This is a genomic window from Streptomyces sp. NPDC093089 (assembly GCF_044754405.1).
In the GTDB taxonomy this organism is placed as follows: Bacteria; Actinomycetota; Actinomycetes; order Streptomycetales; family Streptomycetaceae; genus Streptomyces.
Map to the genome: position 1 here is coordinate 1 of NZ_JBIVPA010000008.1, position 56182 is coordinate 56182.

The window sequence follows — 56182 nt, forward strand, 5'->3', positions numbered from 1 at the left end:
AACCAGGGCCGGGTGAACTACGGCCAGGGCATCCACGACCGCAAGGGCCTCCTCGGCAAGGTCCTCCTCGACGGCGTCGAACCGACGGCCTGGACGAACCGCCCGCTCCCGCTCGCCGCTCTGGAGGACATCCCCTTCACGGCCACCGCGACGACACCCGTCGGCCCCACCTTCCACCGCGGCACCTTCGAGGTGACCGACCCCGCCGACACCTTCCTCCACCTCGACGGCTGGACCAAGGGCAACGCCTGGGTCAACGGCTTCCCGCTCGGCCGCTTCTGGTCCCGCGGCCCGCAGCGATCCCTGTACGTCCCCGCCCCCGTCCTGCGCGCCGGTACGAACGAGATCGTCGTCCTGGAACTCCACGCCGGCCCCCGTACCCGCACCGTCGACTTCCGCGACGCGCCCGACCTCGGCCCCACCGAGGAGTAGGAGCACCCGGTAACACCGTGCCCGCCACGGATCCATAGGGTGGCCCCATGTCTGCCACCTTGCGCTCCACGAAAGCCACCGCCGCACTCCGCACAGCGGCTCGCGTGTCCGCCGAGTCGCTGCTGGTCCTGCTGATGGCCGGGGTGACCCTATGGATCCTGGGACACATGTGGTCGGTGGTGTGGCCCCTCGTCGTCGGCCTGTTCCTCACGACCCTGACGTGGCCGCTGACCCGCTTCCTGCGGCGGCACGGCTGGCCTCCGGCCCTGGCCGCAGGAGCGGTCACGGTCTCGTTCCTCCTGCTCGTCGCCGGCGTCCTCGCGCTCATCGCGGTGCCGGTCGCGTCCCAGTCCGGGGAGCTCTCCAAGGGCGTGATCGAGGGGATCGGGCGGTTGCGCGGATGGGCGGCCGGACCGCCGCTGAACATCGGTGACGACCAGATCTCCGGCGCCCTCGACACGGCCATGGCCCGCCTCCAGGACAGCGTCGGCAGCATGGTCACCGCGGTCGCGACCGGCGTGGGCACGGTGTTCAACGGCGTCGTCACCGCCTTCCTGGCCCTCTTCCTGATGTTCTTCTTCCTCAAGGACGGCCCCCGCTTCCTGCCGTGGCTCGCCCGCCAGCTCCCCGGGCGCCTCGCCGTCGACCTCCCCATCATGGCGGAGCGCAGCTGGAACACCCTGGGCGCCTTCGTCCGCAGTCAGGCCTTCGTCGGCCTCCTCGACGCCGTCTTCATCGGCCTCGGCCTGTGGTTCCTCGACGTCCCGCTCGTCCTCCCCCTCGCGGTACTGACCTTCGTCTCCGCCTTCGTCCCCATCATCGGCGCCCTCTTCGCCGGCCTGGTCGCCGTCCTCATCGCCCTCGTCTCGAACGGCGTCACGGACGCCCTGATCGTCCTCGCCCTCATCATCGTGGTCCAACAGCTGGAGGGAAACGTCTTCCAACCCATGATCCAAAGCCGCGGCCTCGGCCTCCACGCCGCCGTCGTCCTCCTCGCCGTCACCCTCGGAGGCAGCCTCGCCGGCATCGTCGGCAGCCTCCTCGCCGTCCCCTCCGCCGCCATCCTCGCCGTCATCTGGAACTACCTCCGCGACCAACTCACCGACGACGACACCCCCACCCCGACCCCCGACGAAGCCCCCATCCCATCCCCGACCCCCGCCCCCACCACGTCATGAACGACACCGAACCGCCGACACTCTGAACAGGGGCACCCGCCCCCCTCCCCCGGAACTCCTTCCGCCGACCCGGACCATCGTTGATGATGTCCCCGTGACCCAACGCATCAACGCCCTGATCTCGGCCCTCGGCGTCCTCGCCAGCACATTCCTGCTCGTCCATGCCCTACGCGAGTACCGCTCCGGGGCATCGCCCCTATGGCTCCTGGTCGGCGCTGCGATCCTCCTCAGCTCCCTGTACTCGCTCGCGCGAGACGTGCGGCGCCGCCGCACGGGGCCGACGACCTGACACACAACGCCGGTTCCGACCGCGTCGGCCCAGGGGGTGTCTCTTTGAGGCGTCAGAAGGGTTCGTCAGGTCAGCCCGTGGACGATGAGCCGGTTCCGCTCCCCGTCAAAGATGTTGGCCAGGACGTCGGCCTCCTGCCGGTGCCCGCCAAAAAGACCACGCTGGTCGACGTGCACGATCAGGGCGTCGTGGCTGTCGATCACCTCGGAGACACCCCGGGTCTCGATCGTGTCCGACCACGCGTCCAGGTTCCGGCCGAACCACTCCGGCAGCCCACACGGCTCGCTCACCGCGTCCCAGAAGTCGTTGAGTGACTCGATCGGCCGACCCCGCAGGTCAACGACCAGTTCGCTGTCCGTCATCGCATCAGACTAACCACAGCCCCACCACAAGAATCACCGCTCAAAAGACGGGCTCTAGCCCCTCGGCGTAGGCCCGAAGGCGGGTGGTTGCTCGTTGTCACCGGCGGGACCGGTGTCGCCGGGCTTCCATGCCGGGTCGTAGGCGCAGGGCACGCTGGCGCCGCCGGTGAAGTAGTTCCGGTCCGGGTACCAGGTGAAGGACATGCGCTCGGCGCCGTCGTCGCGCTGGACGAACAGCGACCAGTCCTGGCCCTGTTCGCCTTCGCGGTAGGACGAGATCTTCCAGTCGTTGTCCTTGAAGTGCTGGTGCAGTCGGCGGAGGCCGGGGATCGCCTGGGTGGCCGGGACGCGGTCCAGTGCCCAGTGGTGGTTCATCGAGTAGGCGCCGTCGATCGTCTTGTCCTCCAGCCCGAGCAGACCGCCGTCGTAGCAGAAGCTGGAGCCGAGCGTGTTCTCGGTGCTGACGCCGATGTCCTCGACGCCGGGCTCGATGGTGCGGGTGAACCCCAGGACGTCGTAGGCCTCATGAGAGCGCTGGAGTGCGCGGTTCGCCATCTCCTCGGGCGCGACGCGGGGGAAGTCCGTGGAACCCCAGGCGAGGGTGACGACCAGAGCCAGTACGCCGAGCAGCGCGGCGCCTCCGCATCCAAGGGTTGCCCGGAGGCAGGAGGAGGCCTCGGGCTTGGTGGCGTCGAGGGCGGGGAGGCTTGGCATGGTCTCGTCGGGCATACGAGGACCCTAGGCGAGCCGGGTGGCGCGGCGGATGGGTGCGGTTGCCGGGGTCGGGGTGAGTACGCGTACTCACTTGGCTGCCGGGTGCAGATTGCCGGGTGCCTGCTGCCTGCTGCCTGCTGCCTGCTGCCTGCTGCCTGCTGCCTGCTGCCACGGTTGTCCGGACGAACCGCGACCCGCGGCCTGAGGCCCGAGGCCTGGCCCCTCAACAGCGAAGCCCGGCGCTTCCCTCGTCGAGGGGAGCGCCGGGCCGATCAGCTGGATCCGCTGGATCCGCTGGATCCGTCAAAGCGTCAGTTCGGCGCCTGAACGATCTTGTTCGTCGTGGTGCCGTCCTCGTCCTGGGGTTCCGCCGCCGGGGGCATCTCCGGAGTGGGCGGGGTACGGACCAGTAGGGCGACCAGTACGGTCAGGGCGCCGAGGACGGCGCCGATGCCGAAGCCCCAGCGGATGCCGGTGGCGAGGGCGCTGGTGGCGTCGGCGCCTTCGGTCAGGGCCGTGGCGGCGTGTCCGGACATGACGCTGATGACGAGGGCGGTGCCCGCGGCGGCGGCGACCTGCTGGAGGGAGCCGAGGATGGCGGAGCCGTGGGGGTAGAGGTGCGGGGGCAGGACGGAGAGACCGGAGGTGAAGACGGGGGTGAAGACGAAGGCCATGCCCGCGCTCAGGGCCACGTGGAGGACGAGCACCACCCAGGGCGAGGTCTCTTCGCCCGTGAAGGCGAACAGGGCGAGGCAGAGCGCCGTGACGACGGCTCCGGGCACGACCAGACGCGGCGCGCCGAATCGGTCGTAGAGCTTGCCGACCTGGGGTCCGAGGAGGCCCATGGTGAGGCCGCCGGGGATGAGGAGGAGACCGGTCTGCAGTGAGGTCAGGCCGCGCACCTCCTGGAGGTAGATCGGCAGGAGGATGAACGCGCCCATGAGGCCCATGAAGGAGAGGCACATCAGACCCAGCGCCACGGAGAAGTGGCGGAAGGTCAGGGCGCGCAGGTCGAGCAGCGGAGTGGACGAGCGCTGCAGGGCAAGCTGCCGCCAGACGAACAGACCGACCAGCAGCGCGCCGGCCGCGGTCATGACCGACGGGGGCACGGGGCCGTGGGCCGCGTTCCCGGCGCCGAGGTCGCTCAGGCCGTAGACGAGGGCGCCGAAGCCCGCCGCCGCGAGGGGGACGGACAGCCAGTCGATCGGGCCGGCCTGCGGCTCGCCGATGTTCACCAGCTCACGCCATCCGAATACGGCCATGGCGCCCGCGATGGGCAGGACGGCGAGGAACAGCAGGCGCCAGGTCCCCAGCTGCAGCAGCACGCCGGAGGCCGCGGGGCCGAGCGCGGGTGCGACGGAGATGACGAGCGTGATGTTGCCCATGACCCGGCCGCGGTCGTGCGGGGGTACGAGGGTCATCAGCGTCGTCATCAGCAGCGGCATCATGACGGCGGTGCCGCTGGCCTGGATAACGCGGGCGGCGAGCAGCACGGAGAAAGCGGGCGCGGCCGCGGCCAGGGCCGTACCGGCGAGGAACAGCGCCATCGCCAGGCCGAACGCCGTCCGCGTGGTCACGCGCTGGAGGAACCATCCCGTCACCGGGATGACCACGGCCATGGTGAGCATGAAGGAAGTGGACAGCCATCCTGCGGCTGCCGCCGTGACCTCGAACTCGCGCATGAGCCGCGGGATCGCGTTGACCATGATCGTCTCGTTGAGCAGGACGACGAACGTGGACAGCACGAGGATCCGCAACACGGCGGTGACTCGCGCGGGCGCGAGCGTGGGGGTTGAGTCTGGAGCGAGCATGGCGCCTTCCGTCATGTGAGTGTCCTCCGCACGTGGCGGGTCACCCTGACAGACCGCGGACCCGGGAAGAACTCATCGATGTTCTCCCATCCTGTCGGTGCCGTCGTCGAGGCTCAAATCATTTTGCCGAACGGACGGACGAAGCATCGCCGATGAGCCAACTACCTTTCTGATCTGGCCAGTCCGGCCGTGCAGCCCCCATCCTCCGTCTCAGCCCCCTCACAGACACACGTCCTGCCCGTGAGGTCGTCACGGGCAGGACGACGCGCCTTCAGCGGGTCGGGGTCAGCACGTGACCCAGTAGCCCGGTGAGGTCTCCTTGATGGTGCTGGTGGTGAAGAGGTTCCACAGGCCGAGATTCTGGTTCGAGCCGTTGGCGTAGGTGTAGCCGCCGGTCTGGTGGGCGCGGCCGGCCTGCGTGTGGGCGTAGTTGTCGGCCGTCACGCATGTCGGGGCGGCGCCGGTGGTGGTGGCGGTGACGGGTCCGGACTTGGCGCCGACCGCACCGGCGGCGTCGACGGCCGCCACCGTGTAGCTGTACGTGGTGCCGGCGGCCAAGCCGCCGTCCGTGAAGGTGACGCCCGTGACCGGGGTGGCGTTGACCTTGGTCCCGTCACGGTAGACGTTGTACGAAGCCGCACCCGGGACCGCGTTCCAGGCCAGCGAGGCGCTGCCGGCGGTCGTACCGGTCGCCGCCAGCCCCGTCGGGGCGGGCAGGGTGGCCGGGGTGTCGGTGGTGCCCGCGCCGAGGGCCTTGGCCATGTTCATCACGGCCGTCATCTGCGGGCCGCTCTTCTGCGCGTAGTCGGCCGACTTGTATCCCCACCAGTCCCAGCAGCCACGCGGGTTGCCGGTCATGGTGGTGGCCTGCGGGTAGAGGACGATCATGTTGTTCGTATCGGCGTACTCGTTGAGGTAGCCCTTGTCCATGAGGGCGTTTCCGACCAGGCCGTAGTACTGGTAGCAGCCGTGGAGGGTGACCATCAGCTTGCACGAGGCACCGCTCTGGCAGGACTGCGGGACGTAGGCGAAGCCCTCGTTGCCCATGCTGATCGCGCTGGGGCTGCCGCCGGGGGCGTAGGCGCTCTGGTCGAACCGGACCAGCCTGCCCGTCAGGGCGGAGGTGCTCGCGGGGGCGACGCTGCCGAACAGGTGGGTCAGCATGTCCTTCACCGGGTCGCCACCGCAGTTGTTGATGTACGGCGAGTCGGTGGAGGAACAGGCATTGGGGCCGAGCGGGCTGACCCAGGCGTGGCCCGAGGACGACGTGTTGTCGTAGACCACGTCCGCGCCGAAGTCGCGGTAGTACGTGGCGAGGTCGTCGTTCACCGGAGCCTTGACCGTGGTGTCGTTGGTCCCGTGGAACAGCCACACCTTGTCACCCGCCAGGTTGGCGACCGGGTCGAGCTTGCCGGCCGCCGCCCGGTCCCGGGTCAGCTGCTCCAGCTGCGCGGGCGTCTTGCGCGCCATGAAGGTGTCCATGCACCCGTACAAGGCCGTGTTGAGGTTGTTCTGGGCGCAGTCGTACGGGCCCGCCGAGAAGATGCCCGCACCGTTGAAGACGTCGGAGTACGCGACGTGCATCTGGTTGGCCATGAACCCGCCGGACGAGAGCCCGCTCACGTAGGTCGAGCTGATGTCGTACCGCTGGAGCGGGCCCGTGGTCGGCGCCGGGACGGCGGCGGTCGCGCCGCCCACCGCCGTCGCGGCGATTCCGAAGGCCGCGAGAGCGGCCACGAGGAGCTTCCTGATCTTCATTCGCATCTCCAGATGGGGGGTGAGATGCCGCCATCCTGAGGAGAACAGGCCAGCCCCGCCCACATGTCGTCCCACCACTTCCGGCGGTCGAACTGTGGCGTGCATTGCCATAGAACGGGTGGTTCGTACGAGCGGTTCGTACGGGCTACCGGGCGCGGCGGCCTGCGTTGCCTCGGCTGGAGCGGCTGCGCGGGGGGCGCTGACTGCGGCGGACGGCGGCGGCGTCGTCGGGCCCGGCCGTCTGCTCGGAGGAGAAGGTGACCTGGACGGGGGCCGGTGGCGGCGTCCTGGGCGCGGGAGTCGTGCGACCGGCCGGACCGGTGGCACCGGACAGAACAGTGGTGTGGGTGATGTGCGGGGCGCAGCTCTGGCAGATTTCGGCGAGGGTCCACACGTCGCCCGCGGCGCGGTTGTGGATGAGGAGCAGCATGGTCCGGCCCGCGCACGTCGCCCTGGCCGTGTGGTACCGGCACTCGACCGCGGCGCAGGCGCAGGTCGTGTGGGGGCGGGGGACGGCGAGGCGCGCGTGGGCCTGGACGTGCTGGTGGGCGAAGTGACGCAGGGCGTTGATGTCCCTGGACCGGGGCGGCATACGACATGCCGTGGTGCTGCAGGACACCGTGGCGGAGCGGTCGGGGTGCCCGGTGAGGCGGACGGTCCACGTTCTGCCCGTCGGGCGCTGTCCGGGAGGGTTCACTTCGCGTTTCCATTCGATCGACAGGTTCGGTGCTTCATGCTTCCATCTCTACCCACCCGTGCGCCGCACTGCTGCCCCGCGAGGCGCGCTTTGTGGCCGGATGCCGACCTTGTCCTGGGAGGGGCCGGACCCGATGGGGTCGACGTCCCGGGCTGTCGCCACGTGACCATGGGGACCGCCACCCGTGGCACACGGCAGAGTAGCTCCATGACCGGGTGGCGGGCGCACCCCCTCCGCACCCGGCCGCCAGGTGGACACCGCCGCCGACCGGCGGCGGATCCGCACCGGGCCGACGAACGCAGGCCCCCGACCGATCCGGCGGTGCTGCTCGGCATTCTTGTCACAGCGGCGGATCGCCGCCTGTCCTGAGGGAGCCGTCATGACCGAACGCGATCTGATGTTGAACGAACTGGCCCAAGGGCTGCGCCCGATGTCGCAGGGCCTCGAATGGTTCGACGGACTGGGGCCGGAGGCGCAGTCGGAGACGCTGGTGTTCCTGCGCCACCACTGCGTCCAGGCGCGTGCCGTCACCGAAGACGGCCCGGAGAGCATCCGCCGTGCGGGGCTGCGCCCGACGCATACGCCTGCCGTGCTCCTCACCCGTGGCCGGATCGACCACCAACTCGGGAAGATCGCCGGGCTCACCCCTCCCGACGAACGACGCAAGGCGTTCCGGCTGCTCGTCGCGGTACTCGCCGTCGCCGACGCACGACGCCGGGATCGCTACTGCTCCGGCGGGTGCACGCACTGGTGGCACCAGCTCCCCGCCTCTGATGGCTGAATCACTGCGCCCGCAACGAAAGGAGGTCAGTGGCTGCGGGGCGCGTACATGATCACGGCCATACCCGCGAGGCACACGAGGGCGCCGATGACGTCGTAGCGATCGGGGCGGTAGCCGTCGGCGACCATGCCCCAGGCGATCGATCCGGCTACGAAGATCCCGCCGTACGCGGCGAGGATGCGCCCGAAGTTGGCGTCGGACTGGAGGGTAGCCACGACCCCGTACAGGCCGAGGGCGGTGACACCGGCGCCGATCCAGATCCATCCCTTGTGCTCGCGGATGCCCTGCCACACCAGCCAGGCGCCGCCGATCTCGAAGAGGGCGGCGACGACGAACAGGGCGAGGGAACGAGCGACGGTCATAGTGGCTGACCCTACCGGCGGCCAGCGCCGCCGATCTTCAGCGGGTCGAGCGGTGTCCGGCGCCCCCACCCACCCTCACCTGCACGCTTTCTGCGTGCAGGAGCAGGAGCGGTCACGCCGGCCGTACCACCAGGTTCCGGCTGGCGGCCATGGTCAGGAGCCGGGGTCAGCAGCAGGGGCCGCGCTCACCCTCACCCTCCGTCGGCGCCGGCTCGTGCCGCGAGGGCGTCGAGGACCGTCTCGTGTGCCTGGTCCACCGAGATGTCCAGATGGAGCTGATCCCCGCCGGCGGTGAGGGTGAAGGTGAAGAACGAGCAGCAGCCGCTCTCGCGCTCCATCAGGTCGCGGACCTGCTCCTCGACGCCCTGTCCGCCTGTCAGGTCGAGGCGCAGGTGGAGCGGATGCGGCCGGGACCGTGAGGTCAGCCGCTCGGAGAGCAGCGCGTCCCACTCGGCAACCCGCAGGGGTTGGTTCTCGGTGGGCAGGGTGCAGGACTGCGGCACCCACGCGAGATCGTTCACAGGACTCACTCCCGTCGTCGCGTCCGCCGGTGGGAACACCTCCGACGGTAGACCTGTACCCGGGTATCGATTGCAGGCCGGGTGCCGAGTGCAGGCTCAGGTGCCGGGATCAGTTTCCGCAGCACGCGTCCGGGGCGCTGTCGGATCCGATCCGGCTGCGACTGCTGTCTCTGATCGCCTCCCACGAGGGCGGCGAGGCGTGCGTGTGTGACCTCATCGGTCCCTTCGACGTCTCCCAGCCGACGATCTCCCACCATCTGAAGGTGCTGCGGGAGGCCGGACTGGTCGGCTCAGAGCGGCGCGGCACGTGGGTGTACCACTGGGTGCTGCCCGACGCCCTGGCTCAGCTGTCCGCTCTGCTGGAGATTCCCGCCTCGTCCGCGAAGGCGCTCGCGTGAGCGCTCCCGCGTCGCTGGTGCGGTGGGCGACGGTGGAGGCGCTGGGCACGGCCGCGCTGGTCGCGGTGGTGGTCGGCTCCGGGATCCAGGCCACCGAGCTGACCCGGGACGTCGGGACGCAGTTGCTGGCCAACTCCCTGGCGACCGTGTTCGGCCTCGGCGTACTGATCGCCTTGCTCGGCCCCGTGTCGGGGGCGCACTTCAACCACCAGCTTCGCCAACCCTGCCGTCACGATCGGCCGGGCGTTCACCGACACCTTCGCGGGCATCGCCCCCGCGTCCGTGCTGCCGTTCCTCGCCGCCCAACTGCTCGGCTCCGCCGCGGGCCTCGGCCTGGTCGCCGTCTGCTTCGGCCGCCCGGCCACCGCGGGCGAGGGCGAGGTTCCCGTCCCCCGCGGCACGCGGCACCCTGCCGCTCCCACCCCCTCCGCGGAAGGAACCGCCCCGGCCCGATGAACGCCTCCGCCCTTCCCTCCGCCCTTCCCTCCGTGCTGTTCGTCTGCGTGCACAACGCCGGCCGCTCACAGATGGCCGCCGCGTTCCTCAGCCGCCTCGGCGCGGACCGGGTCCAGGTCCGCTCCGCCGGTTCCGCCCCCGCGAGCGCGGTGAACCCGGCCGTGGTGGAAGCCATGCGCGAGGCCGGCATCGACATCGCGACCGAGACCCCGAAGGTCCTCACGACGGAGGCCGTACGGGCATCGGACGTGGTGATCACCATGGGCTGCGGCGACGCCTGCCCTCACTTCCCCGGCAAGCGGTACCTGGACTGGCAGCTGGAGGACCCGGCCGGGCAGGGCGTCGCGGCCGTCCGCCCGATCCGCGACGAGATCGAGCGACGCATCCGCGCCCTGCTCACCGGACTCGGCATCGAGCCCGCCGCGTAAAGGCCGCCGAGGCAGGCGTGCGCATCGCGCCCCGCCCCGCCCCCGTTCAGACCGAGCAGGAGAGCGGCGTCAATGCCTCGACGCCCGCCCTCCCGCGCGTAGTCCCCAGCCGCTCACACCGCGGCCGAGCCGTCGCGCGGCCGGTCGCGATGCGCGCGCCAAGCCGCGAGCGCTTCGGTGCGGCTACCGGCCGGATGCCGGGCATTCCATGCGCGGAGGAAGCGGTTGAGCTCGAACTGGGAGCCGATCTCCTGCGGCTGGGCGGCGGCCTGGCGCGTGGCGTGCCAATGGGCGACGGCGTCGGCCAGGCTGCGGCCGGCGCCCTCGGCCACGAAGGTCCTCATGGAGGCGTCGAAGTGGAAGGCGGGGCCGATCTCGCGGCGGAAGTACTCGCGGAGCACCTGGCTGCATCGCTGACCCTGGGGGATCACGGTGGAACCGTTCACGGGCGCGGCGAGCTGGCGTCCGGCGGGGCGCGCCCGGGGCGGTGGCGGCGGGACGTCGCCGTTCAAGGCGGCCCGCAGCCGCTCGGTGAGCGCGGCCTTCCCGCCGCCGCGCGGCACCCCCAGCTCCCGGGCGAGCACGGTCAGCTCGGCCAGCGTCCAGTACCAGCGGGCCAGCTCGTCCCCGCTCAACGCCGTACTCGGCTCCGGCCGCCGCTCACCACCCACATTCGAACTCATGTCCCCACCATAGGAGAGGCCGCTCCCTCACACGGAGCCGGACCACCGATGGCCGGCATGTACGTCGCTCACGCTGCCGGCGGTGCTGACGCTGTCCTTTGGCGGCGCCAGGACAGGGCCGGTGCCGTCACGGCCAGGGCGAAGAGGACGGCGGCCAGGACGAGGTGCTGGACCGTCTGGCCCTGGGTCAGCGTGTAGAGCCCGCAGACCGTGCCGCCGGCGGCGATGCCGAGTGCGGGGGGCCATCGGTCGGCGCTCAGGCCGGTGACGACGAAGAACGTGGGCATGGCGGCGAGGAACAGGACCCAGCCCTGCGCCCTGTAGCCGTCGGCGGCGACGCAGCCGCCCCTGGACCCGCGCGTGCAGCCACCTTCGACGAACCCCAGCACACCCCAGGTCGCGGCCGCCAGGACGAGGACACCCAGCGGGATCCACCACCTTCGCGACCAGTTCTTCTCGTCGAGCGACCACCTGTCCCTCGAACGCCAGCCGTCCATGCGCCCCACCCCCGTGTCGATGACCGCGAGAATCATAGGGCGCGACCGTTGACCGACCGTTGCACGGATACGGAAACGGGGGCGGGTGCGGATACGGGGGCGGGTGCGGATACGGGTTCCCGCACCCGCTCAGAACATGGTGTTGTCGTTCTTGGACGTGGGCGGGACGACCTGGAGGACGTCCCAGTGCTCGACGATCCTGCCGTCCGCGTCGAACCGGAAGATGTCGATGCCCGCGTACTCCTCGTCGGGCCAGACCTGGAGGCAGTGCAGTACGACGTGATCGGCCTCGGCGAAGGCGCGCTTGAATTCGACGCGCTTGCCCGGGTACTCGGCGGCCATGCGCTCGAAGTAGTCGACGAACGCCTGCTTGCCGTCGCCGACATGCGGATTGTGCTGGATGTACGTGTCGCCGACGTACCGGTCGACGGCCTCGGCGGGGCGGCATTCGTTGAACATCAGGTCGTAGAACGCCTTGGCCGTGGCCTTGTTCTTCTCCGGGTTGCTCATGGTGTCACCGTAGGGCGGGCGGCACCCGACAGCCCGTACCGCAGCGCCGGAAAGCCGGACCGAGGACAACGGGAGCCGAACGAACAGGCCCGCTCTCGGGTGCGAGGGCGGGCCGTTGCCGCGGGCCGTGCGCGGGGGCACGTACACGCGGGGCTTCCGAACGAAGAAGCGGTCGAGCTGTCAAACGGTCAAACGGTTACTGCTGCCTGGCGTGGCCGCAGGTCAGTGGGCGCCGAGGTAGGCGAACTCCGCACCCTCTTCCCAGCCGCTGTCCGAGCACGAACCGGTGAAGATGGTGCCGTACACGGAGGGAACGCCGCTCACCGAGCAGTGCGACGTGAAGCCGGCGCCGCCCTCGGAGAAGCCCCCGATTCCGACGCCGTCGTGGGCGAGCGCGGCACCGGCGCCACCCAGCAGGATGCCAACGGCCAGGACAGACGCGGCCAGAGAACGCATAGCTACTCCTCGATATCTCCGAATGACGTGCCAGGAAGTGCTCGTCGCGCGGTCAAACGCGGCACGGTGGCGCGGGATACGGCGTCTCACTCCAATGCCGGACAGCCGATCACGGGGGTTCGGAGAGCGCAGAAACGATGCTCTCCAGTGCCCCGTTGGGAATCGCCCTCACCTCGGTGACCTGGCGTTTGTCACTCTCTTGCCGCTGCCCGCCCACGAGGGTTCGTACGTCTCCGAACCGGCGGCCGGCGGTCGGCGGCCGGCGGTCGACACGCGCGTGGCCGGGCCGGCATCGCATCACGCGGCCGGCCCGGCCACTTTCGGAACTGTCCACGCCGCGCCGAGGTCGGTTCAGGAGGCACGTCGGGCGTGGACGGTGCTGACTCTGCGATCAGTTGGCGTTCACGAGCTCGTGCGCGGGGACGGTGACGGTGCGCGCGCCGGGGGTGCCGCCGAGGACGACCTTGCGGAGGGCGCTGTTGTTGTCGAGGTTGGTTTCCTTGAGGCGCTTGGCGGGGTTGGCGAGGACCTGGATGTAGTAGGTGCCGTTGGGGAGGTCGGTGATGTCGAAGGACTGGCCCGGGAGGTCCTGGGTGTAGGTGTCGCCGGAGCCGACGTCGAGGACCTCACGGACGGAGATGGAGTTCTCCTGGCCGCAGGCGGTGGACAGGTCGGTGTTGAAGGGGTGCCAGTTGGCGTTCTTCACCGTGTAGTCGACGGCGTCGGTGTTGGCCAGGCAGAAGGCTTCCTTGCCGCTGCGGACGGCTTCCTTCTGGTCGGCCTTGAGGAGCCGGTAGCTGGCGAAGTCGGTGAAGTGCCAGTGCACGTGGCCGGGGCGCGGGTCCCATTCCATGGTGCCGGTCGGGGTGTAGCCGACCTGCTTGCCGTTGGCGTCGTAGAAGTACTGGTAGGCGTCCATCTTGTCCTTGCCGGGCGAGCGGAAGCCGTCGACGACGAGCTGGGCCGGGCCGGCGTTCCACACGTTGGCGCTGAACGCGAGGTAGTCCTTGCCGGGGACGTTCTGGCCGCCGTCGCTGATGGTGATGCCGTAGGCCGGCAGCGACCGCAGGTCGGGCTTGGGAACGTTCGGGACGGACGGGGTCCCGGTGGGGCGCTTGGCCTGCGGGGTGAGGGCGGGCGCCTGCCGCGAGCCGTCGGTCTGACCGGCGGTGTCACCGGCCTGCATCCCGGCGCGCGCGGCCTGCTGCTTCTTCACCGCCCACGGCACCGCCGGCGGCGCGGCCTTCAGCGGGCCGTGGCCGACGTTGTACGAGGGACCCGCGCCGCTCGTGTCCGGCGCGGCGGCCTGGGCGGGAGTCGGCGCGTGCCCCGGGCCGTGCCCGGCGTGGCCGGCCGGGGCCTGGTGCGCGCCGCCGTGCCCGGCGTGCGCTCCGGCGGCGGCCGATCGGGCGCCCTCGGTGCCGCGGCCCTCCTCCCAGCTGCGCTCCTGCACGGTGAGCTTCACGGTCGCGGGCTTGTCGGCGATCCCCAGGAGGTCCCGGTACTTCTTGGCGACCCCGACCCGGGCCGTGTACGTGCCGGCGGCGAGCTTCACCGGCTGGGTGTAGGAACCGCCGTAGGTGTTGGCGGCCCACCCCTTCTCGACGCCCCAGACGGAGCCGAGGGTGAACGGGTTGGTCGGGCAGCTCTCCGGATACTTCGAGGTGGAGGGCGCGTCGGGCCGGACCCGGCCGCTGGCGTTGTTCGGGCAGAAGCTCTCCGACCGGCTGACGACCTTCTTGCCGTCCTTGTCGGTGATGGTGATCTCCGCGAAGCCCGGGAGCCCGGAGAAGTCCTTCACGGTGCCCACGGGCAGCGACTTCGCCTTGGCCTTTCCGCCCTCGAACACGGTCTGCGTGATGGTCACCGGGTCCTTGTACGACTTCCGGGTCACCTTGAACTCAAGGGGCGTCCCCTCCGCCGTCAGGTACGTCCCCAGGTCGAGGTACACACCCGGTTCCTCCTTCCAGGAGGTGAGCGTGACGGAGTCGGTCGCCGCGATGAGGCTCAGCTTGGGGCTCGCCGCGGCCTTCGCCTGCTCCGGTGCGGCGGTCATGAAGCCGACCGTCACGGCCATGGCTGCGACGGCCGTGGTGCCGGCGAGCAGCGGACGCCGCAGCCGGGTGGTGCGCGTGGTGGTCATCGTTCCCTCGTTCTCCGGGTGCTGTGACAAGGAAGCGGACAGCGGGCGGCCCGACCCGACGGGTCGGGAGATGCGTCCGACCGGTGCGGTGGGAGGCACTCGCTGCGCCCGTGCGGTGAGAGGAGGAGATGCGATGCCGGGTTGTCCGGAGAGCCGAGATCATCAGGATGTTGGCCGAATGACGCCCCTGTGGACGAAAACAGACGGTTGACGCCGACGGCTCCCCTAGTACTCCAGCCGCCCGACATCGCCCCAGGTCAGACACCATAGTCCTGCTGGAGTACTAGCCGGCGACCCGAGGAGCCCGTCGCACCCGTGCCGCCACCGTCTCCCTCAGCAGCAGTACGGCTGCGGCCGGCGCCGACGGCCCGGACGGCCGCGTCGCCAACGACGCGCCCGCGCGACGCACCGCGTCGAGCCGGAGGTGCTGCACACCCAGCAGTGCCCGCATGAAGGGCCGGTACGAGGAGTCCACCACGCCCGCGAGCGGGGCAGCCGCCGCCAGGTCGGCGGCGGCCCGGCCCGCCTGCTCCTCGACGAGCCTTCCCAGTGCGGCGCCGGGCCGCGTGAGGTCCGCGCCGTGGCGTTCCACCGCGTCGACGGGGACACCGGACCGGCCCGCCCGGACGTCCTCGGGCAGATCCTCCAGGAAGTCGATGCGCTGCATGGCCCGCATGAGCCGATGGCAGCCGTCCTCGAACTCCGCCCTCGCCGACGCGTCCGAGGGCGCGACGAGGCAGGCCGTGAGCATCAGCGCGGGCAGGCAGTACTCCCGTACGTACTGCTCCAACTCCTCGTCGTCCGCGATGCTCCGCCACGCGACCTCGCGCTCGCAGCCCCGCAGGAACTCGTCCACGTAACCGCGCACGTCCGGGTTCCGTTCGGCCGTCCGCACCAGGCAACGCAGCACGGAAAGCCCGGAGTCACCCTCCGCGAAGGCCTTCCCGACGAGCCCTGCCCACTCCCCCAGCGCGGCAGCCCGCTCCTCCGGCTCCCCGCGGTCGATCCGGTCATCGGTGTCGTGCATGAACGCGACCGCGGCCACGACGTGCGGCAGCACCCCGGCCGGAAGCAGCAGCCGCGCTGCCGCGTACTCAGCCGTCCTGTACCTCCGCACCGCCCGCCGCTGCTCCGTGTACTCCCGCCTCAGCCGCGGCTCCCTCACCTCGGCCCGGTCCAGGGCCCGCTTCCACATGCCGATCTCCCGTCGTCGTCGGCTGCGAGCCTACGGGCGCCCGCTCCCGGGGCCCGGGGGGCCCGGCACGCTTACACGGCAAGGCCTGCCCACCGCACGTTCCAGGCGGCGATGGCCGGTTGCCCGTCCTCTGTTGCCAAGACGGGCTGCGGCATGGCGCTTTGCGGGACCTGAACGCGATGATCGGATCCGGCGCGTCCGGCACGCACGACGCACGAAGGCGAACGACGTACGGCCTGCTGGGCTGAAGGGTGGGGAACGGTTCGGTGACGAGGTTCGAGACGGAGAGTCTGGCGCTGATGCCCGGTCAGAGGGTGCGGGCTCGGGTTCGCAGCCATCACCCGTGGGTTGAGCCCGGGCGGAGACGCCCTGGTACTCGATTCGCGGAGCAATGACGGGCCGGGGAGCCACACGGTCATCTCCCACCGGCAGTGCCTGGCCGAGCGCATCCGCCCGGAGAACTCCGGAGGGAGAGCACGCGCGTTGCGGATCGGGAGGATGCTCTCGGACCACGAGATTTGATGGCGGAGCCCCCTCCGCCGGACGGGAGGAGGGCCAGAGGCCATCGCGGTTCAGGTGCCCGCGCAGGCTGCTGCCGGGCCGTTCCCCGGAGGGGATGCTCCGATGCCGATGCCGATGCCGATGGAGGTGGAGATGGAGATGGAGATGTTGGTGCCGCTGCCGTGTCAGTCTCGGCAGCCGTACGCCGTGGTCAGTTCCGCGAGTCCCTCCAGGCCGCCGTCCGTGCCGCAGCCGCCGTCCAGACGGGCGAGCAGGAGTACTCGGGCAGGAATGCCGGCGGCCGCGTAGGCGGTGAGGCGGTGGTGGCCGTCCAGGATCGCGCCGATGAGCCAGCGTTCTTCGTGTTCGGCCTCCACGTAGCGGTCGTCGATCCAGCCGAGGGCCACGACGGCGGGGCGGGCGCCGGTCGTGAGGGCGGAGGTGTGGCGGGCGATGGTTGCGGGGTCGAGTGACTCGGGCGGCTGGGAGGGCAGGAGGGCGCCGTAGGTGAGGGGGATACGGCTGCCGGGGACGGGCGCGGTGAGTTGGAAGTGTGTGACGCCCGGCCAGTAGTGCTCGAGGGGGTCGTCGGCGGTGTCGGCGGCTTCGGCATCGTCGGCGACGTCGTCCGTGCGGGCCGCCGTGCGGCGGTACCACCAGGACTGGGCGGGATCGGTGACGCGTTCCAGGGGGAGGTCGAGGAGGAGGGCGCGGTAGTGGCCGGTCTCCAGCTCGGCGAGTACGGGGATCCATTCGGCGAGCAGGGCGGCGTCGAGCCGGTGGAGGTCGGTCAGGCGCTCGCGCATGCGGGCTGCGAGGCGGGGCGTGGTCTCGTCCGGCCAGCCGAGGAGTGACAGGGCGAGTTCGCAGGTGTCGCAGGTCGAGCCGAGCCAGTACAGCGGCCGACGGTCGACGGTCAGGGAGCGGTCCCAGCGGGGCCAGGAGGAGCCGGGGGACGGCGGGTCGAAGTCGACGCGGATCCGGCCGGCTCCCCCGTCCACGGAGAAGCGGGCCTGCGTGCCGGACTCGATGACGAGGTCGCGTACCGCTCCGGGCCCGGGCTCGGGACGGCCGTCGGACCAGGCGGCGCGGACGGCTGCCGCGTACACCTCGCCCCTGGCGAGTTCCGGGAGGAGGGGGTCGTGTCCGGTGAGGCGGACGAGAGCGTGGTGGACGTCGTACACCCGCTGTTCGCCGGTCTCGGCGAGCCATCGCAGCAGGTGCGGTACGGCGGTGGGGTCGCCCATCAGCTCCAGTGCGACGGCGAACGCGGTGTGGTCGAGCCCGGTCGCCTCGTGCAGTCGTGTGGCGATCGGTTCGGTCCAGTCGCGTGCGCCGAGACGTCCCAGGGCTAGTGCGGCGCGGCCGCGCGGGGCGGAGGGGTCCGCGAGGAGGGCGCCGAGGCGGGGTGCGAAGGACTGGTCACCGGAGAGGCCCATGGCGTCGACGAGTTCGGCGGTGAGCGCGTCGCCGGAACGCACGCCGCCGCGCCCCTCGGGGCCCGGGGCATCCGGCAGGTACGTGCGGAGCAGCTCGGCGGGCAGGCGCAGGCCGCGCGTCACGGCGGTGCTCAGCAGGTCCTGGCGGTCGTCGGGGCCGAGTGCGGGGTCGGCGAGGAGGCGCAGGAGCACCGCGTCACCGGGTGCGCCGAGGCTTCGGAGGAGCCAGGTGAGGTAGCGGCGGGAGGCGGACCGGTCGGGGTCCGATCGGTACGCCTCCTCGACCGCCTCGGCGAGACGCTCGGACTGGTCGGTGTGGCGTGCGTGCGGTGTGTGCGTTACCTGAGGCGTATCCGGTGTGTGCGGTGCGTGCAGTGCGTGCAGTGTGTGCAGTGCGGTCCACGGGTCGTCGGCGCGCAGGGCTGCGCGGAGACGTTCCCGGACGTTGTCGTGATCCCCCATGGGGGCAGTATCGGCCACGAGGGTTACTGGGCCCGACCGGTCCGGTCGGGCGACCCCCGCCCCCCGACCGCCGGACGCGGCCGCGCGCCGCCGACGGAGGTCGGCAGCGCGCACTGTGTGGATGTGTGCGTGGGGGGGGGTGGGGGGTGTGGCGGCCGGGTTGCTCGGTCAGAGGCCGTAGGCCTTGACGACGCGGCGGGCTTGGGCGAAGAGCATGCCCACGTTGACCGACTTGCGGCAGACGACGACGGCGACGACGTCCTGGCTTTCGGTCATGCGGATGAACAGATGGGTGAGGTTGGCGCTGTTGACGAGGATTTCCTGGAAGTAGTGCTGGTCGTTGTCGATGCCGCGGCGCTCTTTGAACACGTCCTCGATGAGGACCACGGTGCGGCCCTGGAACAGGTCAAGGGTGGCGCCGGCGAGGAGGTCGAGGACCTCCGGGGGGTGGCTGTCGACGGTCTCGTAGGAGAGGAGCATGCCGGTGCCCATGTCGACGACGCCGGCGGCGACGCAGTCGGGGGCTTCGGCGCGCAGCTCCTTCACGAGTCCCTGGATGGCGTCGGCGAATCCCTGCGTGGCGGGTTTTGTCGCCATCGTCGTCACTTCCTTCCGGAGAGGATCGCTTCGACGCGCTTCAGGACCGGCTGGGATTCGAGGTGGAGTTGTTCGAGGTCCATCCCTTCGTCGCCCAGGACGACCATGAGCGCGGTGTCGGCCACGGCGTAGACGGCGGCGCAGCCGGTGGTGCCGTAGGCCACGGTGCGGCGCAGGGTGCCGCGGCCGGTCGCGCCGGTGGTGCGGCGTGCGAGGCCGAGGCTGGCGGCGGCGAGGGCGGCGAGGCCGTTGGGTTCGATGCCGTCTTCCGTGTCGGCCGCGATGAGGATTCCGTCGACGGCGGCGAGGGCCGTGTCGGTGATTCCGGGTATCTGATCGCGGAGTCCCTTCATCTCCCCGGTCAATGCCTCATGGTCCATTCGGTTTCCCTTCGCACCTTTTCGTGGATTCCCCGAGCGCCAGGAGCCGGTGGCCTTGGTGGTCGCTGCTCGGGTACGGCTCCGCGCACGGAGCCCCTTCAACTCGTCGCGGATTCGTCCGGGACGAGAGCTTTCATCGTGAAACCGCTGGCCCCGGGGATGCGGTACGGCAGGTCCGCGCTCCCGATGTCCACCGGGTCCGGGCCGTGGGCGGCGCGTCGCGGTTCGAGCGCCGGGACCGACCACGGTTTCGCCGTGCCGAGCACTTCACCCCGACCCGCTCGCTCGAGGAGGCCTTCGCCGAGCATCCGCGAGATCTCGACCGAGACGTGGTAGACGCCGCGGCCCACCACGAAGGCGATGTCCCGTGCGGTGCGCCTGCCGTTGGCGTGGAAGAGGATCTCCCTCCGGTGCCGGACCAGGCCTTCCGCGAGGCCCGCGGCACCGTGGCCGGCGACGACCCGTTCGCGGTCGGGGAGAACGGCCTGGGGCAGTGTGGCGAGCCCCGCGACCTTCCTGGCCGCCTCGTCCAGGAGCTCCAGCGGGTCCTCACCACCGGAGGCGGGTGCCATGGGCACGCTCCGCGGGACGGCGACGCACTCGGCGGTGTCCCCGGCGACCACGGCGAACACCGCGTCCCTGAGTGCCATCACCGTGACCACCTGGAGTTCCTTCGCCCCCAGGCGCCCTCGCGCCACGAGTTCCGCGCCCGGCATGAACCTTCCGGTCGGCGACAGCGTCCCCCAGTCCGCCGCGCTGACGCGTCCGGAGCGCAGGAGCAGCGCCTCCACCCCCGGGGCGCCCGGCGTCTCGACCGCGATCACTCGGCCCTGCCGCAGGTGGAACACCCCGCCCGGCCTGCCGTGGACGCGCAGGACGATGGTGGAACGGGCCGCCCGGCATTGGGCCAGGGCGAGGTGGAGCAGTCGGTGTCCGGCACGGTGTAGGCAGTTACGCGTATCCAGCAAAGCCCGCCCTTTCCATACCTGACACAGCCTCGACACACCGGATTTCGTACTGGCGTCCGAGGTGTGACGCCGACAAGGCAATGTCTATCAGCCGACAAGACAAATATTCCATCAGAGAGGGAATGCGACAGAATCTGCAACTTCACGCCTAAGTAGGTCTATTGCGAGACCGAACGGAAGGCCGGATGAGCACGAATTCGTTCATGGTCATGAGGCCCCCGGTGGGCACGAGCCGCCGGCCTCCCCCGTCGCCGGCGAGATCACTCCAGGGGCGGCCAGGGGCCGTCGAGCAGGCGCGCCGCCTCCTCGACGATCGCGGCCGACAGTGGTTCCCTGTCGGAGCGCCGGAGCGCCGCCCCGTCGTTGTAGGCGTCGGTCTTGTCGACCAGCGGCCCGAGCTGCTCCGGCCGGGCCAGGGCGCCCCATCCCTCGTACGTGATCAGGTCGCCGCCCGGGCCGGGGGCCAGGCTGCCCTTCACGATCAACTGGAGCCACCAGCGCACGAGTTCCCAGCGAGCCTCCTCCCAGGGCACGTCGGTGGTGTCGGCCGGAAGGTCCTGGAGCAGGCCGAGTTCGGACAGCGCTTTGTCGAACAGGGCCTCGGCCTGCTCGTGTTCGGCGCGCGTGAGGCCGGCGAGGAGGACGAGGGACTCCGTCTCGACGTCGAGGAGCAGGGCGGTGAGACCTGCCTCGACGAGCTGGTCCGGGTGGTGCGGTCGGCCGATCAGGCGTTCCACGGCGAGCATCCGGATGCAGTCGACCGCTTCCTGCGCGTTCAACGCGTACGGCGAGAAGGGTGTGGGCGCGGCGACGTCGAAACCCGGACCGCCCTCGACGAAGTACGCCCAGAAGGCGATGCCCGTGCGGGCGGGGAGGCCGCTCCGTCGGCCGGCGAACTCGTGGTGGACGTAGTCGGTGAGGTCGTTCCCGTACAGGATGATGTCGGTCTGCCAGACGGACAGGACGGGGTGCCCGTACTCCCCCGCCGTGCCGGGCAGGTAGCGGTGCCCGTAGAGCGGGACCAACCGCGGTACGGTCGCCAGCTCCGACCGCGCGAGGCGGAGCGCGTCGGCCGTCTCCGCGGGCCGTGGCGGCCAAGCGGGGTGCCAGAACCTGTTGTGCTCCACGTCGAAGAGCACTCCCTCCACCGGCCATGCCAGTCGCTCGGCCAGGTCCTCGGCGTCACCGTCGCGCCAGTCGGGCCACTGCGACGAGCCCTGCGGGAGGCCGACGGAAAGGAAGACGCGGTGGTCGGCGGCGAAGGTGAAGCCGAAGCGCGCCTCGACCTCGTCGAGCTCCCGCTCGGTGAGCCCGGGGCCGATCTCGGTTCGGAGCATGCCCTGGAGGGCTCGGGCGGCTTCCGGGGTCAGGCGATGCGGCTGCGGCGTGATCATGGTCGTCAGCGTAGAGAGCGGTGTGGCTGCGCAGGGAGGCGACCGTGGCGGCCCCGACCCCGGCGACACGTGCGCGCGCACGTGTCGCCGGGCATCGTTGGTGGGCATTGCTGGTGGGCCCAGGCGGAGCTACGCCCGGCAGGTCTGGTCCTGCGCAGGGAGCCGTCCGGTGCTCAGGTAGGCGTTGACGAGGTCGTCGACGCAGCCGTTCCCGTATTCGCCGTACAGGCCGTGCTGGCGGGCGCCCTCCACGGTGAGGAGTCGGGAGCTCGGCCACTGCTTGCGCACGGCCTGGGCGCCGGAGTAGAGCGTGCGGGGGTCGCCGGTGGCGTTCACGAGCAGGGCCGGGATGTCGTTGGTGAGCACGGTCGGGGCTTCGACGGGCCGGTCCCAGAACTCGCAGGGCGTGATGTTGTTGGCCAGGGGCCCGGCCAGGGGGTAGCGGTCGCGGGACTTCTCGACCGCCCGCCAGTAGGTGCCGACGCCCCGGCGCTCGGCCACGTCGCCGCAGATGATCGCGGTCATCTGGCTGGAGGGGGCCGAGCCCGCGCCGGTGAGCAGGAACTCCATCTGCCCGGCGAGGGCTTCGGACGGCTCGACCGGTTCGCGGTCGGCGGCGCGTGCCAGGACGCTCACGGTCTCGGCCAGGTCGGCGCGCCGCTGGTCGAGGTCGCTGCCGAGGCCTCCGACGAAGAACGCGGGGAGCACGTGCTCGTCCAACCGGTACGTCTTCCCTGTCCGCAGCGGCTCCTGCGCGGCGGAGTCGAGGATGTGCCGCACCGTCGCCAGGACCTCGCCGCGCGTGGCCCCCAGCCCGTACGTGGCGTGCCGTGCGGCGGCCCAGGACGCCCACGCGCGCAGGGCCGCCTCGTTGGCCGCCTCGGCGCCGCGCAGCAGGGTCTGGCTGTAGTGCTGCGCGGTGTTGACGCCGTCGAGCACCATGCGATCGGTGCGGCCGGGGAAGAGCTGCGTGTACACCTGGCCGAGGTAGCTGCCGTAGGAGTAGCCGAGGTAGGAGAGGGCGTTCTCGCCGAGGGCGGCGCGGATGACGTCCATGTCGCGGGCCGTGTTGCGGGTGGTGACGTACGGCAGCACGTCACCCTGGGCCCGCTTGCACCGCGCGGCCAGCTCGCGTGCGAGGGCGACCTCGTCACGGTACGCCGACCGGTCGGCCCCCGCCGAGCGGACCAGGGAGGAGCCGGTGTCCCAGCCGCAGTCCAGGGGAGTGCTCCGGCCGACGAAGCGCGGGTCCATGCCGATCAGGTCGTACCGGCCGGCGACGTCTCCCATCACCTGCGCCTTGGTCAGCGGCATGTGGAGACTGGGGCCGGCCGGCCCGCCGTCGTTGAGGAGCAGGGCGCCGATGCGGTGGGCGGTGTCGGTTGCCTTCAGGCGCGATATGGCGACGGTGAGGGTGCGACCGCCCGGGTCGGCGTAGTCGAGCGGCACGGTGATGTCGGCACAGGCGGCGCCCGCGACGTCCAGCGCCTTGCCGATCTCGTCGCCGGCCCCGAGGGCGCATGCGTGCCAGTCGATGCGTTGGGTGCGGAAGCGGGCCAGTGGGTCGGTGGCGGGGCCGGTGCTGGTGTTGGTGCTGGTGCCGATCTGCGCGTCGGTTGCCGTCGTGGCGGGGATGGTGGTCGTTGCCGTGGAGGTGGTCTTCGTGGTCGGAGTGGTTGTCGCGGTGGATGCGGTCGTCGCGGTGGGAGTGGTGCTTGCGGTCGGATGGGTCGTCGCGGTCACAGCGGTCGTCGCGGTCGCCGTGGCGGTAGCCGTCGCGGTGGCGGCGAGCGCCACCGCACACGCCGCTAATGTCTTGATGCGTCGGGAAGTTGCCATACCTGCACGCTAGGTCGGCGGACGCCTCTGCGACGTCCGGGAGATCCCCGAAACAGGGGTAGGGTCGCCCCCGAAGAATCCCAGGCCTCGACCCCCTGCCGCATAGGGGATCGCCGCTCCTCGGCGCTCCACGACCGCACGGCTTCAGCCTCGCAGCTCCTCCAGGCGCTTGAGGTCGTCGTGGATCGACTCCCTTTCCTGTGCGGTGGGATGGATGGTGGCGGACCTGGCGAGCGCAGCCGTCGCGGTCTCCTCGTCGCCGAGCCGTCCGGCGACATCCGCGCGGAGGACGAGGAGGGACAGCAACTGCGTGGGCGTGGGCCGCTCGTCCTCCGTGGCCAGGACTCGGTCGAGGATCTTCGCCGCCCCGGTCGGGTCGTCGCGCGAGTCCGCGAGGAGGGACGCGTGGTGCAGGGCCCGGGCGAAGGTCTCCTCGGGTGCGGGGCGGTGATGGCGGTCCTGACTCGCCTGCTGTCCGATGCGCAGGCAGTTGCCGGCGGGGTCGTCGTGCGGGTGGATACAGGAGCATCGGAATCGTCGTCCCACCCACGCCACACAGTCTAGTCAAAGTTGAATAGCGAGGCGAGTCGCACCGTCGCCGGGACCGGCCGGAGCCGGTGCGGGAATTGTTCGAGCAGGCACGGGGCCGATCTCTCTAGACTTCGGGCATGTCCGGTCCGACGTTGGTGATCGATTTGGCGGAGCCGCTCTCCCCGGCCGCGCTGCGGGACTTCCGGGCGCTGGCGGTGGACCTGTCCTGCCGCTTCGAGGAAAAGCGGCCAGGGTTCTTCGACGTCAACGTGCCCGCAGAGCGACTGGGGGTCGAGGACGGGCGTGACGGGGACTGGCGGAAGACGCTCTCGTTTCCGCACCCCGGTGGCACCGCTGCGGACGAGGAGCTCAGGGCCCTCGCGGGGTTCGATCCGCGGCGCGAGGACCGGCGGCGTCCCTTTCTCGTCTACTTGATGGGACCGGGTGTCGGCGACGAGGGGATCTTCCTGGCCGAGCACGCGGACGAACCCGAGGTGGAGGTCGCCCTCGGTTTCGCTCCGACGCACGCCGTCAACGTCAGCGCCTGCTGCAACCGTCCCATCGATCACGTGGCCACGGCCCTGTTGACGGCCGCCGTCATGGACGTCATCGGGGGCGTGGCCAAGGTCGAGCTGCTGGACGGACAGGCGGCGGTCGTCGGCGGCCTTCCGGGGGTTCTGGGGATCGTGGACGACTGGTTGGTCCTGGGGACGTCGGAGTTCCTGCGGGCCTGGGTCGACCATCCCGCCTTCCGGCTGGTCAAGTGACCCGTACGGATGCCGTCGGGGGTCGGGGTCAGCTTCTGCCGTCGTTGATCGGCCGACCCACAACAGCAACCGTCAACTGGTGCTGGGGAACATCCCGTTGAGCTCGGAGAAGGGCATCGCGTCGGCAAGCGGGTGGTACTCGCCCGTGGCGTACAGGGCCCGGGCGGCGCGTTGGACGGCGGTGTAGGCGGACTGGGCGAGGCCTGCGCCGAGGCTGACGCGGGCGACGCCGAGGCGGCCGAGTGCGGCGACGTCCGGTGCGCCGGGGGCGGCCATGATGTTGAGGGGTACGGGGATCGCCGCGGCCAGTTCCGCGATGGTGGCGGGGTCGGTGACGCCGGGGACGAAGATGCCGTCGGCTCCGGCGTCGACGTATGCGCGCGCTCGCTCCAGGGTGTCCTTCAGGCGGGTGGCGGGGTCGCCGAGGCCGAACAGGTAGGTGTCGGTGCGGGCGTTGAGGAAGAGGTCGGCGCCCGCTCGCTCCGCTGCCGCTCGGGCTGTCGTCAGGCGTGTGGCGAGTTCGGCCGGCGGGCGGGTGCCGTCCTCGATGTTGAGGCCCACCGCGCCTGCTTCCAGCACCCGCGTGACGGTCTCGGCGACACAGGCGGCGTCGTGGCCGTATCCGGCTTCGATGTCGGCGGACACCGGTACGTCGACCGCCTCGACGATACGGGCGATCAGGTCCACCACCAGATCGGGAGAGACGGCGTTCCCGTCCGGACGACCGTGCGACCAGGAGATTCCGGCACTGGTGGTGGCGATCGCGGGCGCTCCGGCAGCCGCGACGACGCGGGCGCCGGCCACGTCCCAGACGTTGGCGAGGGCGAGGGGGCGCGTGGAGTCGTGGAGGGAACGGAAGAGCAGGGCTTTGTTCGCGTGCGGGGAGACCATGCGGTCAGCCAACCAAGGCCTCGTGCCTGGCGTCTGGCAGGAATCCGACACCAACGTCACGTAGGGTCGAAGTCGGGGAGCGGGGAGCGGGGAAACGGAACATCGCCGAGAGGCTGGGGGCCTGGTCGTGGCCAATGACGATCCTGATCACGAAGTGCGGTCCCGGGCGTTCGTTCCGTCGGCGCGGGACGGGCGGGCGGAGGAAGCCGAGCAGGCCGAGGGAGTCGTGCGGATGGAGTGGGCCGGGCGGGCCGAGGGGGCCGAGGCCGACATGCGGTCGGTCGGTCTCGAACCCTTGGAGCCGTACGTCAACAGTCAGACGCCGTGGCGGTGTCGCTGCGCCGTGTGCGGGGGCGTCGGCACGCGGCGCCTCTCGACGATCCGGAACTTGATCAAGGAGGGGGTGGCGTCGGGGTGCGCCGCCTGCAACCGCAAGGCGGGCGGGGAGCAGAAGCGCAGGGCCAACGCCGAGCAGGCGGAGGCGATGATGCGGGCGGCCGGGTACGAGCCGCTGGAGGGCTACGTCTCCGCCTCGGCGGCGTGGAGTTGCCGCCACTCCGTCTGCGGCGAGGTGGTACGGGTGAAGGCGTCGAGCGTGCGGAGCGGGTACGAGCCGTGCCCCGTGTGCCGCGCCGAGGGGTACAAGCGGCGGGGCGCGGCCCGGCGGGTCGACTCCGACGAGGCCGGTGCGCTGATGCGGGCGCACGGGTTCGAGCCGGTGGAGCCGTATCCCGGGGCGTCGGTGGGTTGGCTCTGCCGCTGCACCGCGTGCGGGAAGGAGTCGAGGCCGATGTACTCCGGGGTGAAGGGGCGGGGGTACGGCTGCCGCCACTGCGCGGGAAGCGCTCCGCTCGACCCCGAGGCGTGTGCGGCGGAGATGCGGGCGGCGGGCTTCGAGCCACTGGAGCCGTACCCCGGGAGTGACAAGCGGTGGCTGTGTCGCTGCTCGTCCGGGCACGAGGTGCACCTGCGGCTGACCGGCGTCCGGACCGGCAAGGGCTGCCGGATGTGCGCGACGCACGGCATCGACCTCGCCGGGGCGGCGAAGCTGTACGTGATCACCCATCGGGAGTGGGGAGCGGTCAAGGTCGGCATCGGCGCCTGTACCGGCTACACCTCCCGCCTCCTCCAGCACGAGCGCAACGGGTGGGAGGTGTACCGGGCACGCGAGTACCCCACCGGAGCCGCCGCCTTCGACGTCGAGCAGGCCGTCCTGGAGCGGCTGCGGGGCGACGAGCTGTGCCCCTTCCTCACCAAGGAGGTCATGCCGAACGGCTGGAGCGAGACCTGCTCCGCGGAACGCGTGACCGCGGGCGAGGTGTGGGCCATGGTCGAGGAGGAGTCCCGCCGCGCACCCGGCGCCTACTCCCCCAGGGACGGCGACCGGCCCCGCGCCGCGGTCCTCGTCGACGCCGAGGCCGCCGCCGACGAGATGCGCGCCCGCGGGTACGAGCCCCTCGTCCCCTACCCGGGCCGTACGAACGCGACCTGGCCGTCACGCTGCACCACGTGCGGGCACGAAGGCCGGCCCACCTTCAACGCCGTACGCAACGCCGGCCAGGGCTGTCGCGTCTGCCGGGTGCGGGAGGCGCAGGCCAAGCGTGCCGCCGCGACCGCACCCAGGGCCGGCGAGGTGATGCGGGCGGCGGGCTTCGAGCCACTGGAGCCGTACCGCAGCAGCCAGGTCCCCTGGCACTGCCGCTGCACCACCTGCGGTCGCGAGAGCACCCCCACGTACTCCAACGTGAACTCAGGCCGCAGCCGCTGCCGCTTCTGCGGCTCCAAGTCGTCGAACGCCGAAGGCGCCGCCTCCGAAGTGCGCGCGGCCGGCTTCGAGCCCCTGGAGCCGTACCCCGGCCTCGCCACCGCCCCCTGGAACTGCCGCTGCTCCTGCGGCAACGAGGTGACCACCCGGCTCTCCTTCGTCCGCGCGGGCACACGGGGCTGCAAGAAATGCCCCCGCGCCGGCGGACGGACCGACCCGGCCGCTGCCGCCACCGAGGTGCGCGCGGCCGGCTTCGAGCCGCTGGAGACCTACCCGGGGAAAACCACCGACAGGTGGCACTGCCGCTGCGCCTGCGGGGCGGAGGCCACGGTCACGCTGACCGACATCAGGCGGGGCCGCCGGGTGGGGTGCGGGGCGTGCTCGCGGGGCGCCGAGGGCACGTGACGGGGCGGGGGCACGCAGCGGGGCAAGGGAACGCGGCGGGGCAGGGCGGGGGAACGCGGGGATGTCGCAGGCGGGCGGCCGGCGCCGCGACCTCTACGATCGGTCGATCGATCCAGTGATCCCGTGACCCCGTGATCCCGTGATCGAGATCGGCGCGATGAGGGATGGCGGGCGTGGCGAGTACGGCGGGCGACGGGCGGGACCTCGCGGGGGCCCAGCGGGCGCACTGGCAGAGCACGTACGCCGCCCACCCCGGCATGTACGGCGAGGAGCCGTCCGCCGCTGCCGTGTACGCGGCAGCGGCGTTCCGCGCGGCCGGAGCGTCGGACGTGCTGGAGCTGGGTGCGGGGCACGGTCGTGATGCCCTGTACTTCGCCCGTGAGGAGTTCGCCGTCCAGGCGGCGGACTTCTCCGCCACCGGCCTGGAGCAGCTCAGGGAAGCCGCCCGTGCCCAGGGCGTCGCCGACCGGGTCACGACGGCGGTGCACGACGTACGCGATCCCCTTCCCCTGCCGGACGCTTCCGTGGACGCGGTCTTCGCGCACATGCTGCTGTGCATGGCGCTGTCCACCGAGGAGATCCACGCCGTGGTCGCCGAGGTCCGTCGCGTCCTGCGGCCCGGCGGCACCTTCGTCTACACCGTGCGGCACATCGGCGACGCCCACTACGGCACCGGCACCGCCCACGGCGACGACATCCACGAGCACGGCGGCTTCGCCGTCCACTTCTTCGACCGCGCCCTCGTCGACTCCCTCGCCGACGGCTGGACCCTCGACGACGTCCACGCCTTCGAGGAGGGCGACCTCCCCCGCCGCCTGTGGCGCGTCACCCAGACCCTGCCCCGCTGAAACCCGCGCCATCCGTTGCGCCTGACCCACCAGGCTCCCTCAGCACACGTGCACGGCCACACCGCACAGACCCAGCCCTTCGTGTGTGGCTCGTCGCCAGACACGAAGGGGGCCGTCGAGAACGGACTCCTCGTCCTCGCCGTACTCCAACCAGTCCTGGGCCTCCACGGCGGCGCGCTCGGCCGGGGTGAACGTCAATGCGCGCTCGACCAGCGGCAGGGCCGCACGTACCTGCGCGGGGGTGAGCAGGAAGTTGCCGCACCAGCCCGGGAGCAGCGCCGCGCGCGTCGGGCCGATGGCGTGGAACAGGGACGAGACCCCGTACTCCTTGCTGTGGACGGAGATGAACATCTCGTCCTCACCCTGGCCTTCCCACACGTCGTCCAGCACGTGGAAGGAGGGGTCCGCCATCCCGCCGCACACCTCGTCGACATGGCTACCGGGTGCGGTGAGGGAGCGGAACGACTCGATCGCCGTGGCCTCTGCTCGCGCGCGTCCGTCACGCCCGTCCTCGCCGCCCAACGAGTACCAGGAGCGATGGTCGGGGAGCGGGTTCTGCCGCCATGCCAGCCAGCTGCGTTCGGCGTCCGGGTCCGCGCGGTCCGCCTGCATCGCGGGGAGCAGGCGCGGGGAGAGGTCCGCGATGGCCTGTTCGGCGTGACTGCTGATCGCCCACGCGCTCATGAATCCCATGTGCGAGACCCTAGCCGTCGGCTGTGACATGCCCCGGAAGCCGCCGGGGATGCCCACCTCCCCGAAGGGTGGACACGGGAGGTCGTCGCGACAGCACCATCTGTCACCATCGCGTTCCGGCGGTGACCGTTCCCGTGCGGGAGGGGTTGTCCCTGGGCAGGTCGGCCGAGGTGGGGTGCGTGTGGGTTGGTTCGGGATGCTCGGGGTCGTGGTGGGGGCGCAGCATGGAGGGAAGTGTCCCGTCGGGGCGATGTGGTCGCTGGGGCGGGTGGAGGGAGTGAGGCGATGGGTGAGGACGCACCGTCCGGGAGGGGCGGCTCCGGTGGCGCGGAGGTCGGGATGGGTGCGGGCTGGCAGTCGGCGGGGAGTCTGCTGGATTTTCTGAATGTCGCCGCGGTGGTGGTGGACACGGGTGGGCGGATCGTTTTCTGGAGTCCGCAGGCCACGGAGACGTTCGGGCACACGGCGGAGGAGGCGCTGGGGCAGTACGCGGCGCGGTTGCTGCTGAGCGAGGAGGACAGGCATCGGGCGATGGAGCTGTTCGCGGGGGTGATGGAGACGGGACAGAGCTGGGCGGGGGTGTTCCCGGTGCGGCGGCGGGACGGTACGAAGCGGTCCGTGGAGTTCCGGAACGTGCGGCTGCTGGACGACCTCGGGGACGTGTACGCGCTGGGCATCGCGGTCGACCAGTCGACGCTGCACCGGGTGGAGGAGCGTCTGGCCCTGTCGGAGCAGCTGGTGTCGCAGGCGCCGGTGGGGTTCGCGCTGCTGGACACGGACCTTCGCTACCGGCTGGTCAACGGCGCGCTGGAGCGGATCAACGGGGTCCCGGCGGCCGAGCACATCGGCCGCAGGCCCCGCGACATCCACCCGTCCAAGGAGGTGGAGCTGGTCGAGTCGGCGCTGCGGCAGGTGCTGACGACGGGCGAGCCGCTGGTAGACCAGTACATCGTCAGTCGTACGAGGGCCGACCCGGATCATGATCACGCCTGGTCCGTGTCCTACTACCGGGTCCAGGGGCCCGGTGGGCGGGTGGTCGGGGTGGCGTCGTCGGTCGTCGACGTCACCGAGCGGCATCTGGTGGCGGCCGAGGCCGAGCGGGCGCGGCGGCGGCTGACGCTGATCGCGGACGCCTCGGCCCGGGTGGGGACGACCCTCGGGGTGGAGCAGACCGCGCGGGAGCTCGTCGACGTCGCCGTGCCCGACCTGGCGGACATGGCCGCGGTCGACATCCTGGACACCGTGCTGTCCTCCCGGTCGCCGGCGCCCCGCGCGGAGGGGCCGGAGCTGTTCCGGGCCCTCGCCGTCGCCTCGGCGATCCCCGACGGCACCGGCGCCGCCGACCCGGTCGGCGAGATCGCCTCGTACGGCCCGGACCGGCTGATCACCCAGTGCGTACGGACCGGCCGGCCCGTCCTCGTGCCCCACTGCGACGAGCAGGACCTGCTGCGCGTCGCCCGTGATCCGCAGGCGGCCGCGACCCTCGCGCGCGCCGGCGCGCACTCCTATCTCGCGGTGCCCCTGATCGCGCGCGACGAGATCCTCGGCGCATTCGACCTGCTGCGCGTCTCCAACCCGGAGCCCTTCGACGCGGACGACGTCCTGCTCGCCCGCGAACTCGCGGGCCGGGCAGCCATCGCCATCGCCAACGCCCGCTGGCACCAGAACGTGCGCACCGCCGCCGAAACCCTCCAGCGCAGCATCCTGCCGCCCGCCCCGCCGCAACGCCCCGGCCTGAAGATCGACTCCCTCTACCGACCGGCGCAGGCGGCCAACGAAGTGGGCGGCGACTGGTACGACGTCATCGCGCTGGCCGACGACAAGACCGCCCTCGTCATCGGCGACGTCATGGGCAACGGCATCGACGCCGCCGCGACCATGGGCCAGCTGTGCACCGCCGCCCGCGCCTACGCCACGCTCGACCTGCCCCCCGACGAGATCCTCCGCCACCTCGACCAGCTCACCCGCGGGCTGGAGCACTACATCGCCACCTGCCTGTACGCCGTCTACGACCCGCGCACCGGCCACTGCCGCATCGCCAACGCCGGTCACCTCCCACCCGTCATCACCCGCGCCGGGCGCAAGCCCGAGCTCCTTCCCGTCCCCTCCGGTGCCCCGCTCGGCGTCGGCGGCATCACCTTCCACGCCGTGACGGTCGCCCTCCACCCGGGCGACCAGATCCTGCTGTACACCGACGGTCTCGTCGAAACCCGCGACGACTCCATCGACGACCGCCTCGCCACCCTCCTCGACACCTGGAACGCCACCGGGCCCCTCCTCGACGCCACCTGCTCACGTCTCGTCGACGCCATGCGCCGCCCCGGCGACCCCGACGACGTCGCCCTCCTCCTCGCCGAGACCCACCCCTGGCACGCGCCCCACGGCCCCGTCCCTGATCCCGGCGTCGATCGGCCTCCGCCTCCGCTCCCCCGAAAACCCCTCCCCTCTCCCCCTGCCCCTCCGCTATCGTCGTCGTCATGTGTTCCGTCATCCACAACTGGCAGGCGATCCGCACCCGGTCGACGCGCTGACCGCGGTGTCGACCGGCGTCGACACCCGGGCCCGACGTCCACCGTTCGCCTCAGGATGACGAGGTTCTTCACCATGCGCTTCTCCACCATGTGCACCACCACGTTCGTGCTCGTGCACGGCGGCTCCAGCAACGCCCGGGCCTGGGGGCCGTTGCAGAACGAACTGGCCCTGCTCGGCTGTCGCTCGTACGCGCTCGACCTGCCCGGCCACGGGGACCTGGCGGAAGGTCCCGCCGCCTACCACCGGCAGCCCCAGGACATCGCGGCGCTGGCCGCTGCGCCTTCGTCGATGAGCGGCGTCACGCTGCAGGACAACGTGCGGCTCGTGACGGATGCGGTACGGCGGCTCGGCGCCGAGGGGCCGGTCGTTCTCGTCGGCCACAGTCTGGGCGGTCTGACGATCACTGCCGTCGCCAACGCCGTTCCGGAACTCCTCGACCGCGTGGTCTACGTCTCGGCGCTCTGCCTGGGAGACCCGGCCATGCTCACGGAGCCGTGGGACGTGGTGGACGACAACCTGCTGGACGCCGCGGCGGCGCGGATCACCGTACCGGGGGTCAGCGAGCCCGGTGTCGTACGGCTCGACTGGCGTCGTGCGCACGGCGATCCGGCGTTGTTCGCCGAGCTGAAGGCGGCCGTCATGGCCGACTCCACCGATCACCGGTTCCGGCTGCTGCTGGACTCCCTGGACCCGGACGAGAACCATGCGGTGCTGGAGCCGGGGGCCGTGGTCCGGGCCGACCGGTGGGGGCGTGTCCCCCACACCTACGTCCGCCTGTCCGAGGACCGGGGCATCACCCCGGCCGTGCAGGACTACATGATCGGTCGCGCGGACGCGGTGACGCCGGACAATCCCTTCGACGTACGCACCCTGGCCACCTCGCACGTCGGCTACTTCAGCCGGCCGCGCCTGTTCGCGGAACTGCTGGCCGGCCTCGTCTGAGCCCCGCCGAGCGCTCGGCCGGCCCCGTCCGGGCCGTGCCGAGCGCTTCGGCAGACGGACGGGCGCGCGGGAGGCGGGTCAGATTTCCTCGCGCAGGCCCCACGGGGCACCGTAGGCGCCGAGGAGGTCGAGGAAGGGGCGGGGCGGGAGGGCCTCGGGGCCGAGGACGCCGTTCGCCTTCCAGGTGCCGTCGGCGATCAGCTCAAGGGCGATCACGGGGTTGAGGGCGGTCTGCCAGACGACGGCCTGGGAGCCGTACTCGCGCATCGTCCATGCGTTGTCGACGACGTGGTAGAGGTAGGTCTCGCGCGGGGATCCGTTCTTGGTGCCCTTGACCCAGGTGCCCGCGCAGGTCTTGCCCTTCATGCGGTCGCCGAGGGTGGCGGGGTCGGGGAGGCAGGCGGCGACGACGTCGCGCGGGGAGACGGCGACGGGGCCGTCGGGGCCGGGGACGGTGACCTTCGCCGTCGCGTCGAGGCCCAGCTCGTGGAGGGTCTTGAGCTTGGCGATGAAGTCGTCGCCGAGGCCGTACTTGAAGGTGACGCGGCGGGCGTCGAGCCAGCGGGGCATGAGGAGGACTTCCTCGTGTTCGACGTTCACGCATTCCACGGGGCCGATGCCCTCGGGGAAGTCGAAGACCTCGGGTTCGCTGAAGGGGGCCGTGGTGAACCAGCCGCGGTCCTTCTCGTAGACGACGGGCGGGTTGAGGCACTCCTCGATGGTGGTCCAGATGCTGAAGGACGGTGCGAAGTCGTAGCCGTCGACGGTGAGGTTCGCGCCGTCGCGGACGCCGAGTTCGTCGATCTCGTCGAAGAGTTCGTCGGCGGCGTACCTGGCGAAGACGTCCGAGAGGCCGGGCTCCACGCCCATGCCGACGAGGGCGAGGCGGTCGGCGCGCTCCCAGGCCTCGGACCGGGCGAACTGCTCGTCGCCGAGCTTGACCCCGCACTGCTCGTACGGTGCGGTCGGGTGCGGGACGGACAGCGACATCGCCATGTCGACGTAGTGCGCGCCGGCGGCGAGGGCGCCGTCGAACAGCGGCATGACGAAGCGGGGGTCGGTCGCGTTCAGCAGCACGTCGCAGTTCTCCTCGACGAGGACGCGGCGCACCGCCTCCTCGTCGGAGGCGTCCAGGCGGCGGGCCCGGAAGCGGTCCCCCGCGTCGCCGAGCGCCGCCACGGCGGCCTCCGCCCGGGACAGGTCGTAGTCGGCGACGACCATGCACGTCAGAAAGTCGCGGCGGGCCGCGATACGGGTGACGGCGGTTCCGACGCCGCCCGCACCCACCAGAAGTACACGCATGTCACACACCCTTTCGTCGAGGCGTTCCCGGCGAGCGCCCGGGGACGTGCCGATCGAACACGATGCCCCGCGTTAAGGTCTACGGCGTTGGCATAAGCGAGGGGAGGCTGCGGACGCGATGCCGAAGAAGGTGGTTCCGGAGGCGGAACGGCGCAGGCGGAGGCCCACACGGCAGGGGGTCGTGCTGTCGGAGAAGCTGATCGTGCGGACGGCACTGCGGATGCTGCGCGAGCACGGCACCGCAGGGCTGAGCGCCCGCCGGCTCGGCGCCGCTCTCGGCGCCGACCCCAGCACCGTCTACCGGTACTTCGCCGGCCTCGACGGCCTCACCAGGGCCATCGGCGAGGAACTGATGGGCCGCGCCCTCGACAGCTGGACGGCCACCGGGGCCTGGCGTGCCGACCTCCGCAGCCTGGGCCTGGCCATCCACGCCTCGTACCTCGCCCACCCCCAAGCCGCCCTGCTGACCGCCAGCCGCGTCACCGGCCGCCCGCGCGAGATCGAGGTCGACGAGACCATCCTCGGCATCCTGCGCACCGCCGGCTTCGACGACACCGACGCCGTCGGCGTCTACCACGCCTTCATCGACCTGGCGCTCGCCTTCGCCGCCCTGGACGCGGGCGCCCTGGCCGTCAAGGACGAGGTCAGAGCGGCCGACGAGGACATGTGGACCTCCACCTACGCCCGTCTGCCGTCCGAAACCCACCCTCACATCGCCGCCACCGCGCACCTGCTGGCCGACCGGATGAACGACAGCGCCTACCCGGTCGTCCTGGACACGCTCCTGGGCAGGGCGGAGGCGAGGCTGGCCGCGGTGCGCGGTCGGGCCGGGAAGGGAGGAGGGGCGTGAACCCCCTCCGTCCGTCCCCGTCACGGCGGCTCGCCGAGGGACCGCCGGACCCCGATCACCAGGCCGTGGGATTCCGGTAGCACGGCCCGCGCCAGACCCAGCGCCTGCCCCAGCAGCCTCCTGGCCGCCGCGTCGTCGCCGCGTGCCCGCGCCAGGTCGCCGAGCGACCACAGGATGTCGGCCTGGCCGCGCCGGTCGTCCAGGTCCCGGTACAAGCCCAGGGCCTGCTCCAGCAGGTGCCCGGCCGCCGCGTCGTCGCCGTCGTGGAACCGCGCCAGGTCGCCCAGGGACCACAGGACGTGGGCCTGGCCGCGCCGGTCCTCAAGCTCCCGGTACAGCTCCAGCGCCTGGTCCAGCAGCCCCTTGGCCGCCGCTCGGTCGCCGTGGAGCTGGGCCAGGTCGCCGAGGGAGCGCAGGGTGTCGGCCTGACCGCGCCGGTCGTTCAGGTCCCGGTGCAGGACGAGTGCCCGCTCCAGCAGGCGTCCGGCCTCCCCGTGGTCGTCGTGGAGCTGGGCCAGCTGGCCCAGGGAGCGCAGCGTGTCGGCCTGACCGCGCCGGTCGTCGAGGTCCCGGTACAGCCCGAGTGCCTGCTCCAGGAGCGGCTCGGCCGCCGCGTCGTCGCCGCTCGCCCGCGCCAAGTCGCCGAGGGACCGGAGGACGTGGGCCTGACCGCGCCGGTCTCCCAAGTGCCGGTACAGGCCCAACGCCTGGTCCAGGAGGCGCCTGGCCGCCGCGTCGTCGTCACTCGTCCGTGCCAAGTCGCCCAGGGAGAAGAGGGCGTGGGCCTGACCGCGCCGGTCTCCCAAGTCCCGGTACAGGCCCAACGCCTGGTCCAGGAGGCGCCTGGCCGCCGCGTCGTCGTCACGTACGCGCGCCAGGTCGCCGAGGGAGAAGAGGGCGTGGGCCTGGCCGCGCCGGTCCTCAAGCTCCCGGTACAGGCCCAGCGCCTCGTTCAGCAGCCGCTCGGCCGCCGCGTCGTCGTCGCGCATCCGTGCCGAGTTGGCCAGGGACCAGAGGATGTGGGCCTGGCCGCGGCGGTCCTCAAGCTCCCGGTACAGGCCCAGCGCCTCGTTCAGCAGTGGCTCGGCCGCCGCGTCGTCGTCGCGTACGCGCGCCAGATTGCCCAGGGACCGGAGGACGTGGGCCTGGCCGCGCCGGTCGTCCAGCTCCCGGTACAGACCGAGCGCCTCGTCGAGCGGGGGTCCGGCCTGCGCGTCGTCGCCGCGTACGCGCGCCAGGTCGCCGAGGGACCGGAGGACGTGGGCCTGGCCGTGTCGATCGTCCAGGTCGCGGTACAGCCCGAGCGCGAGGGCCAGCCGGCGTGCGGCCGCGGCGTCGTCGGTACGTATGCGGGCCAGGTTGCCCAGGGACCGCAGGGTGTCGGCCTGACCGCGCCGGTCGTTCGACTCCCGGTACAAGCCCAGAGCCTGCTCCAGCAGGTCCCCGGCCGCCGGGTAGTCGTCCGCGAAGTACTCCACGCGCCCCCGGAAGTAGGTGGTGTGGGCGCGGAGCAGCGGTGACAGGCGGGGGCGTGCGGCCTCGCGCACCGCGTCGATGAGCAGGTTGGCCTCGTCCAGCCGATAGGCGTCCAGGGCCGCCGTGACCTGTGCCTGCCACCACGCGGTGAGTTCTCCGCTGTCGGCGCCGGAGGCCGCGAACCGGTGGTAGACGACTTCAGCAAGTGAGCCCGCGGCCTCGAAGTGGGCGGCTGCCGCGCGGTGGGCCGCACGCCATCGCTTCGGGTACTGGGTGTGGAGGTAGGCGGTGATCGCCGAGCGCACCAGGGGATGGAGCCGGAGGCTTCCCGAGGGCGTCTGCTGGACGAACGAGTGCCGCCGGAGGCGGTGGAAGTCGCTTTCGGTGCAGTCGACGTCCGTGCAGACGTCGCGCCACAGTTCGTGGGTGAGCGTGCGCGGCACGGCCGCCAGCAGCAGTCGGTGCTGGTCGTCGTCCGACAGCCGCTCCAGGTACTTGGCGGGCAGCCAGCCCGCCGCGGGCTGTCCGGCCGCCGCCGCGCGGAGCCAGTCCGCGGTGATCGGCTGTGCCGGCCCGCGGGCCTCCAGGGTGATCGGCTGCGCCGACCGGCCGGTCCCCAGGATGAGGTCCGCGGTCATGGCCGTCCACACCGGTGTGCCGCCGCACACCGTGTGCACGGCGGCGCTCAGGTCACCGGGGACGCCTCTGGCGTCGAGGAAGAACGCCGTGTCGTCCTGCCGCCACTCCGTGAGCTCGACCCGGGCGTGACGCACGGGCAGGTCCAGTGGCTCACGGCCGGCCACCACGAAGCGCAGCCCGGGGTGCTCCGCGACCAGGCGCTTCAGCACGGTGGCGGTGAACCAGGTGTCCAGGTCGGCTGCCGGGGCTCCCGCGTCCGGATCCCGTCGGGCGCCCTCGTCCGCGAGACGCAGCAGCTCGCTGGTGTCGATCAGCACGATGCCGGGATACGCGGCGGCGCCCTCGGCGAGCTCGGCCAGTGCTTCGACCAGCTCCTGCCGGTACTGGGCGTGCCACATGGCCGGCGACGGACCGCCCGCCGTGACGGGGCTGTTGGTGATGCTGCTGCCGTGTGCCGCCGTCATCCCGATGCGGACCTGCCACTGGGCCCGGGCGTCCGCCTGTCCGGCCCGGTAGGCGCGCATGAGCTTCCGGCGCACCTTGGCCGGGCACAACTCGGTGACGGCGTCCGCGACGGCGTCCAGCAACGCGCGCGCCAGATCGGGGCCCTGCCCGTGCCCGCCGGCGGCCACGGTCGGATCGATCAGGGAGCTCAGCTGAGCCAGCCCGTACTTCGCCCCGGCCCAGCCGGTGGCGTGCACATGGGACAGCAGCGTCGTCTTCCCCTGCCCGGAGACGCCCCAGACGACCAGGGCCCGCAGCCCCGAACGCCCCCGGGCCAGGTCCTCGACGGCCGCGAGTGCCTCCACACGATCGGTGAACACCCCCACCTGCGGATCCCCGTACAAGCCCATCCCGCCCCTCCGACGTCAACTGAGCCGCTCCACTGGGATGTTCGCCGCTTCCGGCCCGGCCCCTGCCACCTCTATCTTGGTGTCGGAGCAGCGCGTACCCGCCTTTCCACAGAAAACGGGGAGCACAGATGACACGTCTCGGACCCGCCGCACGAGCCGGCCTGTCCACCGTGGCCGGGGCCGTGGTCGGAGCCGTCGTCACCGCCCTGACGCAGACCATCACCTGGCCGCTGGTGAGCGGCCTTGCGGTATGCGTGCTCGGCATCATCGGCCTCGAGTACTGGAGCCGCTCCAGCACCCCCGCGCCCGCGCCGCAGCCGACCAGCCGCACGCGGTACGAAGAGCACGTCACGGGCGGCTCGCGGGCCGAGGGAAGCGCCGCTGACGCCAGTCGCGGAGCAGAGGTGACAGTGACGGTGACGGACGGATCGTCCCTGATCGGCTCACCCACCACCGCCCAGGGGAACGTGGAGGCGTCCCGGACGGTCAGTGATCACTCCATCGTGCAGGACGTCCCGGTCCACGTGCGGGACGAGGAGACCCCGTAGTCGACTGGTACGGGATCGGGGGCGTACGAGATCGCGGGCCGAGGGCCATCACCGACCCGGACGTCGTCGGTTCGGTTCGCGTCGCACGTCGGCCTGTGCTGTGCTGGAAGGAGCCGCTGGAAGGCACGCCGATGCTGCGCAGCAGGATCTCCGCGTTCGTATCCGCCCGGCCGGCCGCACCGACCGGAGTCGGTGGGGGGTTGCTGTCGGCGCGGGACCTGGCGGTCGCCTGGGTGGTCGTCGTGCTGATCGCGGTGCCGGCGTGGGTGCTGACGATCGGGCAGGCGCGGGGCATGGGGGTCGAGCCCGGGACGATGGGGATGGCGCTGCCGCTGTTCCTGTTGCTGTGGGTGACGATGATGGCGGCGATGATGCTGCCGTCGATGGCGCCGGTGGCCCTCACGTGGGTTCGGGGGATCGGGCGGCGGTCGTCCGGTTGGATCCGGGCCGCCCGTACCGTCGGCTTCGTGGGCGGGTACCTGCTGGTGTGGACCGCGTTCGGGCTGCTCGCGTACGCGGCGCTGGCCCTGACCGGCGGTCTGGTGGAGGACCATCCCGCCGCCGGGCGGTGGATCGGGTCGGTCGCCTTCCTGCTGGCGGGGTTGTACCAACTCGGGCCACTCAAGAACGTCTGCCTGCGGCACTGCCGTGATCCGCTGGGCCATCTCGTGCGCTACGCCGGTTTCCGGCGCCCGGCCCGCGACTTTCGGGTGGGGGTCCATCACGGTGCGTACTGTGTCGGCTGCTGCGCCGGGCTGATGGTCGTGTTCGTGCCGCTCGGGGTGATGAACGTGGCGGCGATGGCCGGACTGGCGTTGGTGATCTTCGTGGAGAAGCTGTGGTCCAGGGGCGTGCTGCTCAGCGGTGTCGTGGGCGTCGCCTTCCTCGTACTGGCGGTGCTGGCGCCGTTCCAGGACTGGATGCTGCCGGGGCTGCAGGAGCCGGCGCCGTCGATGGACGGCATGTGATCCCCTCCCCGAGAGGGTTCCCCGGACGTGCCGTGAGGTGCAAGCTGGAAGGGAGACCGTTCGCCCGATCCCGGGAGCGGGCTCCGGACGCGCGGCCTCGTCACTCCGAGTGAGCTTCTTCGGCTCGGCTGGAGGAAGCGAGATGACGCAGCAGACCGCCACCGGTACGCGCTGGCATCTGGCCGGCGACTGGTTCGACGTGTGCAAGTGCGCGATTCCCTGCCCGTGCACGTTCGCTCAGCCCCCGACGTACGGGGACTGCGAGGGTGTACTGGTGTGGCACATCCGGGAGGGCAACTTCGGGGACGTACGGCTGGACGATCTGAACGTGCTGATGCTGGGGTCGTTCGAGGGCAACCCGTGGGCCGGCACGCACACCGAGCCGTACGCCGCGGTCTTCCTGGACGAGCGTGCCGACGAGCGGCAGCGGGCGGCGCTCGGGGCCGTGTTCGGTGGTGAGGCGGGCGGCTGGCCGGCGGAGTTCGGGGCGATGTTCCATCCCGAGATGCGGGGCATGGACGTCGTCCCGATCCACGTGGAGATCGACGAGGACCTCGGCACCTGGCGCGCCGAGATCCCGGGCCGCGTCACGGCGGAGGCCGAGGCGCTGACCGGGCCGACCACCCCGGACGGCACCCGCGTCCAGGTCCTCAACGCTCCGGGCGCCGAGGTCGGGCCCGGTCAGGTCGCCACGTGGGGGCGGGCCACCGTCGACCGGGCCGACGCGTTCGGCTTCTCCTGGGAGCGCACCGGGAAGTCGAGCAAGTACTTCCCGTTCGACTGGAGCGGGCCCGAGTGAGGGTTCGGGTCACGCGTCCCCGGGTGCCCGCATGCCCCGGGCGCGGGCGGTCCGCGTCGCCGTGTCGGAGGCGAGGAGGTCGAGGACTTCGCGGGCGCGGGCCGGCTGGGTGGAGGACGTGAGGACGCCCGCGCTGAAGAGCGAGGTGATCGCGGTGTCGCCCGGGAGGGGGCCGATGACGACGATGCCCGGCAGGTCCATGAGTTCGCTGTGCTGCTGGAAGGCCAGGTCGGCCCGGCCGGACGACAGGAGGGTGCCGGCGGGTACGCCGGGCGGGGCCTGGACGAGGCGGTCGCCGAGGGTGTCGGTGAGGTCGAGCCGGTGGATGAGGTCGACGAGTGCCGTGCCGCTGGGGCCGGTGGAGTAGGCGATGTTCTTCGCCGAGAGGAGGGCGGCCCGCAGGTCGGCCGCGGAGGCGAGCGCGGGGACCGGGGTTCCCTCCGGTACGGCGGCGACGACCTGGGAGACCCAGAGCGGGCGGGCGGTGCCCGGCACGAGGTGCCCCTCCTTCTCCAGGGCGGCCAGGGCTCCGTCGGCGAGTACGAGGACGTCGGCCTGGGCGCCTTCGCGTACGCGCCGTGCGACCTCGACGCCGCCGGCGGCGTCGAACCGTACGGGAATGCCGTGGGCGTGCCGGAGGTGCTCGGACAGCTCGGTCAGGATCGGCCGGGTCGCCATCGAGGACAGTCCGGTGATCTCTCGGTTCACTTGGCCTCCTTGGTGTGCGGCAGGGGGAGCGGCGGGCGGGCCGCTCGGCGCCGGTCTGCGAGACTGGCGGCGTGAGCGCAACCCAGATCTCGGCGGCGGGCAAAGTCCTCAAGGTCCTCTCGGCCTTCGACCGTGAGCATCCCTCGCAGACTCTGTCGGAAGTCGCTCAGCGTACGGGTCTCGCCCTGAGCACCGCGCACAGGGTGGTGGCGGAACTGGCGGGTTGGGGGGCGCTGGAGCGCGGCGAGGACGGGTCGTGGCACGTCGGGCTGCGGCTCTGGGAGATCGCCTCGGGCTGTCCGCGCACCCAGATCCTGCGGGACGTGGCGCTGCCGTTCATGCAGGACCTGTACGAGGTGACCCACGAGAACGTGCAGCTCGCGGTGCGCGAGGGGACGGAGCTCGTGTTCGTGGAGCGGATCGCCGGGCACCGGTCGGTCGAGCTCCTGACCATGGTCGGGACCCGCTTCCCCGTCGCCTCCACCGGGATGGGACGGGTGCTGCTCGCGCACGCGCCGCGGGAGATCCAGGAGGAGGTCCTCGACGCGCCGATGCGTGCCTGGACCCCGTACACCGTCGTCGACCCGAAGGCGCTGCGCGCGCAGTTGGACCGGATCCGCCGGGAGCAGGTCTTCGTCAGCGACCGGCAGCTCTCGGAGAGCACGGTCGCCGTGGCCGCGCCGGTGCGGATCGGCCGGACCGGGCCGGTCAGTGCCTCGCTGGGGATCGTGATCACGGCGCAGGGCGCGAGCCGCGCGCGGAGGCTGAGGGAGCCGCTGCTGCGGGCGGCGCAGGGCATCTCCGACGAGCTGGGACGGCGTACGCGCACGACCGGCTGAGGTGCGGGACGGCCGGCGGTATGCGGCCGGGCTTCCGCCTGACGGAAACAGAGGCGACCGGTCGCGGTCCTGGGTGTCAACGTTCGTCGTGTTCGAAACGTTCACCGTCGCTCAGGAGATGCCATGGCCGAAGCCGCCGTCGACACCGTTGCCTCGGTTCCCGTCGCTGTCATCGGCGCCGGTCCAGCGGGCCTGATGCTCGCGCACCGGCTGGGGCGGGCCGGCGTCGGCACGATCGTGGTCGACACCCGTACCCGCCGTGAGATCGAGACGACGCAGCGGGCGGGCATCCTGGAGGCCGACGCGGCACGGGACCTGGTCGAGACCGGCGTGTCCGACCGGATCCTGCGCGAGGGGCACGAGCACGAGGGCACCGAACTCCGCTTCGGCGGGCGGCCGTACCGCATCGACTTCAAGGCCCTGGTGGGCGAGTCGGTGTGGCTCTACCCGCAGACCGACGTGTTCGTCGACCTGGCGAACGCGCGGGACCGCGACGGCGGCACGGTCCACTTCGGCGTCACGGACACCGAGGTCCTCGACGTCACGACCGCCGCTCCCCGGGTCCGCTACACCGCGCCCGACGGGTCCCGGCACGAGATCCGGGCACGGTACGTGGTCGGCGCGGACGGGTCGCGCAGCATGTGCCGCAACCTGGTGCCCGAGGACCGGCGGGTGCGGTACGGCAAGGACTACCCCTTCGCCTGGTTCGGCATCATGGCCGAGGCCCCGGCGAGCGCGCCCGAGCTGGTCTACGCCCACTCCGAGCACGGGTTCGCGCTGATCAGCCGGCGCACGGAGAGCGTGCAGCGGATGTACTTCCAGTGCTCCCCCGACGAGTCCGTCGACGCCTGGCCGGACGACCGGATCTGGGAGACGCTCCAGGCCCGCGTGGCCGGCGAGGACGGCTTCCGGCTCAAGGAGGGCCCGATCCTCGAGAAGTCGGTGCTGCGCTTCCGGTCGTTCGTCCAGGAACCCATGCGCTGGGGCTCGTTGGCGCTCGCCGGTGACGCCGCTCACACGGTGCCGCCGACCGGTGCCCGCGGGCTCAACCTCGCCCTGCACGACGTGAAGGTCCTGGCCGACGTACTGCTTCGGGCGCTCGGCGGGGCGGGTGGGACCGCACTGGACGAGTACCAGCCGCGTGCGCTGCGGCGGGTCTGGCGGGCACAGAACTTCTCGCACTGGATGACCCAGCTGCTGCACACGGCACCCGGCGCCTCGTCGTTCGACCTGCGGCGCCAGCTCGGTGAACTCGACAACGTCGTGGGCACGCGCGCCGGACGCGCCTATCTGGCGGAGCAGTACACCGGATGGCCCGTCAACTCCCGTGCCTGACAAGCGAGATCGCGACTCCCGGCCCGAACCAGACCCCGAACCGGATCCGGCCCGACGCCCCGACGTCCCCACGCCCCCAGGAGACACCTCATGATCATCGACTGCCACGGTCACTTCACCACCGCTCCGCCCCAGTTGGCGCAGTGGCGTGACCGGCAGGTGGCGGCCGCCGGTTCCCCCGAGGACGCGCCCGATCCCGACGACCTCGTCATCGGTGACGACGACCTGCGCGAGGCGATCGAGGGCAACCAGCTGCGGCTGATGGACGAGCGCGGCAGCGATCTGACGGTCTTCTCGCCGCGGGCCAGCTTCATGGCCCACCACATCGGCGACTTCCAGGTCTCCTCGACCTGGGCCCGGATCTGCAACGACCTGGTGCACCGCGTCAGCACGCTCTACCCGGACCGCTTCGCGATGGGGGCGATGCTGCCGCAGTCCCCCGGCGTCGACCCGGCGACCTGCGTGCCCGAGCTGCGGCGCGCGGTCGAGGAGCTCGGCGCGGTGACGGTCAACCTGAACCCCGATCCCTCGGGGGGCGGTTGGACGGCGCCGCCGCTGACCGACCGCAGCTGGTACCCGGTGTACGAGGCGATGGTGGAGTACGACATCCCCGCCATGGTCCACGTCAGCACCTCGTGCAATCCGGCCTTCCACACCACCGGCGCGCACTACCTCAACGCCGACACGACGGCGTTCATGCAGCTGCTCCAGGGCGACCTGTTCGCCGACTTCCCGACGCTGCGGTTCGTGATCCCGCACGGCGGCGGCGCGGTGCCGTACCACTGGGGCCGGTTCCGCGGGTTGGCGATGGCGCTCGGCAAGCCGGACCCGGAGAAGCTGCTCGACAACGTCTTCTTCGACACCTGCGTCTACCACCAGCCCGGCATCGACCTGCTGACGCAGGTGATCCCCAGCCGGTCCGTGCTGTTCGCCAGCGAGATGATCGGCGCGGTCCGGGACGTCGACCCGCGCACCGGCCACCACTTCGACGACACGAAGCGGTACGTCGACGCCACCGCACACCTGACGGACGAGGAGCGTGCCGCCGTCTACTCCGGCAACGCCCTGCGCGTCTATCCCCGCCTCGCCGCCCGCCTCGCCGCGGCCGGCCGCTGAACCCAGGAGGAGCCCGAATGGAACACACCGAGCTCGGCGTCGTCCGCACCAGGACCGACCGCGCCGACCCCGAGGCCGTCGCCGCGCTGTCGCAGTTCGGCGTCGCGACGATCCACGAGGCCATGGGCCGGGCCGGCCTCATGCGCCCCTACCTGCGGCCGGTCTACCCGAAGGCCCGGATGTGCGGCACGGCCGTGACCGTCCTGCTCCAGCCCGGCGACAACTGGATGCTCCACGTCGCCGCCGAGCAGATCCAGGACGGGGACGTCGTCGTCGCGGCCTGCACGACCGAGAGCGAGGACGGCTTCTTCGGCGAGCTGCTCGCCACCTCGTTCCGTGCCCGGGGCTGCCGGGGCCTGGTCATCGACGGCGGTGTCCGCGACGTCGCCGACCTGGAGGGAATGGACTTCCCCGTCTTCTCCCGCGCGGTCAACGCCAGGGGCACGGTGAAGGCCACCCTCGGCTCCGTCAACGTCCCCGTGGTCTGCGGCAACGCCCTCGTGCGCCCCGGTGACGTGGTCGTCGCGGACGCCGACGGCGTCGTCGTGGTGCCGCGCGAACGGGCCGCCGAGGTGGCCGCCGCGTCGGCCGCGCGCGAGGCCAAGGAGGAGGGCAAGCGCGCGCAGTTCCGCGCGGGCGCGCTCGGCCTGGACCTGTACGGGATGCGCGGCCCGCTGGCCGAGCTCGGACTGCGGTACGAGGACTGACGATGACGACGAGTTCCGAGCAGGTCACCGAGTCGACGGGCTCCGGGAGGACCCCCGAGTCGACGGGCCTGGAGAAGACCCGCGAGTGGGCGGGCTTCGAGAAGACCCCCGGCTGGCTGGACTGGTACGCCGGTCCGAGCCGGCCCCGGTTCCGGCTCCCCGACGGCGCCGTCGACGCGCACTGCCACGTCTTCGGGCCCGGTGCCGAGTTCCCGTACGCGCCCGAGCGGAAGTACACGCCGTGCGACGCGTCCAAGGAGCAGCTCTTCGCGCTCCGCGACCACCTCGGCTTCGCCCGTAACGTGGTGGTGCAGGCGACCTGCCACGGCGCCGACAACACCGCGATGGTCGACGCGCTGCGGGCCTCCGGCGGGGCGGCGCGGGGCGTGGCGACGCTGCGGCCCGACGTCACGGACGCTCAGGTGCGGGAGCTGCACGAGGCCGGGGTGCGCGGGGTGCGGTTCAACTTCGTCAAACGGCTCGTCGACGCGGCGCCGCGGCAGGACCTGTGGGACGTGGTGGAGCGGATCGCCCCGTACGGGTGGCACGTCGTCGTCTACTTCGAGGCGGCGGACCTGGCCGACCTGCGGGACTTCCTCCTGTCGATCCCGGTCCCGCTGGTCGTCGACCACATGGGCCGGCCCGACGTCACGAAGGACGCGCACGGCCCGGAGTTCGAGGCGTTCCTGGACTTCCTGCGGGCCAGGCCGGACATCTGGTGCAAGGTGACGTGCCCGGAGCGCCTCTCGGTCAGCGGCCCGCCGGCCCTCGACGGTGAGCGGAGCGCGTACGGCGACGTCGTCCCGTTCGCCCGGCGCGTGGTCGAGGAGTTTCCCGACCGGGTGCTGTGGGGTACCGACTGGCCGCACCCCAACCTCACCGGCCACATGCCCGACGACGGGCTGCTCGTCGACTTCGTCCCGCACATCGCGCCGACGCCGGAGCTCCAGCGCAGGCTGCTCGTCGACAACCCGACGCGCCTGTACTGGCCCGACGCCGACTGACCCCGTCTCGATTGGAGTTCCGGCATGTCGCTGGACAAGACCTACAAGCTGGTGCCGGGGACGACGATCTTCGACGCCGAGCAGTCCGCCAAGGGGTACCACCTCAACCAGTTCTGCATGTCGCTGATGACGGCGGAGAACCGTGCGGCCTACCTCGCCGACGAGCGCGCCTACCTGGACGCGTGGCCGCTGCGGGAGGAGCAGAAGCGGGCGCTGCTCGACCGCGATCTCAACGCGGCGATGCGTGAGGGCGGCAACATCTACTTCCTCGCCAAGTGGGGTGCGACGCTGGGGTTCTCCTTCCAGCAGATGGCCGGCTCGATGACCGGGATGACCGAGGAGGAGTACCGCGCCATGATGGTCGGCGGCGGCCGGTCCGTCGAGGGGAACAGGATCGACCACGCCGTCCTCGACGCGGCTCACGCGGACCCGAGGCCGCCGGCCGAGCACGCCGTGGTCACCGGCGCCGTGTTCACGTCGCACGTGCCGGCGATCGGCGCGGCGATGGACCACGGCAAGACCGACGAGCCGTACTGGAAGCCGCTCTTCGAGGGCTACGACTTCTCCAAGGAATGGGAGAAGGAGAACACCCCCGATGTGATCTTCCTGGTCTACAACGACCACGCCTCCTCGTTCGACCTGTCGCTGATACCGACGTTCGTGCTCGGTACGGGCGCGGCCTACCCGACCGCCGACGAGGGGTACGGGCCCCGCCCCGTCCCCGGCGTCGAGGGCGACCCCGACCTGGCCGCGCACATCGCGCACTCCCTCATCAGGGACGACTTCGACCTCACGCTCGCCAACGAGATGACCGTCGACCACGGCCTGACCGTCCCGCTGTCGCTGATGTTCGGCGACGTCGAGAAGTGGCCGTGCAGGGTGATCCCGTTCCACGTCAACGTGGTGCAGTACCCGGTTCCCTCGGGCGCCCGGTGCTTCGCGCTCGGCCGGGCGCTGCGCCGGGCGATCGAGTCGTACGACCGGCCGCTGAAGGTGCAGGTGTGGGGCACCGGCGGCATGAGCCACCAGCTGCAGGGCCCGCGCGCCGGCCTGATCAACCGGGAGTGGGACAACGCCTTCCTCGACCGGCTCGTCGACGACCCGGTCGGGCTGTCGCGGGTACCGCACCTGGAGTACGTCGAGGAGGCCGGCTCCGAGGGCATCGAACTGGTCATGTGGCTGATCGCCCGCGGGGCGATGAGCGACGTGGACGACTCCGGCCGGGTCGAGGTCAAGCACCGCTTCTACCATGTGCCCGCGTCCAACACGGCCGTCGGCCACCTGATCCTCGAGAACCACCCGCGGGCCCAGGAGCCCGCCGAAGGAGTGAACTGACATGACCCACGACCGAACCCTGCGGGTCGCGCTGGCCGGCGGCGGCGCCTTCGGCGCGAAGCACGCGGCCGCACTGCGGCGCATCGACGGCGTCGAGGTCGCCGCCGTCGTGAGCAGCTCCCTCGACCGGGCCCGGAAGTTCGCGGCGGAGCAGGGCGTCGGCCGCGGCGTGGCGTCCCTGGACGAGGTCCTCGCCATGGACGACGTCGACGCCGTCATCCTCGCCACCCCCACCCAGATGCACGCCGAACAGACCCTCGCCTGCCTCGACGCGGGCAAGCACGTCCAGGTCGAGATCCCGCTGGCCGACTCCCTCGCGGACGCCGAGGCCTGCCAGGCCGCCCAGGAGCGCACCGGGCTCGTCGCGATGGTCGGCCACACGCGCCGCTTCAACCCGAGCCACCAGTGGGTGCGGCGCCGGATCCAGGCCGGCGACTACAACATCCAGCAGATGGACGTCCAGACGTACTTCTTCCGCCGCACCAACCTCAACGCGCTGGGCCAGCCACGTTCTTGGACCGACCACCTCCTGTGGCACCACGCCGCGCACACCGTCGACCTGTTCGCGTACCAGACCGGCTCCCCCATCGTGCAGGCCAACGCGATCCAGGGCCCGACCCACCCCGAGCTCGGCATCGCGATGGACATGTCGATCCAGCTGCGCACGGAGAGCGGCGCCCTGTGCACCCTGTCGCTGTCGTTCAACAACGACGGCCCGCTCGGCACCTTCTTCCGGTACATCGGCGACACCGGCACCTACATCGCCCGCTACGACGACCTGTTCACCGGCAAGGACGAGCCGATCGACGTCAGCGGCGTCGACGTCTCGATGGACGGCATCGAGCTCCAGGACCGCGAGTTCGTCGCGGCGATCCGCGAGGGCCGCGAGCCGAACTCCTCGATCGCCCAGGTGCTCCCCTGCTACCGCACCCTGGCGGCCCTCGAAGCCCAGCTGACCGCGGCCCCGCGCCCGTGAGCACGCCCCCGCCGGCCCGACCAGACCGTACGCCGCGCCGGATCGGGCCCTTCGAGGTCCCGGCGATCGGCCTGGGCTGCATGAACCTCAGCCACGCCTACGGCGTCCCCCCGACGCCGGAGGCGGCCGAGCGCCTCCTCCGGACGGCGCTGGAGGAGGGCGTCACCCACTTCGACACGGCCGCGCTGTACGGCTTCGGCGCCAACGAGCAGCTGGTCGGCCGCGTCCTCGCCGCGCACCGCGACCGCGTCGTGCTGGCCAGCAAGTGCGGCATGACCGGCGTCGACGGCCGCCGCGTCATCGACGGCCGGCCCGACACCATCCGCCGCACCGCCGACGAGGCCCTGTCCCGGCTGCGCACCGACGTCATCGACCTCTACTACCTGCACCGCCTCGACCGGGCGGTCCCCGTCGAGGAGAGCGTCGGCGCGATGGCCGAGCTCGTCACGGCCGGCAAGGTGCGCGCCCTCGGCCTGTCCGAGGTGTCCGCCGCCACGCTCCGCCGCGCCCACGCGGTGCACCCGATCGCCGCGCTGCAGAACGAGTACAGCCTCTGGTCGCGCAACCCCGAACAGGGCACCCTCTCCACCGCCCGCGAACTCGGCGTCGCCCTCGTCGCCTTCAGCCCCCTCGCCCGCGGCTTCCTCACCTCCGCCCCTCCCGACCTCGGCGTCCTGCCCGCCCATGACATCCGACGCGGCATGCCCCGCTTCGACGACCACCACTACCCCGCCAACCTCCTCCTCCGACACGCGCTGGAGGAGCTCGCCGAGGGCGCGGGCCTCGCCCTCCCCCAACTGGCCCTCGCCTGGGTCCTCTCCCGGGGCTCCCACGTCGTCGCCATCCCCGGAACCCGATCGGTGTCCCACCTCAGGGATAACCTCGCCGCACTCGACACCACCGTCCCCGAAGACGTCCTCGACGAACTCCTCGACGCGGCGGGCCGTCTCCTCGACTCCTCGACCGTCCACGGCCCCCGCTACAACGAGGCCACCCTCGCCGAGATCGACACCGAACGCTGCGGAAAGGCCGGCTGACTCCCCGGCCCTCGATGCGGGGGCGTGTGCGGGGGCTTGTGCCGGCGCGCGGCGGGGATCGGCGGCGGTGGTTGGCGGCGGTTGGCGTACGTCGCCGACCGCGCGACCGCCGGTGGAGGTCGTACGGCGGCCGTCAGGTGCGGGTCGGGACGGGGCCGCACAGCTGGTTGCCCGGTTCGGCCGGGTCGTCGCTGGTCCAGAACTGGATCCACAGTTCCGTGAACTCGGGGCGGCTGAGGTAGCCGTCCCCGTCCTGGTCGAGGTGGTCGAAGACGTCGGCCACGTCGACGCTCTCGCCGTGCCACGTGTCGACCAGCCGCCGGTGCTCGGCCGGGGAGATGCGGCCGTCGCCGTTCTCGTCGACGGCGTCGAAGACGGTCGTGGCGGTCGCGGCGACGACCTCCCTCATCGTGGGCAGCAGATCCACCATGACGAGGATCTCGTCCAGGTCGACCCTGCCGTCCTTGTTCGCGTCCACGTGGGCCGCGAGGAGGTCCCACCAGCCCAGCATGACCGTGTCCACGCGCGCGGCCAGTTCGGAGTCCGGCCGCACCCGGGGCAGGCCCCTCCAGCGCTCCGCGAGGGCCTGGAAGTCCCGCTGGTCCAGGTACCCGTTGCCGTCGGCGTCGAACGCCCGGAACATGTTCAGCAGCTTGTCGCGCTGGAACTCACTTGCCACGGTCGGCCTTTCCGTCGGTGCCCCCGACGATCCTGCCCACGGCCGGTCCGGCCCCAACGGCGCCCGACAGTACGCGAGGGCGTACCGGGTCCCGGCTCGCGCACCCGACACCTCGCGCGCCCCCGTTTCGACCACCCCGGCTCACCCGCAGGAGTGACCTACGGCCCCCGGTCCTGCCCGGCCGGGTGGGCGCCTCCACGATCCGTTGCCAGGACGCCCAGGGTGCGGCCGGTCCCGCCCGGCCGCACCCTGAACCCATGAGCGACCGCAGCACGCCGACGGGGCCGCCTCCAGGACCCCAGTGGGGACAGTCCGGCCCCGGCCTCGGCCCCACCCGCAACCACCGGCGCCCTGTACTGACCCACTCCCTCGCGGCCCTCGGTGGGCTCCTGGTGGGAGCACTCCTAGGCATCGTGGGAACCGGCAACGGCAAGGACGACAGCGGCTCCCGGCCGCCGGCCTCCGCCACCGTCGCCCCGGACACGGCGGAGACGGGGACGGGGACCACGTCAGAGACGGAGACCGCGACGGAGACGGCACCCCCGGCACGTACGACCCCGCCGCCGGCCGGCAGGACGACCGGCAACACGAAGGCGGCCGCTCAGGAGATCCCCGGCGACGGCACCTTCCTCGTCGGGCAGGAGGTCCGGCCCGGGACCTACCGCAGCGCCGGGCCCGCCGACCCCACCCTGCCGAACTGCTACTGGGCCCGCCTCAAGGGCACCTCGGGCGACATCGAAGAGGTCCTCGCCAACGGGTCCGGCAAGGGCCAGGCCACCGTCACCATCCGCGGCACCGACAAGGCGTTCCAGACGTCCGGCTGCCAGACCTGGAAGCGGATCGGCTGACCTCTCCCGCGGCCGGCCACGCCGTCCCACATACCCGCACGCCGTCCCAGGGACGCACGCCGCCCACGTACCCGCACGCCGCCCACGTACCCACACGCCGTCCACGTACCCACACGCCGTCCGACGTACCCTCACGCCGTCCCGTGGCGCCCACGCAGCCCCGCGTACCCACCCGTCGCCCCGCCCCTCCCCGTCTTCCCGCCTCCCTGCGACCTCACGTCCCCCTGCGCACCGTGATGACCGGGCAGTGCGCGTGCGTCATCACCGCCTGGCTGACCGAGCCCAGGAACAGTCCGGCGAGGGCACTGCGGCCTCGGGCGCCGACGACCAGGAGCTGGGCCGCCTTGCTCGCTTCGAGCAGGACCTCACGCTCGGTGCCACCGACCACGTCGCGCCTGACGGTGACGTCCGGATGGGTGTCGGCGCGGCCGGCGATCGCCTGGGCCAGCAGGCGTTCCGCGGACTCGGGGGTCGCGCCGGCCGGAGCCTTGTCCGACTGCCACGCGTGGACGGCCACGAGTTCGGCCCCGCGCAGCGCGGCTTCGGCGAAGGCGACGCTGACGGCCTCGTCGCCGTCCCGCGAGCCGTCGACCCCGAGGACGACGGGACCGGTGTCGTCGGACTCGCGGTGTGCTTCGCGGACGGTCATCACCGGGCAGTGGCTGCGAGCGGCCAACGACACCGGTGTGGACCCGAGGAGAAGGCCGGCGATGCCCCCCATCCCCCGGGAACCCACGACGATCAGGTCGGCGGCCTGTGACTCGACCTCCAGGACGTGCACCACGTCGCCCGTGACCACGGTCGTGGTCACGGGGACGCCGGGCACCACGGCGAGGGCATGGGCGGCCGCCTCGTGGACGAGGGTCCGGGAAGCCGGGTCCGGCGCCACGTGCCTGGGCTTGATCGGCACCTCGGCGTGCACCACACGCAAGGCGGCGCCGCGCCGTACCGCCGTGGCGGCGGCTGCCTCGACGGCGGCGAGACTCATTTCCGAGCCGTCCACCCCGACCACGACCAGATTGCCCATAGCTGGCTGCTCCCGTTCAAGCGGTGGGTTCTCAGCCTCACCCCATCGGCATGCCGCTGCAATTCTTGCGCGCCCCCGTACCGCACGAAGGCCGCCGCCCGGCCCGCCCGCACCCCGCTCCCAAGGCGATCCGGGGCAAGGCTGGACACGGCCGCCGAGGCCGTCGAGGCGGCGGCGCAGGCCGGCGGCACGGCCGAGGAGAAGGTGCTCGGTGTACTCGCGGTCAAGCTGGAGGTCGCCATCGAGCTCCGGCAGGACAGCCCCCACCACGCTTACGAGCTGCTGTCCGCCGCGTCCACCCGCACCCCGGAGCTGGTCGCCGCGTACGTGGACCGACTCGCACAGCTCCTGACAACCGCCGTCGCGGACGTCGTCCCCGCCGCCGCCGCGCAGGCCGCCACCGTGCTGCTCACGTTCACCCGAGGACTGGAGGACGACCTGCGCGACGTCGAAGCGGCCCTCCGGGTCCTCGACACCGGCGTGCGGATGATCACGCACGGGGCCCTGGACGGCCCCGTCCCCCCACCCGTGCCCGGCCCGCACCCACGCCCCCGCCGCCGCCGCCGCGATGGAAGTCCTCATGAAGGACCGTACGTCGGCGGCCAACCGGGGCAGCGTCCGCTTCCTCGCCAGTTACGCGACGTACGCCCCCGCCGTCGAACCGCAGGACTTCGACGCCTGCCCCGTACTCCTGACCCAGCCCGCCGAGGACCGCTGGACGCCCCGCGACGCCGGCTCGTACGACCGACTCGCCCGTGGTCAGCCGGGAATGAGCGCGTCCCACTGGTCACGCGGCGGGCCGTCGTGCTGCGGCATGAACTCCGGGCGGGCCGCCAACCACGCGGCGAGGTGCCGGTCGATCTCCTCGGTGCCGTAGGCCTCGTCGGAGCATTCCAGCAGGTGGCGCACCCGGGCGCGGGCGCGCATGACGACGGGATCGTCGAAGGCACAGGCGGCCAGCGCGGCGGCCCGTCGATCGGAGGGCGGCGAGCCCTCGGCGAGACGCTGTTCGTCGGCCCGGTCGGCCTTGATCTGCGCGTCGAACCACGGGCGCAGCGTCCGCGTGGTCCACGCGTGGTACGGCGTGGGGTCCGCGGCTATCTCGTCGACATGGCCGGCGAGGTGCTGGGCCGCGAGCAGACCGAGGGCCGCGCCGTGACCGAAGGTGGGGTTGGTGTGGATCAGGCTGTCACCGGCGTTGACCAGGCCGGTGACGACGGGCCCGTCGGCGTCGGCGAGTGCGGTCCAGCGGTTGTCGAGGCCCGCCATCGCCAGGACGGGCGACTGTGGTTCGGGGTCCAGCTCCAGCCACGCGGCCGTCGCCGGGAAGCGGCGGGCCACCGCCTCGAACACGGCCGGGTCGGTGAGGGCGCCGCGGCTGGGGTCCCCCGTCGACAGCACCAGACTCACCGCGAAGGTGTCGTTGTCGGACGGAAACACCCCGGCGAACGCGTACGGCGCGGCCGATCCGGTCCTCACCCGCCCCGGATCACGCGGCCCGTCGGCACGCAGTCGGTACCACCGGCAGAGATACGCGATCCCAGCCCGATGGCTCTCGACCACGGGTGGACGACAACCCGCCGCGACCAGCCACTCCGGCACCGGCGACCGCCGACCGGACGCGTCGACGACCAGATCCACCACGACCTGGTCACCCTCGGCACCCACCCTCACACCGGTCGCCCTCGGAGGAACGCCCTCCCCGAACACCAGCCCCTCCACGCGACACCCGCGCCGCACCTCGACACCCGGCTCCCCGGCCACCGCCGCCGTCAAAGCGGCCTCCAGCACCAGGCGCCGGGTGCGCAACGTCACCAGATCCTCATCGCCGTCCCGACGCTCCGGATGCTCACCGAACCAGTCGAACTCGTGGTACTCCCGAGCCCCACGCGCCAACACGTCCTCGTAGACATCAGGAGCCTCCGCCCGCAACACCGTCCGAACCGGCGCCAGCAGCGAATGAGGTTGCACGGCCTGCGGAACCCGCGGCCTCCGCCAGTGGAAGAAATCCCGCTGCAGGTCCTCCCCCGCCTGCCGCGCATCCTGCTCGAACAACGTGACCCGATGCCCCCGCCGCCCCAGCATCAGTGCCGCCCCCAGCCCGCTGATACCCCCGCCGACCACCGCAACCCGCGCCATCTGGCTCCCCTTCGCGTCGTGTTGCGAAATGAGCCTACCGCCTGAAGATCTTTTGCCTGACACCGTAGTTCACTTCAGAACAGCGACTCAGCAGGGTTTCGACCGATATTTGTACGGTTCCTGGACAAGCCACGTTCGGCGCAAGTGACCTCCCTCAGGGCGTTCCCGTTGGACCGCCCATGAAGAAGATCACCCTCACCTTCGCCCTCGGAGCCGTACTCCTCACGGCCCTCCCGGCCGGCACCGCCTACCCGGCCCCGGCCCCGGCTCCAGCCCCTGCCCCCGGCTCCGGCTCCGGCTCCGGCTCCGGCTCCGGCTCCGGCTCCGGCTCGGGAGCCTGTCCCCGAAGCACACCTCCAACTCACCGCCACCCGCACCGTGCACGGCATCGAGAGCATCCGCTTCGCCTGGCTCGACTGCCCCGCTCCCCACCTCACCCCCAAGCACCCGAGCCACCCGCACCGCACATCCGCCTGCACCGACCTCGCCCTCGCAGACGGCGACCTCTTCGAGGACTGCCCCGACCTGGACGTCGGATACATCCACGAGCCCGGACGGATCGAGATCCGGTACGTCACTCCGGTCACCCCCGCCGAGCGGGAACCCATCGACAATCCCCGGACGAACTCACCGGCAGACCCCGCCGCCGAGAAGATCGCCGAACGCGTCGTCACCGACGCCTGGCGGCGCGTCGTCCGCCGGCTCCAGCGCTGTGCCCCTGACTCGTACGCGGCCCTCCGTACAGGCATGACCTCGGACGCCATCACGGCGCTGGAATCCGATCTCGGCGTCCGGCTGCCCGCCGGTCTGCGTGCGCTGTGGTCGCTGACCGGGGGTGACGACGGGGTCGACGGGGTCGACGGGTCAGGATGCCTTCCCGGTAACCAGGCCCTGATGCCGGGCGACGCAGTGGCCGCCTTCCACCGTCAGCAGATGGACGCCCAAGCCCTCCAGGACACCCTCAACGCGCGGTACCCCGCGCACGACCGCATCACCGTGTGGGAGCCGGGCTGGATTCCGGTCGTCTCCTACGGCGTCTCGGACCGTACGTCGGGGCGGTACCTGGACACCGCGACCGGCTATCTGGGGCGCTGGTCTCGCTACGACGAAGCTCCCGACGACGAGCTCGACACCCTGGCCACTTACCTGGAGGGCGTCGCCGACGCCCTGGAGGCTCCGGCCCTCGCCACCGGGGACACGCCCGGCCTGGTCGGCGGGGCGCTGGTGTGGGGCGGCAGGATCGATCCGGCGCAGGAGGACACGTGGCGGCCTCTGGCCGCCGACTGATGCACGCTCGGGAGCGGGGCTCCATGCGCCGAAGCTCGGGCGCGTGCCTTGCCCCGCCGCGCGTTGTCCCGCCGGGGGCCCCGCCGCACGTTGCCCCGCCGCACGTTGCCCCGCCGCACGTTGCCCCGCCGTCCTCGGCCCTCCGCCCTCGGCCCTCCGCCCTCTCCTCCGCCGTCGACAGTCGGCCCCACCGCTCTGTTCCCCACCATCGCCCACCCTCCCGTCCACCCGCCCTCCCGTTCGCCTATCCCCCGTACTCCCACGCCTCCTCGACGGCGGGGCCCTTGGCCTGGATCTTCAGGAGGCGGGAGGCGACGGCGCCTTCGTTACGACCGAATCGGCGCGCCAGCTCGGTCAGGGAGACGCCTTCGGCACAGTGCTCGGCGAGCCGGTGGTCGTCGTCGGGTTCCCAGGGCTTGTACGCGTTGGGATGCAGGCGGCGTTTCTCGTCCACGGTGTACGCCTTGGCTTCCTCCGGTTCGACCGGGGCACGGGGCGCGGGGACGGCGTCGCCGGGGTAGGGCGCGAGATGGAGGCCGTACAGCTTCCAGCGGATGGATTTCTCGCTGCGTCCGAGCTCCTCGGCCAGTTGGTCAGGGCTCTTGCCGGCTCGGTGCAGCTCTTCGAGGCGCGCGACGGCGTCCGTGGTCCAGGCCTGGCCGTGCCGGGTGGCTTTGGGTTCGGCTTTGGGTTCCGGGTTGGTTTTCACCGAAGGAGCAGCGGCGACAGGGGCCGGAGCCGCGAAGCCCGCGCCGGAAGGGTGGTCAGGAGTGACCGGGGCGGCGGCAAGGAGGCGGCTGATCTCGCCGAGGTCGGATGTGGCCACCTCTCCGGTGAGCTCGCCGAGGATCACTCCGTCGGGTGTGCAGACGACGACGTCGATCGCCGCGCGGCCTTCGGGCAGGAGGTCGACGTGCAGGTTGTAGCGGCGGTGCGAGGTGTCGATCTCGAGCCGCACGGTCGACGTGCTCTGCGTGCCCTGCTCGTCCCGCGCGTTTCCAATCGGCGGAGGGGGCGTGGGTACGGGCCGGCGGTAGGCCGGAGAGAGTAACTCGTGGACCTGCCAGGTCGCCGGAATCGTGCT

At 71.8% G+C, this 56182-nt stretch carries 52 protein-coding genes and 4 pseudogenes (1 of these 56 cut by a window edge); 26 read left to right on the forward strand and 30 right to left on the reverse strand.

Annotated elements, in window-relative coordinates:
* From ACIQFX_RS19430 to ACIQFX_RS19440, 3 genes and pseudogenes are all read left to right on the forward strand, one after another.
* Positions 1–432: pseudogene (locus ACIQFX_RS19430) on the forward strand (beta-galactosidase); the annotation flags it as partial.
* A 47-nt stretch (positions 433–479) separates the two neighbouring features.
* Positions 480–1610 (forward strand): AI-2E family transporter, encoded by a 1131-nt coding sequence (locus ACIQFX_RS19435; protein ID WP_402464655.1) that lies wholly within the window; start codon positions 480–482, stop codon positions 1608–1610.
* A gap of 94 nt (positions 1611–1704) precedes the next feature.
* A complete protein-coding gene (locus ACIQFX_RS19440) occupies positions 1705–1899 on the forward strand; it encodes a hypothetical protein (protein ID WP_402464657.1) in 195 nt (64 codons plus the stop codon).
* Between the two features lie 65 nt (positions 1900–1964).
* On the opposite strand, the gene ACIQFX_RS19445 is transcribed toward ACIQFX_RS19440, so the two are convergent.
* The 5 genes from ACIQFX_RS19445 to ACIQFX_RS19465 form a co-directional block, all read right to left on the reverse strand.
* Positions 1965–2261 (reverse strand): barstar family protein, encoded by a 297-nt coding sequence (locus tag ACIQFX_RS19445; RefSeq protein ID WP_402464659.1) that lies wholly within the window; start codon positions 2259–2261, stop codon positions 1965–1967.
* A gap of 54 nt (positions 2262–2315) precedes the next feature.
* The gene (locus tag ACIQFX_RS19450; protein ID WP_402464661.1) at positions 2316–2990 is read right to left on the reverse strand and encodes a hypothetical protein; all 675 of its coding nucleotides are present in this window, start codon (positions 2988–2990) and stop codon (positions 2316–2318) included.
* A 296-nt stretch (positions 2991–3286) separates the two neighbouring features.
* On the reverse strand, positions 3287–4801 hold the full coding sequence (locus tag ACIQFX_RS19455) for a DHA2 family efflux MFS transporter permease subunit (protein ID WP_402464663.1): 1515 nt from the start codon (positions 4799–4801) through the stop codon (positions 3287–3289).
* A 270-nt stretch (positions 4802–5071) separates the two neighbouring features.
* The gene (locus tag ACIQFX_RS19460) at positions 5072–6544 is read right to left on the reverse strand and encodes a fibronectin type III domain-containing protein (protein ID WP_402464665.1); all 1473 of its coding nucleotides are present in this window, start codon (positions 6542–6544) and stop codon (positions 5072–5074) included.
* Positions 6545–6689: 145 nt separating this feature from the next.
* Positions 6690–7136, reverse strand: a complete 447-nt coding sequence (locus tag ACIQFX_RS19465; protein WP_402464667.1) for a hypothetical protein — start codon at positions 7134–7136, stop codon at positions 6690–6692.
* A 484-nt stretch (positions 7137–7620) separates the two neighbouring features.
* Here ACIQFX_RS19465 and ACIQFX_RS19470 point away from each other — a divergent pair, with 484 nt between their 5' ends.
* Positions 7621–8022, forward strand: a complete 402-nt coding sequence (locus tag ACIQFX_RS19470; RefSeq protein WP_402464669.1) for a DUF5958 family protein — start codon at positions 7621–7623, stop codon at positions 8020–8022.
* A gap of 26 nt (positions 8023–8048) precedes the next feature.
* Here the strand turns inward: ACIQFX_RS19470 and ACIQFX_RS19475 are convergent, their stop codons facing one another.
* Both ACIQFX_RS19475 and ACIQFX_RS19480 read right to left on the reverse strand, forming a co-directional pair.
* Positions 8049–8384: a YnfA family protein gene (locus tag ACIQFX_RS19475; RefSeq protein ID WP_402464671.1), complete on the reverse strand. Its 336-nt coding sequence runs from the start codon at positions 8382–8384 to the stop codon at positions 8049–8051.
* A gap of 191 nt (positions 8385–8575) precedes the next feature.
* Positions 8576–8905 (reverse strand): hypothetical protein, encoded by a 330-nt coding sequence (locus tag ACIQFX_RS19480; RefSeq protein ID WP_402464673.1) that lies wholly within the window; start codon positions 8903–8905, stop codon positions 8576–8578.
* Between the two features lie 137 nt (positions 8906–9042).
* Here ACIQFX_RS19480 and ACIQFX_RS19485 point away from each other — a divergent pair, with 137 nt between their 5' ends.
* The 3 genes from ACIQFX_RS19485 to ACIQFX_RS19495 all read left to right on the forward strand — a co-directional run bounded on the left by ACIQFX_RS19485 (position 9043) and on the right by ACIQFX_RS19495 (position 10187).
* Positions 9043–9303 (forward strand): ArsR/SmtB family transcription factor, encoded by a 261-nt coding sequence (locus tag ACIQFX_RS19485; RefSeq protein ID WP_402465598.1) that lies wholly within the window; start codon positions 9043–9045, stop codon positions 9301–9303.
* Positions 9304–9585: 282 nt separating this feature from the next.
* Positions 9586–9759, forward strand: a complete 174-nt coding sequence (locus tag ACIQFX_RS19490) for a hypothetical protein (protein WP_402464675.1) — start codon at positions 9586–9588, stop codon at positions 9757–9759.
* Positions 9756–10187 carry an arsenate reductase ArsC gene (locus tag ACIQFX_RS19495; RefSeq protein ID WP_402464677.1) on the forward strand — a complete coding sequence of 144 codons (432 nt, stop codon included), beginning with the start codon at positions 9756–9758 and terminating at the stop codon, positions 10185–10187. The genes ACIQFX_RS19490 and ACIQFX_RS19495 overlap by 4 nt, the downstream gene beginning before the upstream one ends.
* A gap of 113 nt (positions 10188–10300) precedes the next feature.
* On the opposite strand, the gene ACIQFX_RS19500 is transcribed toward ACIQFX_RS19495, so the two are convergent.
* From ACIQFX_RS19500 to ACIQFX_RS19560, 13 genes and pseudogenes are all read right to left on the reverse strand, one after another.
* Complete coding sequence (locus ACIQFX_RS19500; RefSeq protein ID WP_402464679.1) at positions 10301–10870, reverse strand: DUF6434 domain-containing protein; 570 nt, start codon at positions 10868–10870, stop codon at positions 10301–10303.
* A 68-nt stretch (positions 10871–10938) separates the two neighbouring features.
* Positions 10939–11403 (reverse strand): hypothetical protein, encoded by a 465-nt coding sequence (locus ACIQFX_RS19505; RefSeq protein ID WP_402464681.1) that lies wholly within the window; start codon positions 11401–11403, stop codon positions 10939–10941.
* Between the two features lie 93 nt (positions 11404–11496).
* Positions 11497–11877, reverse strand: coding sequence for a nuclear transport factor 2 family protein (locus tag ACIQFX_RS19510; protein ID WP_402464683.1), 381 nt, complete (start codon positions 11875–11877; stop codon positions 11497–11499).
* A 222-nt stretch (positions 11878–12099) separates the two neighbouring features.
* Positions 12100–12333, reverse strand: a complete 234-nt coding sequence (locus tag ACIQFX_RS19515; RefSeq protein WP_402464685.1) for a hypothetical protein — start codon at positions 12331–12333, stop codon at positions 12100–12102.
* 391 nt (positions 12334–12724) lie between these two features.
* Entirely contained in the window at positions 12725–14476 is a 1752-nt protein-coding gene (locus tag ACIQFX_RS19520; protein WP_402464687.1) for a lysyl oxidase family protein, read from the reverse strand.
* A 283-nt stretch (positions 14477–14759) separates the two neighbouring features.
* On the reverse strand, positions 14760–15671 hold the full coding sequence (locus ACIQFX_RS19525; protein WP_402464689.1) for a squalene/phytoene synthase family protein: 912 nt from the start codon (positions 15669–15671) through the stop codon (positions 14760–14762).
* Positions 15672–16357: 686 nt separating this feature from the next.
* Positions 16358–18073 carry a hypothetical protein gene (locus ACIQFX_RS19530; RefSeq protein WP_402464691.1) on the reverse strand — a complete coding sequence of 572 codons (1716 nt, stop codon included), beginning with the start codon at positions 18071–18073 and terminating at the stop codon, positions 16358–16360.
* A gap of 168 nt (positions 18074–18241) precedes the next feature.
* Entirely contained in the window at positions 18242–18670 is a 429-nt protein-coding gene (locus tag ACIQFX_RS19535; protein WP_402464693.1) for a hypothetical protein, read from the reverse strand.
* Between the two features lie 5 nt (positions 18671–18675).
* Positions 18676–19050, reverse strand: a complete 375-nt coding sequence (locus ACIQFX_RS19540; RefSeq protein ID WP_402464695.1) for a roadblock/LC7 domain-containing protein — start codon at positions 19048–19050, stop codon at positions 18676–18678.
* Between the two features lie 98 nt (positions 19051–19148).
* Positions 19149–20018, reverse strand: coding sequence for a MarR family transcriptional regulator (locus tag ACIQFX_RS19545; protein ID WP_402464697.1), 870 nt, complete (start codon positions 20016–20018; stop codon positions 19149–19151).
* Between the two features lie 260 nt (positions 20019–20278).
* Positions 20279–21412, reverse strand: coding sequence for a hypothetical protein (locus tag ACIQFX_RS19550; protein WP_402464699.1), 1134 nt, complete (start codon positions 21410–21412; stop codon positions 20279–20281).
* A gap of 129 nt (positions 21413–21541) precedes the next feature.
* A complete protein-coding gene (locus ACIQFX_RS19555) occupies positions 21542–23251 on the reverse strand; it encodes an alpha/beta hydrolase (protein ID WP_402464701.1) in 1710 nt (569 codons plus the stop codon).
* A gap of 144 nt (positions 23252–23395) precedes the next feature.
* Positions 23396–23755, reverse strand: a pseudogene (locus ACIQFX_RS19560) (VOC family protein); the annotation flags it as partial.
* A 164-nt stretch (positions 23756–23919) separates the two neighbouring features.
* On the opposite strand from ACIQFX_RS19560, the gene ACIQFX_RS19565 reads away from it, so the two are divergent.
* Complete coding sequence (locus ACIQFX_RS19565; RefSeq protein WP_402464703.1) at positions 23920–24549, forward strand: DUF6368 family protein; 630 nt, start codon at positions 23920–23922, stop codon at positions 24547–24549.
* Between the two features lie 72 nt (positions 24550–24621).
* Here the strand turns inward: ACIQFX_RS19565 and ACIQFX_RS19570 are convergent, their stop codons facing one another.
* A complete protein-coding gene (locus ACIQFX_RS19570) occupies positions 24622–25440 on the reverse strand; it encodes an isocitrate lyase/phosphoenolpyruvate mutase family protein (RefSeq protein WP_402465601.1) in 819 nt (272 codons plus the stop codon).
* A gap of 388 nt (positions 25441–25828) precedes the next feature.
* Here ACIQFX_RS19570 and ACIQFX_RS19575 point away from each other — a divergent pair, with 388 nt between their 5' ends.
* Both ACIQFX_RS19575 and ACIQFX_RS19580 read left to right on the forward strand, forming a co-directional pair.
* The gene (locus tag ACIQFX_RS19575; RefSeq protein ID WP_402464705.1) at positions 25829–27610 is read left to right on the forward strand and encodes a hypothetical protein; all 1782 of its coding nucleotides are present in this window, start codon (positions 25829–25831) and stop codon (positions 27608–27610) included.
* A 173-nt stretch (positions 27611–27783) separates the two neighbouring features.
* Positions 27784–28458, forward strand: coding sequence for a class I SAM-dependent methyltransferase (locus tag ACIQFX_RS19580; RefSeq protein WP_402464707.1), 675 nt, complete (start codon positions 27784–27786; stop codon positions 28456–28458).
* A 39-nt stretch (positions 28459–28497) separates the two neighbouring features.
* On the opposite strand, the gene ACIQFX_RS19585 is transcribed toward ACIQFX_RS19580, so the two are convergent.
* Complete coding sequence (locus ACIQFX_RS19585) at positions 28498–29151, reverse strand: hypothetical protein (RefSeq protein WP_402464709.1); 654 nt, start codon at positions 29149–29151, stop codon at positions 28498–28500.
* 103 nt (positions 29152–29254) lie between these two features.
* The gene (locus ACIQFX_RS19590; protein ID WP_402464711.1) at positions 29255–29377 is read right to left on the reverse strand and encodes a hypothetical protein; all 123 of its coding nucleotides are present in this window, start codon (positions 29375–29377) and stop codon (positions 29255–29257) included.
* Between the two features lie 113 nt (positions 29378–29490).
* On the opposite strand from ACIQFX_RS19590, the pseudogene ACIQFX_RS19595 reads away from it, so the two are divergent.
* Together ACIQFX_RS19595 and ACIQFX_RS19600 are read left to right on the forward strand one after the other, a co-directional pair.
* Positions 29491–31506, forward strand: a pseudogene (locus ACIQFX_RS19595) (SpoIIE family protein phosphatase); the annotation flags it as partial.
* Between the two features lie 288 nt (positions 31507–31794).
* A pseudogene (locus tag ACIQFX_RS19600) lies at positions 31795–32625 on the forward strand (alpha/beta hydrolase); the annotation flags it as partial.
* A 78-nt stretch (positions 32626–32703) separates the two neighbouring features.
* Here the strand turns inward: ACIQFX_RS19600 and ACIQFX_RS19605 are convergent.
* Positions 32704–33927, reverse strand: coding sequence for a saccharopine dehydrogenase family protein (locus ACIQFX_RS19605; RefSeq protein ID WP_402464713.1), 1224 nt, complete (start codon positions 33925–33927; stop codon positions 32704–32706).
* 118 nt (positions 33928–34045) lie between these two features.
* Between ACIQFX_RS19605 and ACIQFX_RS19610 the strand changes: the two genes are divergently transcribed.
* A complete protein-coding gene (locus ACIQFX_RS19610; protein WP_402464715.1) occupies positions 34046–34777 on the forward strand; it encodes a TetR/AcrR family transcriptional regulator in 732 nt (243 codons plus the stop codon).
* Positions 34778–34797: 20 nt separating this feature from the next.
* Here the strand turns inward: ACIQFX_RS19610 and ACIQFX_RS19615 are convergent, their stop codons facing one another.
* Entirely contained in the window at positions 34798–37716 is a 2919-nt protein-coding gene (locus tag ACIQFX_RS19615; protein WP_402464717.1) for a tetratricopeptide repeat protein, read from the reverse strand.
* A 158-nt stretch (positions 37717–37874) separates the two neighbouring features.
* Here ACIQFX_RS19615 and ACIQFX_RS19620 point away from each other — a divergent pair, with 158 nt between their 5' ends.
* The 3 genes from ACIQFX_RS19620 to ACIQFX_RS19630 all read left to right on the forward strand — a co-directional run bounded on the left by ACIQFX_RS19620 (position 37875) and on the right by ACIQFX_RS19630 (position 40061).
* Positions 37875–38294: a hypothetical protein gene (locus tag ACIQFX_RS19620; protein WP_402464719.1), complete on the forward strand. Its 420-nt coding sequence runs from the start codon at positions 37875–37877 to the stop codon at positions 38292–38294.
* Positions 38295–38425: 131 nt separating this feature from the next.
* Positions 38426–39262, forward strand: coding sequence for a DUF2182 domain-containing protein (locus ACIQFX_RS19625; protein WP_402464721.1), 837 nt, complete (start codon positions 38426–38428; stop codon positions 39260–39262).
* A 142-nt stretch (positions 39263–39404) separates the two neighbouring features.
* On the forward strand, positions 39405–40061 hold the full coding sequence (locus tag ACIQFX_RS19630) for a DUF1326 domain-containing protein (protein ID WP_402464723.1): 657 nt from the start codon (positions 39405–39407) through the stop codon (positions 40059–40061).
* Between the two features lie 9 nt (positions 40062–40070).
* Here the strand turns inward: ACIQFX_RS19630 and ACIQFX_RS19635 are convergent, their stop codons facing one another.
* A complete protein-coding gene (locus ACIQFX_RS19635) occupies positions 40071–40769 on the reverse strand; it encodes a substrate-binding domain-containing protein (protein ID WP_402464725.1) in 699 nt (232 codons plus the stop codon).
* Between the two features lie 71 nt (positions 40770–40840).
* On the opposite strand from ACIQFX_RS19635, the gene ACIQFX_RS19640 reads away from it, so the two are divergent.
* From ACIQFX_RS19640 to ACIQFX_RS19675, 8 genes are all read left to right on the forward strand, one after another.
* On the forward strand, positions 40841–41608 hold the full coding sequence (locus tag ACIQFX_RS19640) for an IclR family transcriptional regulator (protein ID WP_402464727.1): 768 nt from the start codon (positions 40841–40843) through the stop codon (positions 41606–41608).
* Between the two features lie 123 nt (positions 41609–41731).
* Entirely contained in the window at positions 41732–42943 is a 1212-nt protein-coding gene (locus ACIQFX_RS19645; RefSeq protein WP_402464729.1) for a 4-hydroxybenzoate 3-monooxygenase, read from the forward strand.
* A gap of 90 nt (positions 42944–43033) precedes the next feature.
* Positions 43034–44059 carry an amidohydrolase family protein gene (locus ACIQFX_RS19650; protein ID WP_402464731.1) on the forward strand — a complete coding sequence of 342 codons (1026 nt, stop codon included), beginning with the start codon at positions 43034–43036 and terminating at the stop codon, positions 44057–44059.
* A 17-nt stretch (positions 44060–44076) separates the two neighbouring features.
* A complete protein-coding gene (ligK, locus tag ACIQFX_RS19655; protein ID WP_402464733.1) occupies positions 44077–44766 on the forward strand; it encodes a 4-carboxy-4-hydroxy-2-oxoadipate aldolase/oxaloacetate decarboxylase in 690 nt (229 codons plus the stop codon).
* Between the two features lie 2 nt (positions 44767–44768).
* Positions 44769–45770 (forward strand): amidohydrolase family protein, encoded by a 1002-nt coding sequence (locus ACIQFX_RS19660; RefSeq protein WP_402464735.1) that lies wholly within the window; start codon positions 44769–44771, stop codon positions 45768–45770.
* 24 nt (positions 45771–45794) lie between these two features.
* Positions 45795–47105 (forward strand): protocatechuate 4,5-dioxygenase subunit alpha, encoded by a 1311-nt coding sequence (gene ligA, locus ACIQFX_RS19665; RefSeq protein WP_402464737.1) that lies wholly within the window; start codon positions 45795–45797, stop codon positions 47103–47105.
* 1 nt (position 47106) lies between these two features.
* Positions 47107–48081, forward strand: a complete 975-nt coding sequence (locus ACIQFX_RS19670; RefSeq protein ID WP_402464739.1) for a Gfo/Idh/MocA family oxidoreductase — start codon at positions 47107–47109, stop codon at positions 48079–48081.
* Positions 48078–49118 (forward strand): aldo/keto reductase, encoded by a 1041-nt coding sequence (locus ACIQFX_RS19675; protein WP_402464741.1) that lies wholly within the window; start codon positions 48078–48080, stop codon positions 49116–49118. Before ACIQFX_RS19670 ends, ACIQFX_RS19675 begins: the two co-directional genes overlap by 4 nt.
* 133 nt (positions 49119–49251) lie before the next feature.
* Here ACIQFX_RS19675 and ACIQFX_RS19680 read toward each other — a convergent pair whose 3' ends face one another.
* Complete coding sequence (locus ACIQFX_RS19680; protein ID WP_402464743.1) at positions 49252–49797, reverse strand: EF-hand domain-containing protein; 546 nt, start codon at positions 49795–49797, stop codon at positions 49252–49254.
* Positions 49798–50054: 257 nt separating this feature from the next.
* Between ACIQFX_RS19680 and ACIQFX_RS19685 the strand changes: the two genes are divergently transcribed.
* Entirely contained in the window at positions 50055–50645 is a 591-nt protein-coding gene (locus ACIQFX_RS19685) for a hypothetical protein (protein WP_402464745.1), read from the forward strand.
* 214 nt (positions 50646–50859) lie between these two features.
* Here ACIQFX_RS19685 and ACIQFX_RS19690 read toward each other — a convergent pair whose 3' ends face one another.
* Positions 50860–51672, reverse strand: a complete 813-nt coding sequence (locus tag ACIQFX_RS19690; protein ID WP_402465604.1) for a universal stress protein — start codon at positions 51670–51672, stop codon at positions 50860–50862.
* A gap of 759 nt (positions 51673–52431) precedes the next feature.
* Complete coding sequence (locus ACIQFX_RS19695) at positions 52432–53811, reverse strand: FAD-dependent oxidoreductase (protein ID WP_402464747.1); 1380 nt, start codon at positions 53809–53811, stop codon at positions 52432–52434.
* A 378-nt stretch (positions 53812–54189) separates the two neighbouring features.
* On the opposite strand from ACIQFX_RS19695, the gene ACIQFX_RS19700 reads away from it, so the two are divergent.
* Positions 54190–55098 carry an SMI1/KNR4 family protein gene (locus ACIQFX_RS19700; RefSeq protein ID WP_402464749.1) on the forward strand — a complete coding sequence of 303 codons (909 nt, stop codon included), beginning with the start codon at positions 54190–54192 and terminating at the stop codon, positions 55096–55098.
* A gap of 244 nt (positions 55099–55342) precedes the next feature.
* Here the strand turns inward: ACIQFX_RS19700 and ACIQFX_RS19705 are convergent, their stop codons facing one another.
* Positions 55343–56182, reverse strand: the 3' portion of a protein-coding gene (locus tag ACIQFX_RS19705) for a hypothetical protein (protein WP_402464751.1). Its footprint extends 240 nt past the window's final position; the window shows 840 of its 1080 coding nt (coding positions 241–1080); its start codon lies beyond the right edge, outside the window; its stop codon occupies positions 55343–55345.

Bases quoted from the DNA above. Each gene is read 5' to 3' on its own strand.
- ACIQFX_RS19470 (WP_402464669.1), top strand. From the start codon at position 7,621: ATGACCGAACGCGATCTGATGTTGAACGAACTGGCCCAAGGGCTGCGC.
- ACIQFX_RS19590 (WP_402464711.1), bottom strand. From the start codon at position 29,377: ATGCTGCGCCCCCACCACGACCCCGAGCATCCCGAACCAACCCACACG.
- ACIQFX_RS19570 (WP_402465601.1), bottom strand. From the start codon at position 25,440: ATGGTCTCCCCGCACGCGAACAAAGCCCTGCTCTTCCGTTCCCTCCAC.
- ACIQFX_RS19520 (WP_402464687.1), bottom strand. From the start codon at position 14,476: ATGACCACCACGCGCACCACCCGGCTGCGGCGTCCGCTGCTCGCCGGC.
- ACIQFX_RS19620 (WP_402464719.1), top strand. From the start codon at position 37,875: ATGACACGTCTCGGACCCGCCGCACGAGCCGGCCTGTCCACCGTGGCC.
- ACIQFX_RS19435 (WP_402464655.1), top strand. From the start codon at position 480: ATGTCTGCCACCTTGCGCTCCACGAAAGCCACCGCCGCACTCCGCACA.
- ACIQFX_RS19585 (WP_402464709.1), bottom strand. From the start codon at position 29,151: ATGGGATTCATGAGCGCGTGGGCGATCAGCAGTCACGCCGAACAGGCC.
- ACIQFX_RS19455 (WP_402464663.1), bottom strand. From the start codon at position 4,801: ATGACGGAAGGCGCCATGCTCGCTCCAGACTCAACCCCCACGCTCGCG.
- ACIQFX_RS19540 (WP_402464695.1), bottom strand. From the start codon at position 19,050: ATGGACCATGAGGCATTGACCGGGGAGATGAAGGGACTCCGCGATCAG.
- ACIQFX_RS19625 (WP_402464721.1), top strand. From the start codon at position 38,426: ATGCTGCGCAGCAGGATCTCCGCGTTCGTATCCGCCCGGCCGGCCGCA.
- ACIQFX_RS19660 (WP_402464735.1), top strand. From the start codon at position 44,769: ATGACGACGAGTTCCGAGCAGGTCACCGAGTCGACGGGCTCCGGGAGG.
- ACIQFX_RS19530 (WP_402464691.1), bottom strand. From the start codon at position 18,073: ATGGGGGATCACGACAACGTCCGGGAACGTCTCCGCGCAGCCCTGCGC.
- ACIQFX_RS19535 (WP_402464693.1), bottom strand. From the start codon at position 18,670: ATGGCGACAAAACCCGCCACGCAGGGATTCGCCGACGCCATCCAGGGA.
- ACIQFX_RS19445 (WP_402464659.1), bottom strand. From the start codon at position 2,261: ATGACGGACAGCGAACTGGTCGTTGACCTGCGGGGTCGGCCGATCGAG.
- ACIQFX_RS19645 (WP_402464729.1), top strand. From the start codon at position 41,732: ATGGCCGAAGCCGCCGTCGACACCGTTGCCTCGGTTCCCGTCGCTGTC.
- ACIQFX_RS19610 (WP_402464715.1), top strand. From the start codon at position 34,046: ATGCCGAAGAAGGTGGTTCCGGAGGCGGAACGGCGCAGGCGGAGGCCC.
- ACIQFX_RS19690 (WP_402465604.1), bottom strand. From the start codon at position 51,672: ATGGGCAATCTGGTCGTGGTCGGGGTGGACGGCTCGGAAATGAGTCTC.
- ACIQFX_RS19565 (WP_402464703.1), top strand. From the start codon at position 23,920: ATGTCCGGTCCGACGTTGGTGATCGATTTGGCGGAGCCGCTCTCCCCG.
- ACIQFX_RS19475 (WP_402464671.1), bottom strand. From the start codon at position 8,384: ATGACCGTCGCTCGTTCCCTCGCCCTGTTCGTCGTCGCCGCCCTCTTC.
- ACIQFX_RS19460 (WP_402464665.1), bottom strand. From the start codon at position 6,544: ATGAAGATCAGGAAGCTCCTCGTGGCCGCTCTCGCGGCCTTCGGAATC.
- ACIQFX_RS19450 (WP_402464661.1), bottom strand. From the start codon at position 2,990: ATGCCCGACGAGACCATGCCAAGCCTCCCCGCCCTCGACGCCACCAAG.
- ACIQFX_RS19670 (WP_402464739.1), top strand. From the start codon at position 47,107: ATGACCCACGACCGAACCCTGCGGGTCGCGCTGGCCGGCGGCGGCGCC.
- ACIQFX_RS19550 (WP_402464699.1), bottom strand. From the start codon at position 21,412: ATGATCACGCCGCAGCCGCATCGCCTGACCCCGGAAGCCGCCCGAGCC.
- ACIQFX_RS19505 (WP_402464681.1), bottom strand. From the start codon at position 11,403: ATGATTCTCGCGGTCATCGACACGGGGGTGGGGCGCATGGACGGCTGG.
- ACIQFX_RS19695 (WP_402464747.1), bottom strand. From the start codon at position 53,811: ATGGCGCGGGTTGCGGTGGTCGGCGGGGGTATCAGCGGGCTGGGGGCG.
- ligK (WP_402464733.1), top strand. From the start codon at position 44,077: ATGGAACACACCGAGCTCGGCGTCGTCCGCACCAGGACCGACCGCGCC.
- ACIQFX_RS19630 (WP_402464723.1), top strand. From the start codon at position 39,405: ATGACGCAGCAGACCGCCACCGGTACGCGCTGGCATCTGGCCGGCGAC.
- ACIQFX_RS19515 (WP_402464685.1), bottom strand. From the start codon at position 12,333: ATGCGTTCTCTGGCCGCGTCTGTCCTGGCCGTTGGCATCCTGCTGGGT.
- ACIQFX_RS19525 (WP_402464689.1), bottom strand. From the start codon at position 15,671: ATGTGGAAGCGGGCCCTGGACCGGGCCGAGGTGAGGGAGCCGCGGCTG.
- ACIQFX_RS19500 (WP_402464679.1), bottom strand. From the start codon at position 10,870: ATGAGTTCGAATGTGGGTGGTGAGCGGCGGCCGGAGCCGAGTACGGCG.
- ACIQFX_RS19555 (WP_402464701.1), bottom strand. From the start codon at position 23,251: ATGGCAACTTCCCGACGCATCAAGACATTAGCGGCGTGTGCGGTGGCG.
- ACIQFX_RS19495 (WP_402464677.1), top strand. From the start codon at position 9,756: ATGAACGCCTCCGCCCTTCCCTCCGCCCTTCCCTCCGTGCTGTTCGTC.
- ligA (WP_402464737.1), top strand. From the start codon at position 45,795: ATGTCGCTGGACAAGACCTACAAGCTGGTGCCGGGGACGACGATCTTC.
- ACIQFX_RS19510 (WP_402464683.1), bottom strand. From the start codon at position 11,877: ATGAGCAACCCGGAGAAGAACAAGGCCACGGCCAAGGCGTTCTACGAC.
- ACIQFX_RS19605 (WP_402464713.1), bottom strand. From the start codon at position 33,927: ATGCGTGTACTTCTGGTGGGTGCGGGCGGCGTCGGAACCGCCGTCACC.
- ACIQFX_RS19685 (WP_402464745.1), top strand. From the start codon at position 50,055: ATGAGCGACCGCAGCACGCCGACGGGGCCGCCTCCAGGACCCCAGTGG.
- ACIQFX_RS19465 (WP_402464667.1), bottom strand. From the start codon at position 7,136: ATGCCGCCCCGGTCCAGGGACATCAACGCCCTGCGTCACTTCGCCCAC.
- ACIQFX_RS19650 (WP_402464731.1), top strand. From the start codon at position 43,034: ATGATCATCGACTGCCACGGTCACTTCACCACCGCTCCGCCCCAGTTG.